Annotated in this window: 48 protein-coding genes and 1 tRNA gene (2 of these 49 cut by a window edge); 32 read left to right on the forward strand and 17 right to left on the reverse strand. The window is 71.0% G+C overall.

Going from position 1 to position 56,964, the window contains the following annotated elements; genetic code table 11:
* A protein-coding gene (locus tag CRP50_RS05495) for a monovalent cation:proton antiporter-2 (CPA2) family protein (protein WP_176525043.1) crosses the window boundary here: on the reverse strand, positions 1 to 1,160 show its 5' portion. Its footprint begins 571 nt before the window's first position; 1,160 of the gene's 1,731 nt are visible here — the first part of the coding sequence; its start codon is at positions 1,158 to 1,160; its stop codon lies off the left edge, out of view.
* A gap of 129 nt (positions 1,161 to 1,289) precedes the next feature.
* Between CRP50_RS05495 and CRP50_RS05500 the strand changes: the two genes are divergently transcribed.
* Together CRP50_RS05500 and CRP50_RS05505 are read left to right on the forward strand one after the other, a co-directional pair.
* Complete coding sequence (locus CRP50_RS05500) at positions 1,290 to 2,075, forward strand: carbonic anhydrase (RefSeq protein ID WP_097277985.1); 786 nt, start codon at positions 1,290 to 1,292, stop codon at positions 2,073 to 2,075.
* A gap of 20 nt (positions 2,076 to 2,095) precedes the next feature.
* Positions 2,096 to 3,004 (forward strand): hypothetical protein, encoded by a 909-nt coding sequence (locus CRP50_RS05505; RefSeq protein ID WP_097277986.1) that lies wholly within the window; start codon positions 2,096 to 2,098, stop codon positions 3,002 to 3,004.
* Positions 3,005 to 3,017: 13 nt separating this feature from the next.
* Here the strand turns inward: CRP50_RS05505 and CRP50_RS05510 are convergent, their stop codons facing one another.
* The 3 genes from CRP50_RS05510 to CRP50_RS05520 form a co-directional block, all read right to left on the reverse strand.
* Complete coding sequence (locus CRP50_RS05510; RefSeq protein WP_097277987.1) at positions 3,018 to 4,865, reverse strand: potassium/proton antiporter; 1,848 nt, start codon at positions 4,863 to 4,865, stop codon at positions 3,018 to 3,020.
* 84 nt (positions 4,866 to 4,949) lie between these two features.
* A complete protein-coding gene (locus CRP50_RS05515; RefSeq protein ID WP_097277988.1) occupies positions 4,950 to 6,731 on the reverse strand; it encodes an SLC13 family permease in 1,782 nt (593 codons plus the stop codon).
* Between the two features lie 43 nt (positions 6,732 to 6,774).
* Positions 6,775 to 8,829 carry an ATP-binding protein gene (locus CRP50_RS05520; RefSeq protein ID WP_176525044.1) on the reverse strand — a complete coding sequence of 685 codons (2,055 nt, stop codon included), beginning with the start codon at positions 8,827 to 8,829 and terminating at the stop codon, positions 6,775 to 6,777.
* 143 nt (positions 8,830 to 8,972) lie between these two features.
* Here CRP50_RS05520 and CRP50_RS05525 point away from each other — a divergent pair, with 143 nt between their 5' ends.
* Both CRP50_RS05525 and CRP50_RS05530 read left to right on the forward strand, forming a co-directional pair.
* Positions 8,973 to 10,817 (forward strand): cation:proton antiporter, encoded by a 1,845-nt coding sequence (locus tag CRP50_RS05525; protein ID WP_176525045.1) that lies wholly within the window; start codon positions 8,973 to 8,975, stop codon positions 10,815 to 10,817.
* Between the two features lie 191 nt (positions 10,818 to 11,008).
* Positions 11,009 to 11,431, forward strand: coding sequence for a hypothetical protein (locus CRP50_RS05530; protein ID WP_097277991.1), 423 nt, complete (start codon positions 11,009 to 11,011; stop codon positions 11,429 to 11,431).
* 255 nt (positions 11,432 to 11,686) lie between these two features.
* Here CRP50_RS05530 and CRP50_RS05540 read toward each other — a convergent pair.
* Positions 11,687 to 11,761: transfer RNA gene (locus CRP50_RS05540), tRNA-Thr, on the reverse strand.
* 131 nt (positions 11,762 to 11,892) lie between these two features.
* Here CRP50_RS05540 and CRP50_RS05545 point away from each other — a divergent pair.
* A complete protein-coding gene (locus tag CRP50_RS05545) occupies positions 11,893 to 12,771 on the forward strand; it encodes an ion transporter (protein ID WP_097277993.1) in 879 nt (292 codons plus the stop codon).
* A gap of 25 nt (positions 12,772 to 12,796) precedes the next feature.
* On the opposite strand, the gene CRP50_RS05550 is transcribed toward CRP50_RS05545, so the two are convergent.
* Complete coding sequence (locus tag CRP50_RS05550; RefSeq protein ID WP_097277994.1) at positions 12,797 to 13,486, reverse strand: YggS family pyridoxal phosphate-dependent enzyme; 690 nt, start codon at positions 13,484 to 13,486, stop codon at positions 12,797 to 12,799.
* A 60-nt stretch (positions 13,487 to 13,546) separates the two neighbouring features.
* On the opposite strand from CRP50_RS05550, the gene CRP50_RS05555 reads away from it, so the two are divergent.
* From CRP50_RS05555 to CRP50_RS05630, 16 genes are all read left to right on the forward strand, one after another.
* Positions 13,547 to 14,143, forward strand: a complete 597-nt coding sequence (locus CRP50_RS05555; RefSeq protein WP_097277995.1) for a thiamine phosphate synthase — start codon at positions 13,547 to 13,549, stop codon at positions 14,141 to 14,143.
* A gap of 52 nt (positions 14,144 to 14,195) precedes the next feature.
* Positions 14,196 to 14,792 (forward strand): exopolysaccharide biosynthesis protein, encoded by a 597-nt coding sequence (locus CRP50_RS05560; protein WP_097277996.1) that lies wholly within the window; start codon positions 14,196 to 14,198, stop codon positions 14,790 to 14,792.
* A 23-nt stretch (positions 14,793 to 14,815) separates the two neighbouring features.
* Positions 14,816 to 15,790 (forward strand): diacylglycerol/lipid kinase family protein, encoded by a 975-nt coding sequence (locus CRP50_RS05565; protein ID WP_176525046.1) that lies wholly within the window; start codon positions 14,816 to 14,818, stop codon positions 15,788 to 15,790.
* A gap of 159 nt (positions 15,791 to 15,949) precedes the next feature.
* A complete protein-coding gene (gene rimP / locus CRP50_RS05570; protein WP_097277998.1) occupies positions 15,950 to 16,495 on the forward strand; it encodes a ribosome maturation factor RimP in 546 nt (181 codons plus the stop codon).
* Positions 16,496 to 16,511: 16 nt separating this feature from the next.
* The gene (gene nusA / locus CRP50_RS05575; RefSeq protein ID WP_097277999.1) at positions 16,512 to 18,083 is read left to right on the forward strand and encodes a transcription termination factor NusA; all 1,572 of its coding nucleotides are present in this window, start codon (positions 16,512 to 16,514) and stop codon (positions 18,081 to 18,083) included.
* Positions 18,084 to 18,091: 8 nt separating this feature from the next.
* A complete protein-coding gene (locus CRP50_RS05580; protein WP_245913379.1) occupies positions 18,092 to 18,826 on the forward strand; it encodes an RNA-binding protein in 735 nt (244 codons plus the stop codon).
* Between the two features lie 175 nt (positions 18,827 to 19,001).
* A complete protein-coding gene (gene infB / locus CRP50_RS05585; RefSeq protein WP_097278000.1) occupies positions 19,002 to 21,695 on the forward strand; it encodes a translation initiation factor IF-2 in 2,694 nt (897 codons plus the stop codon).
* A gap of 91 nt (positions 21,696 to 21,786) precedes the next feature.
* Positions 21,787 to 22,296, forward strand: coding sequence for a 30S ribosome-binding factor RbfA (gene rbfA, locus CRP50_RS05590; RefSeq protein WP_097278001.1), 510 nt, complete (start codon positions 21,787 to 21,789; stop codon positions 22,294 to 22,296).
* Positions 22,286 to 23,218 carry a tRNA pseudouridine(55) synthase TruB gene (gene truB / locus CRP50_RS05595; RefSeq protein ID WP_097278002.1) on the forward strand — a complete coding sequence of 311 codons (933 nt, stop codon included), beginning with the start codon at positions 22,286 to 22,288 and terminating at the stop codon, positions 23,216 to 23,218. The genes rbfA and truB overlap by 11 nt, the downstream gene beginning before the upstream one ends.
* A gap of 15 nt (positions 23,219 to 23,233) precedes the next feature.
* On the forward strand, positions 23,234 to 23,503 hold the full coding sequence (rpsO, locus tag CRP50_RS05600) for a 30S ribosomal protein S15 (protein WP_097278003.1): 270 nt from the start codon (positions 23,234 to 23,236) through the stop codon (positions 23,501 to 23,503).
* Between the two features lie 296 nt (positions 23,504 to 23,799).
* Positions 23,800 to 25,929: a polyribonucleotide nucleotidyltransferase gene (gene pnp, locus CRP50_RS05605; protein WP_097278004.1), complete on the forward strand. Its 2,130-nt coding sequence runs from the start codon at positions 23,800 to 23,802 to the stop codon at positions 25,927 to 25,929.
* Positions 25,930 to 25,996: 67 nt separating this feature from the next.
* Positions 25,997 to 26,737: a glycerophosphodiester phosphodiesterase gene (gene ugpQ, locus CRP50_RS05610; protein WP_097278005.1), complete on the forward strand. Its 741-nt coding sequence runs from the start codon at positions 25,997 to 25,999 to the stop codon at positions 26,735 to 26,737.
* A 125-nt stretch (positions 26,738 to 26,862) separates the two neighbouring features.
* On the forward strand, positions 26,863 to 28,260 hold the full coding sequence (locus CRP50_RS05615) for an NAD(P)H-dependent flavin oxidoreductase (RefSeq protein ID WP_097278006.1): 1,398 nt from the start codon (positions 26,863 to 26,865) through the stop codon (positions 28,258 to 28,260).
* Between the two features lie 132 nt (positions 28,261 to 28,392).
* Positions 28,393 to 28,806, forward strand: a complete 414-nt coding sequence (irrA, locus tag CRP50_RS05620) for an iron response transcriptional regulator IrrA (protein WP_097278007.1) — start codon at positions 28,393 to 28,395, stop codon at positions 28,804 to 28,806.
* Between the two features lie 193 nt (positions 28,807 to 28,999).
* Positions 29,000 to 30,142: a DUF2336 domain-containing protein gene (locus CRP50_RS05625; protein WP_097278008.1), complete on the forward strand. Its 1,143-nt coding sequence runs from the start codon at positions 29,000 to 29,002 to the stop codon at positions 30,140 to 30,142.
* Positions 30,142 to 31,695, forward strand: a complete 1,554-nt coding sequence (locus CRP50_RS05630; RefSeq protein WP_097278009.1) for a sensor histidine kinase — start codon at positions 30,142 to 30,144, stop codon at positions 31,693 to 31,695. Before CRP50_RS05625 ends, CRP50_RS05630 begins: the two co-directional genes overlap by 1 nt.
* A 39-nt stretch (positions 31,696 to 31,734) precedes the next feature.
* Here the strand turns inward: CRP50_RS05630 and CRP50_RS05635 are convergent, their stop codons facing one another.
* Positions 31,735 to 32,268 carry an SH3 domain-containing protein gene (locus CRP50_RS05635; protein ID WP_097278352.1) on the reverse strand — a complete coding sequence of 178 codons (534 nt, stop codon included), beginning with the start codon at positions 32,266 to 32,268 and terminating at the stop codon, positions 31,735 to 31,737.
* A gap of 195 nt (positions 32,269 to 32,463) precedes the next feature.
* Between CRP50_RS05635 and CRP50_RS05640 the strand changes: the two genes are divergently transcribed.
* Positions 32,464 to 33,450: a 2-hydroxyacid dehydrogenase gene (locus CRP50_RS05640; protein WP_097278010.1), complete on the forward strand. Its 987-nt coding sequence runs from the start codon at positions 32,464 to 32,466 to the stop codon at positions 33,448 to 33,450.
* A 55-nt stretch (positions 33,451 to 33,505) separates the two neighbouring features.
* On the opposite strand, the gene CRP50_RS05645 is transcribed toward CRP50_RS05640, so the two are convergent.
* Positions 33,506 to 34,804 (reverse strand): bifunctional folylpolyglutamate synthase/dihydrofolate synthase, encoded by a 1,299-nt coding sequence (locus tag CRP50_RS05645; RefSeq protein WP_097278011.1) that lies wholly within the window; start codon positions 34,802 to 34,804, stop codon positions 33,506 to 33,508.
* Positions 34,805 to 34,819: 15 nt separating this feature from the next.
* The gene (gene accD / locus CRP50_RS05650) at positions 34,820 to 35,791 is read right to left on the reverse strand and encodes an acetyl-CoA carboxylase, carboxyltransferase subunit beta (RefSeq protein ID WP_097278012.1); all 972 of its coding nucleotides are present in this window, start codon (positions 35,789 to 35,791) and stop codon (positions 34,820 to 34,822) included.
* Positions 35,792 to 35,970: 179 nt separating this feature from the next.
* On the opposite strand from accD, the gene CRP50_RS05655 reads away from it, so the two are divergent.
* The 3 genes from CRP50_RS05655 to CRP50_RS05665 all read left to right on the forward strand — a co-directional run bounded on the left by CRP50_RS05655 (position 35,971) and on the right by CRP50_RS05665 (position 39,132).
* The gene (locus CRP50_RS05655; protein WP_245913380.1) at positions 35,971 to 37,329 is read left to right on the forward strand and encodes an AmpG family muropeptide MFS transporter; all 1,359 of its coding nucleotides are present in this window, start codon (positions 35,971 to 35,973) and stop codon (positions 37,327 to 37,329) included.
* A 232-nt stretch (positions 37,330 to 37,561) separates the two neighbouring features.
* Entirely contained in the window at positions 37,562 to 38,725 is a 1,164-nt protein-coding gene (hemW, locus tag CRP50_RS05660; protein ID WP_097278013.1) for a radical SAM family heme chaperone HemW, read from the forward strand.
* Positions 38,726 to 38,787: 62 nt separating this feature from the next.
* Positions 38,788 to 39,132, forward strand: a complete 345-nt coding sequence (locus CRP50_RS05665; RefSeq protein WP_097278014.1) for a 4-fold beta flower protein — start codon at positions 38,788 to 38,790, stop codon at positions 39,130 to 39,132.
* On the opposite strand, the gene CRP50_RS05670 is transcribed toward CRP50_RS05665, so the two are convergent.
* A complete protein-coding gene (locus tag CRP50_RS05670; protein ID WP_097278015.1) occupies positions 39,127 to 40,197 on the reverse strand; it encodes an NAD(P)H-dependent flavin oxidoreductase in 1,071 nt (356 codons plus the stop codon). The two genes, CRP50_RS05665 and CRP50_RS05670, sit on opposite strands and share 6 nt — an antisense overlap.
* 89 nt (positions 40,198 to 40,286) lie before the next feature.
* On the opposite strand from CRP50_RS05670, the gene CRP50_RS05675 reads away from it, so the two are divergent.
* Positions 40,287 to 41,144 (forward strand): LysR family transcriptional regulator, encoded by an 858-nt coding sequence (locus CRP50_RS05675; RefSeq protein ID WP_097278016.1) that lies wholly within the window; start codon positions 40,287 to 40,289, stop codon positions 41,142 to 41,144.
* Here the strand turns inward: CRP50_RS05675 and CRP50_RS05680 are convergent.
* From CRP50_RS05680 to dapD, 4 genes are all read right to left on the reverse strand, one after another.
* Positions 41,123 to 42,553 carry a methyl-accepting chemotaxis protein gene (locus CRP50_RS05680; RefSeq protein WP_281257891.1) on the reverse strand — a complete coding sequence of 477 codons (1,431 nt, stop codon included), beginning with the start codon at positions 42,551 to 42,553 and terminating at the stop codon, positions 41,123 to 41,125. The genes CRP50_RS05675 and CRP50_RS05680 overlap by 22 nt on opposite strands.
* Positions 42,554 to 42,711: 158 nt before the next feature.
* Entirely contained in the window at positions 42,712 to 43,290 is a 579-nt protein-coding gene (locus CRP50_RS05685) for a hypothetical protein (RefSeq protein ID WP_097278018.1), read from the reverse strand.
* Positions 43,291 to 43,297: 7 nt separating this feature from the next.
* Positions 43,298 to 44,482 carry a succinyl-diaminopimelate desuccinylase gene (dapE, locus tag CRP50_RS05690; RefSeq protein ID WP_097278019.1) on the reverse strand — a complete coding sequence of 395 codons (1,185 nt, stop codon included), beginning with the start codon at positions 44,480 to 44,482 and terminating at the stop codon, positions 43,298 to 43,300.
* An 8-nt stretch (positions 44,483 to 44,490) separates the two neighbouring features.
* On the reverse strand, positions 44,491 to 45,333 hold the full coding sequence (gene dapD / locus CRP50_RS05695; protein WP_097278020.1) for a 2,3,4,5-tetrahydropyridine-2,6-dicarboxylate N-succinyltransferase: 843 nt from the start codon (positions 45,331 to 45,333) through the stop codon (positions 44,491 to 44,493).
* 184 nt (positions 45,334 to 45,517) lie between these two features.
* Between dapD and CRP50_RS05700 the strand changes: the two genes are divergently transcribed.
* The 3 genes from CRP50_RS05700 (at position 45,518) to CRP50_RS05710 (ending at position 49,037) form a co-directional block, all read left to right on the forward strand.
* Positions 45,518 to 47,362: a diguanylate cyclase domain-containing protein gene (locus tag CRP50_RS05700; protein ID WP_097278021.1), complete on the forward strand. Its 1,845-nt coding sequence runs from the start codon at positions 45,518 to 45,520 to the stop codon at positions 47,360 to 47,362.
* A complete protein-coding gene (locus CRP50_RS05705; RefSeq protein WP_097278022.1) occupies positions 47,359 to 48,693 on the forward strand; it encodes a DUF2336 domain-containing protein in 1,335 nt (444 codons plus the stop codon). The genes CRP50_RS05700 and CRP50_RS05705 overlap by 4 nt, the downstream gene beginning before the upstream one ends.
* A 74-nt stretch (positions 48,694 to 48,767) precedes the next feature.
* Positions 48,768 to 49,037 carry a hypothetical protein gene (locus CRP50_RS05710; protein ID WP_097278023.1) on the forward strand — a complete coding sequence of 90 codons (270 nt, stop codon included), beginning with the start codon at positions 48,768 to 48,770 and terminating at the stop codon, positions 49,035 to 49,037.
* 379 nt (positions 49,038 to 49,416) lie between these two features.
* On the opposite strand, the gene typA is transcribed toward CRP50_RS05710, so the two are convergent.
* Entirely contained in the window at positions 49,417 to 51,237 is a 1,821-nt protein-coding gene (gene typA, locus CRP50_RS05715; RefSeq protein WP_097278024.1) for a translational GTPase TypA, read from the reverse strand.
* Between the two features lie 42 nt (positions 51,238 to 51,279).
* Complete coding sequence (locus CRP50_RS05720; RefSeq protein ID WP_097278025.1) at positions 51,280 to 52,278, reverse strand: adenosine kinase; 999 nt, start codon at positions 52,276 to 52,278, stop codon at positions 51,280 to 51,282.
* A gap of 104 nt (positions 52,279 to 52,382) precedes the next feature.
* Here CRP50_RS05720 and CRP50_RS25470 point away from each other — a divergent pair, with 104 nt between their 5' ends.
* Positions 52,383 to 53,231 (forward strand): class I SAM-dependent methyltransferase, encoded by an 849-nt coding sequence (locus CRP50_RS25470; protein WP_176525047.1) that lies wholly within the window; start codon positions 52,383 to 52,385, stop codon positions 53,229 to 53,231.
* An 85-nt stretch (positions 53,232 to 53,316) separates the two neighbouring features.
* On the forward strand, positions 53,317 to 54,147 hold the full coding sequence (locus CRP50_RS05725) for a universal stress protein (protein WP_176525048.1): 831 nt from the start codon (positions 53,317 to 53,319) through the stop codon (positions 54,145 to 54,147).
* Between the two features lie 49 nt (positions 54,148 to 54,196).
* Here the strand turns inward: CRP50_RS05725 and CRP50_RS05730 are convergent, their stop codons facing one another.
* Positions 54,197 to 55,420 carry a class I SAM-dependent rRNA methyltransferase gene (locus CRP50_RS05730; protein WP_097278027.1) on the reverse strand — a complete coding sequence of 408 codons (1,224 nt, stop codon included), beginning with the start codon at positions 55,418 to 55,420 and terminating at the stop codon, positions 54,197 to 54,199.
* Positions 55,421 to 55,754: 334 nt separating this feature from the next.
* Here CRP50_RS05730 and ccoN point away from each other — a divergent pair, with 334 nt between their 5' ends.
* Positions 55,755 to 56,964, forward strand: partial view of a cytochrome-c oxidase, cbb3-type subunit I gene (gene ccoN / locus CRP50_RS05735; RefSeq protein ID WP_097278028.1) — the 5' portion only. It continues 266 nt past the right edge of the window; the window shows 1,210 of its 1,476 coding nt (coding positions 1-1,210); its start codon is at positions 55,755 to 55,757; the stop codon falls past the right edge of the window.

A 56,964-nucleotide genomic window follows, 5' to 3' on the forward strand; every position in this document is an offset into this window, starting at 1 on the left:
CCGGCGATGCGGGCGCCGGCGATGGCGACGAAGGGCGTCGCCGCCATGGACAGCGACACCACCAGGATGAGGAACTGCGCCGTCGCCGCCGGCATGGTGCCGACGTTGACCGCATAGGTGAACAGCACGAAGGCGAACTCGCCGCCCTGGGCCAGCAGGAAGGCGCCCTTGACCGCATCGGGCAGGGCGAGGCCGAAGGCGCGGAACAGCGGCACCAGGATGACGATCTTCACCCCCATCAGCGCCACCACCAGCGCCAGCACCGCCGCCCAGTGCTCGGCCATCAGGCCGAAGTCGACGGACATGCCGACGGCCATGAAGAACAGCCCGAGCAGCAGGCCGCGGAACGGCTGGATGTCGGCTTCCACCTGATGGCGGAACTCGCTCTCGGCCAGCAGCAGGCCCGCCAGGAAGGCGCCGAGCGCCATGGACAGGCCGACATGCTCCATGGCCAGCGCCATGCCGAGTACCACCAGCAGGGCGGTCGCCGTGAACACCTCGGCCGAGCGGGTGGCGGCGATGACGCGGAACAGCGGGCGCATGAGCAGGCGGCCGACCACCACGGCGCCCACCAGCACCGCCGCCGCCTCGGCCACCGCCACGGCGACGTCGCCGGTCAGGCTCACCTGCGTGTCGGCGAGCAGCGGCGTCAGGGTCAGCAGCAGCGGCACCATCAGGTCCTGCAGCAGCAGCACGGCGAAGGCGGCCCGGCCGACCACGCTCGCCAGCTCGCCGCGCTCGGCCAGCACCTGCAGGCCCATGGCGGTGGACGACAGCGCGAGGCCGAGGCCGACCACCACGGCGACCGCCGGGCTGAGGCCGAGCAGCCAGCCGACGCCGCCGATGGCGAGGCCCGACAGCAGCACTTGCAGGCCGCCCAGGCCGAACACCTGACGGCGCATGATCCACAGGCGGGCTGGCTTCATCTCGATGCCGATGATGAACAGCAGGAAGACCACGCCGAACTCGGCGATGTGGCGGATCTCGGCGACGTCGCCGATGAGCCCGAGGCCCCATGGCCCGATGGCCGCGCCGGCCGCCAGATATCCGAGGATGGAGCTGAGGCCGACGCGCGTCGCCAGCGGCACGAACAATGCCGCCGCCGCCATGATCACCAGCAGCTCGAACAGCGCGCCGCCGCCTGTACCCCCGCCTTCCATCCGGCTCCGTCTCCTGTTGTCGCCCGTCGTGATATCAAACACTTGCGAACGCGGCCACTGTTCCGCGCGTCCAGGATGTGCCCATAATGGCACGCGACGCGCCTGGAAAGGGAAAAGACGGAGACAACCATGCAGAGGCGCCGGTTTCTCGCGCATGCCGCCGCGCTGGCGGCCTGTCCCCTGTGCGCCGCCGCCGCGGGTGCGGCGCGGGCCGCCGAAGGGGCCGGCCCGGCGTGGGCCTACGAGGGCGCGCGCGGCCCCGCCGCCTGGGGCGGCCTGGCACCGTCCTACGGCGCTTGCGGCAGCGGTGAGCGGCAGAGCCCCGTCGATCTCGGCAACGCCACCCCGGCCATGCTGGCGACCCCCGACGTCGACTGGCCGGCCATGCCGCTGGTGATGGCCAATACCGGCCACACCATCGTCGTCGACGCCACCGCCTACGCCACCATGGGCCTCGGCGCCGACGGCCAGGACTGGCGGCTGAAGTCGTTCCACTTCCACCACCCGAGCGAACACACCGTCGAAGGCCGCGCCTTCCCGCTGGAGATCCACTTCGTGCACGAGGATGCGGAAGGCGGCCGCGGCCTCGCCGTCGCCGGCATCTTCGTGCGGTCGGGCAGCTTCAACCCGACGCTCGAGACCATCTTCTCGGCCATGCCGCGCGAGCCCGGCCTGCGCGTTACGCTCGACACCCTGGTGACCCCGGCGCTGCTGCTGCCCGAGCAGCGCGAGACCTGGCGATACCACGGATCGCTTACCACGCCGCCGTGCACCGAATCGGTCCGATGGGTGGTGTACACTCAGCCCATCGAGGCGGCGGCGGAGCAGATCCAGGCCTTCGCCGGGCTGTTCCCCATGAACGCCCGGCCGGTCCAGCCCCTCGGCCGCCGTCACCTGCTGCTCGACTTCTTCTGATCCCGAGGCCCCTGCCGCGCATGCCCGCTCTGCCCCGTCTGCCCGTCGCCTTCGCCGCCTGTGCCCTGCTCGCCGCCTGCGCCCAGACCATGGACGCGCCGCCGGCGCCGCTGGCGGGCACCTGGCTGGTGGACGGCGTCTACGACAGCGGCACGCGGCTGCCGACCGAGGCGGAGCGCCAGGTGCTGCGGCATCAGGCCATGCGGGTGACGGCGGACCAGATCACCGACCCGCTCGGCCGCAACTGCCCCGACCCGACCTACGAGGTGCGCGGCACCACCGCCGCCGACTGGTTCGGCTTCGGTGGCTCGTGGCTGGAGCGCCGCGGGCCGGACGTGCCGCTGACGGCCGTGACCGTGCTGTGCGGCGGCCGCGCCTTCGACGGTTACGCCCTGCGCGAGGACGGTGCCCTGGTCGGACGCTACAAGGACGCCTATCTGGTGCTGCGCCGCGAGGACGACCCGCGCGTCGCCGAGCGCCTGCCGGCCATCGAGCAGGCGCGCTACAACCGCGTCATCTCGCCCGGCGCCGCCGCTGCCGCGCCCGCGCCGGTGGTCCGCGAGGCGACGGAGCAACGGCGCGAAGCCCCCCAACAGTCCGCCGCCGCCGTGCCGCCGCCCGAGGTGCTCGGCCCGACCCGCGCCGACCTGGCCGCCCGCGAGAAGGCGACCGCCGCCGCCCCGGCCGCGGGTGGGCCTGCCGTGCACCTCGCGTCCCTGCGCGACGACGCGGGCGCCGCCGCGGAATGGGCCTCCCTGCAGGACCGCGTGCCGCGCCTGCGCGACTGGGCGGTGCGCTTCGAGCCGGTGGAGATCGCCGGCAAGGGGCGCTTCGTGCGCGTCCTCGCCGTGCCGCCGGACGGCGTCGACGCCGCCGCCGCTTGCCGGGCGCTGGAAAAGGACGGGCAATACTGCCGGGTGCGGAAGTAGGCGGCGCGCCGCCTCAGCCTTCCATCGCGCGCCGCCGTCGCCGCCCGAGGCGCAGCTTGAGCCGGGTGCCGGCGTCGCGCACCCGCGCCAGCGGCGCCACCAGCCGCGCCAGCCACGCCGGCAGCAGCAGGCGCCGCGCCGGCACCGGCGCCAGGCCGAGGCCGAGGGAGCGGATCTCCCCCTCGTCGTCCAGTTCGCGCACGATGATCTCGGCGGCCCCCATGGGGATGCGGTCGCCGGGCGTGGCGCGGCCGTCGAACACCAGCTCGAAGGTTTCCGCCAGGGTGCGGGTGGGGTCGAGGCCGGGCGGCGTCGGCAGGCCGTAGAGGGCGGCGACGCCGTCGATGGTCGCGTCGGGGCTCAGCGGGAAATCGCCGAAGAAGGCGGTGTCCGACAGGTCCGGCCCGTCGGGGCGGGCGAACAGGCGGTCGAGCAGCGGCACGTAGCGCGGGTTGATGAACACGTAGACGTAGTCGCCCAGGCGCAGCGCGCCCGCCTGCCGCCATGGCAGCGAGCGGCCGTCGCGCACCACCAGGGCCGGGCGGGCCCAGCGCGGCACCCGTTCGCCCTCGGTGACGGCGGCGTGCTCGGTGATGCGGTAGATGACCAGCTCGTGTCCGGCGCGGTCGGGCAGTTCCAGCTCGAAGCGCTCCACCAGGCCCGAGCGCGACGGTACCAGCATGCCCAGGCGGTGCGCCACGGCGCGCACCGACCAGCCCTGCACCACCAGGCTCACCAGCACGATGATGAAGGCGGTATTGAACAGCGTCTGGCCGTCCTCGATGCCCGCCACCATGGGCACGATGGCGAGCAGGATGGAGACGGCGCCCCGCAGGCCCACCCAACTGGCGAACAGGGTCTCGCGCGCCGTGAAGCGGAAGGGCAGCAGCACCAGCCACACCGCCAGCGGCCGCGCCGCAACGATGAGGAACACCGCCAGCGCCACCGCCGGCCACGCCACGGCGCCGAAGGAGGACGGCGTCGCCAGCAGGCCGAGGGTGAGGAACATGACGATCTGCGCCAGCCACGTCATGCCGGCCTGGAAGCGCTTCAGCATGGCGGCCTGCGGCAGGGTGTCGTTGCCCGCCGTCACGCCGGCGACGTAGACCGCCAGAAAGCCCGAGCCGCCGACCACGCTGACCAGCCCGAACAAGGTCAGCGCCAGCGACAGCACGGTCAGCGGCGACAGCATGGCGTCGAGCCGCACCCGCCGCATGACGAAGACGATGGCCTTGCCGCCGGCGAAGCCGCACACGAGGCCGAGGCCCAGCTGCTGCACCACCGTCAGCGCCACCTCGGGCCCGAGATCCCCGAGGCCGATGCCGGCCGCCGCCATGTCGGCGAGCAGGATGGTGAGGAACACCGCCATGGGGTCGTTGGAGCCCGACTCGATCTCGAGCGTCGAGCGTACCCGGTCGCGCAGCTTCATGCCGCCGACCCGCAGCAGGAAGAACACGGCGGCGGCGTCGGTGGACGACACGATGGCGCCGAGCAGCAGCGCCTGGATCCAGTCGAGCCCCATGAGCAGCCGTGCCGCCACGCCGACCAAGCCGGCGGTCAGCAGCACGCCGACCGTCGCCAGCGCCAGCGCCGGCCCGGCGGCGAGCCGGAAGCTCTTCAGCGGCGTGCCGAAGCCCGAGTCGAACAGGATCACGGCGAGCGCCAGCGACCCGACGAAATAGGCCGCGGGGGCGTCGTCGAACTCGATGCCGATGAGCCCGTCCTCGCCGGCCGCCAGCCCCATGAGCAGGAACACGAGCAGCAGCGGCGCGCCGACGCGCATGGACAGCAGGCTCGTGAAGATGCTGAGGGTGATGAGCCCGGCGCCGAACAGAATCGCGATGTTGACGGCGTCGAGCACGGGCGGCGGACTCCTGGCGGGCGGTGGGAAGGGGGCGGCGGCGGGAGAGTCTTATATGGCCCCCGCCGCGCGCCCTTACAACGCTCAGAACGGCCAGAAGTGGGGGATGAGCAGGATGCCGGCGGCGCCGACGATCAGGTTCATGGGCACGCCGATGCGCAGGAAGTCGGCGAACTTGTAGCCGCCGGCGCCGTAGACCAGCGTGTTGGTCTGGTAACCGATGGGCGTGGCGAAGCTGGCCGAGGCGGCGAACATCACCGCCACCACGAAGGGCCGCGGGTCGACGCCCAACTGCTCGGCGATGCCGATGACGATGGGCGTGATGAGCACGGCGATGGCGTTGTTGGACACCATCTCGGTGAACAGCGACGTCAGGGCGTAGACCACGGCCAGCACCATCCACGGCGACATGTGGCCGACGACCGCCATGACTCCGTCGACGATCCACGCCATGGCGCCCGTCGTCTCCATGGTGCGGCTGACGGCCAGCATGCCGAAGATCATCACCAGGATGCGCCAGTCGATGGAGCGATAGGCCTCGTCGGGGTCGATGCAGCGCGTCAGGATCACCGCGGCGACGGCGATGACCGCCAGGCTGACGATGGGCAGCACCTCCATGGCCGCCAGGGCCATCACCGCCAGCACGGCGGCCAGCACCACCGGTGCCTTGCGGCGGCGGTAGGGCAGTTCCTGCGGCTCGGTCAGGTTGACGATGCCCTGTTCCTCGGACAGGCGGCGCACGTCCTCGGCCGCGCCTTCCATCAGCAGGGTGTCGCCGACCCGCAGGGCGACCGATTCGAGCTTGGCGCCGATGTTCTCGCCGCGCCGGTGCATGGCGAGCGGATAGACGCCGTAGCGGCGGCGCAGGCGCAGGTGACGCAGCGTCTTGCCCAGCATGGGGCTTTCCGGCGCCACCAGGCCCTCCACCACCATGGTCTGGCGGCTGCCCACGGGTTCCACCGCGTGGGGGTCGTGGAAGGTGACGGCGCTGTCCTCGCGCAGCGACATGACCTCGTGCACCGGCGTCTTCACCAGCACGCGGTCGCCCGCCTCCAGCAGCACGTCGTCGAGGTCGCGGCGCAGCGACTCGTCGCCGCGGATGACGTCCACCAGCCGCCGGTCGTGGCGGGTGAAGACGGCGCTGTCGCGCGGGCGCGTGCCGATGAGCGGCGAGCCCTCGGGGATGATGACTTCCGTCAGGAAGCGCGGCCGCTGGTCGCCGGCCAGCATGTTGGAGACCGTGGAGCGGTCGGGCAGCAGCCGGTGGCCCACCAGCACCAGGTAGAGCAGGCCCACCAGCGCCAGGACGAGGCCGGGCAGGGTGATCTCGAACATGCCGAAGGGTTCGAGCCCGCGCTCGCGCGCCACGCCGTCCACCAGCAGGTTGGTGGAGGTGCCGATCAGGGTCGTCGTACCGCCCAGGATGGCGGCGTAGGACAGCGGGATCAGATAGCGCGACGGCGCATGGCCGAGCCGCCCGGCCAGCTTGATCACCACCGGGATCAGCACGATGACCACCGGCGTGTTGTTCACGAAGGCCGACACCGTCACCACCACCACGATGACGGCGGCCAGCGCCAGGCTCGGCTGGCGCTTGGCGACCGAGGAGACAGCCTCGCCGAAGGCCTCGATGGCGCCGGTCCGCATGAGCGCGCCCGACAGGATGAACATGGCCGCCACCGTGATGGGGGCGGCGTTGGAGAACACGTCCAGCAGTTCCCCGACCGGCAGGATGCCCGTGGCGAGCAGCGCCGCCACCGCCCCGAGCACCACGGAATCGGGCGGGAAGCGCTCGCTGACGAAGGCGACGAACACCGCCACCAGCAGGGCGATGACGAACAGCGCCGAGGGGTCGGGAAGGGTCATGGAGCGGCGGATCGTCCCGGCACAGTGGGCGAAAGGTGCTCGACTATACCTGCGCGATGCGCCCGGGGATAGCCGCTGCATCGTCCTCCGCCGCGGACGGCTCTTCCGCGCCGGCGCTGTCGGGCACCGCCGGCAGGACGAAGTGGAAGGCGCTGCCGGCGTCGGGTTCCGAGGTCACCCAGATGCGGCCGCCGTTGCGCTCGATGATGCGCTGGCAGATGGCGAGGCCGACGCCGGTGCCGGGGAACTGCCCCGGCCCGTGCAGGCGCTTGAACAGGCCGAACACGCTGGTCAGGCTGTCGCTCGGGATGCCGATGCCGTTGTCGCGGACGGTGAACTGCCAGCCGTCGGCCACCCGCGCTGCCAGGATGGTCACCTGCGGCCGCCGCACCGGGTGGCGGAACTTCAGGGAGTTGCCGATGAGGTTCTGGAACACCTGCATGATCTGCAGCGGCTCGACGTAGACAGTCGGCAGCCGCCCGGCGACCACCGACGCGCCCGTCTCGCGGATGGTGGCGGCCAGGTTGTCGAGCGCCGTCGACAGGGCGATGGCGGCGTCCACCGGCTCCGGCCGCGCCGCTTCCGAGCCGAGGCGGGAGTAGGTGAGCAGCCCCTGCACCAGCGCCCGCATGCGCAGCGCCCCTTCCTCGATGTACGACAGGAACGAGCGGCCGTCGTCGTCCAGCCGGTCGTCGAAGCGCCGGCGCACCAGCTGGGCGTAGCCGACCATGGTGCGCACCGGTTCCTGCAGGTCGTGGGAGGCGACGTAGGCGAAGCGTTCCAGTTCGCCGTTGGACCGGGTGAGTTCGTCGAGGGTGCGGCGCAGGGCGTCTTCCATGGCTTTGCGCTCGGTCACGTCGGTCAGCACGCAGACGATGCCGACGGTGATGCCGGCGGCGTCGCGCACCGGGGCGCAGGCCGCCTCGAAGGCATGGCCGGCGGCGACGATCCCGGTGGAGGCGGAGGCGCCGGCGGCGGCGCGCTCGACCACGGCGTCGAAGCCCGGCACCGCGGCGGCGGCGTCGGCCAGCAGGCGGCCGGGGGCGAGTTCGGCGATGTCGGCCAGCAGCGGCACCATGCGCCCTTCCAGCAACTGGATGCGGCCCTCGGCATCGGTGACGACCAGCACGACGGGGGCATTGGCGATGACCAGCCGCAGCCGCTGCTCGCTCTCGGCGAGGGCGCGCGCCTGGACGGCGCGGGCGTCGTCGTCGTCGGCGATGCTGCGGGCGAGGCGGCGGGCGCGGGCGAGGAACACCCCGAGCAGCGCCAGCATGGCGAGGGAAAGGGCCGCCATGGTGGCGAGCACGGTGGCGTCGAGGCGGGCGCCCGGCATGTGCGGCGTCCAGCTGGCGGTCGCCACCGGCGCGCCGTCGAGGGTGGTGAGCCGCCTGCTCGCCGCGTGTTCCGCCGGCAGGGGCTGGCCCGGGGCGGTGAGGGTGAGGCCCTTGAGCTTGTAGCCTTCGGCGATCTCGGCCAGCCATTCGGGGTCGAGCCGGCGCGCGACGACCAGAACGGCCTGCGGATCGGGCGTCGGCGGGCTGTCGGCGCGCTCGGGCACGAAGCGGGAGACGCCGACCACCGCCGGCTCGCCGTCGAGCAGGGCGAGCCCGGCCGCCCACTGCGGCTGCGGCTCGCTGGGGGCGGCGCGGGCGGCGCGCACGAGATCGGCGAAGCCGGCGCCCAGGGACGACGCCTCGGGCGGCGTCATCCGCTCGCCATCCCTGGCACCGTAGAGCAGGTCGCCGCCGCCGGCGATCACCAGCGACAGGTCGGCGCCGAAGGCCTCGGACAGGTACTGGCCGATGTTGTTGTCGCCCCACACGGGGTCGGGGGCCACCAGCACGTTGGCGATGGCGTCGTCCCACCAGGTGTAGTCGCGCGCCGTCATGCCGAAGCGCCGTTCTTCGGCGGCCAGCACGGTGTGCAGCAGGTCCACCGAGGCGTCGGTGGCGGTGCGGGTACGGGCGCGATCGGCGAGCACCCACAGGGCGGCCATGGCCACCACCCATACGACGACGATGAGCAGGACGGCACGCACCAGCCGGCTCAGGAGCGCGACGGTCGGGGACGCCGGAACGGGGGGTGGCTGCGCCAAGGGTGGGAACATCCGAATGCCACTAACGAATGAATGGTATCAGCGCCGCGCCGCCGCGTCATCCGTGGCGTGATCGGGCCATCCGGGGCCGGGGGCGGGAGGCCTGCGCGAACCTCCGGCGGGCTCCGCCGTTTAGCCCTTCCATGGACGGCACCCTCTTCATCTTCGTCGCGACCACCATCGTCGGCGGCGTCGCGGCGCAATGGGTCGGGTGGCGCACCCGCATCCCGCCCATCGTGCTCCTGTTCGGCCTCGGCCTGGTGGTCGGGCCCGTCACCGGCCTCATCCGGCCGGGCGAGCAGCTCGGCCACGGGCTCGAGGTCATCGTCGGCATGGCGGTCGCCGTCGTGGTGTTCGAGGGCGGGTTGAAGCTCGACTTGCGGGAATTGCGCGAGGTCAAGGTGGGGATCTCGCGCCTCGTCGTGCTGGGGCTGCCGCTCAATTGGCTGTTCGGGACGCTGGCGGCGCACTGGATCGTCGGCGTCGGCTGGGGTCCGTCGGTGCTGTTCGGCGCCATCATGGTGGTGACCGGCCCGACCGTCATCCTGCCGCTGCTGCGCCAGGTGCGGCTGAAGCGGCGGCCGGCCTCGCTGCTCAAGTGGGAGGCGGTGGTCAACGACCCGTTCGGCGCGATGATCGCCGTGCTGGTGCTGGAATACCTCATCGTCGTCGCGCCGCACGAGCCGGACGGCAGCGGCGCCGTCGCCCTGCTCGGGCGCGTCATGCTGGCGCTGCTGGCGTCTGGGATCATGGCGCTGGCGGCGGCGCTGGCGGTGCGGCACGCCTTCCACCGCGACAAGGTGCCGGAGGTGCTGCGCACGCCGCTGCTGCTGGCCGGCGCCCTCGGCCTCTATGCCGCCGCCAACCTGCTGCAGGCGGAGGCCGGGCTGTTCGCGGCCACCGTCTTCGGGCTGGCGCTGGCGAACCTGCAGATCACCGGCCTGAAGCCGCTCAGCCGCAACAAGGAGTCGCTGAGCACCATGCTGGTGTCGGCGCTGTTCATCCTGCTGGCGGCCAACCTGTCCTTCGCCGACTTCGAGACGGTGCCGTGGGCGGTGGCGGTGCTGGTGGGCGTGGTGCTGGTGGCGGTGCGGCCGGCCGCCATCCTGATCGCCACCCTGTGGAGCGGCCTGCCGTGGCGGGAGCGCCTGCTGGTCGCCTGGATCGGGCCGCGCGGCATCGTGGCGGCGGCCCTGGCCGGCATCGCCGGCGGCCGGCTGGCCGACGCCGGCTATCGCGGGGCGGACCTCATCGAGCCCATGGTCTATGCCGTCATCGCCGCTTCGGTGGTGTTCCAGGGCATGACCCTCGGCCCGCTGGCGCGGCGCCTCGGCCTGCGCGGCGGCTCGCGGCCCGGCATCCTCATCGTCGGCGCCAACCCGTGGACCACCCGCCTGGCGCAGGTGCTGGGCGAGGCGGGGGTGCCGGTGCTCATGGCCGACCAGTCGTGGGCCGCCCTGCGGCCGGCGCGCGAGCACGACATCCCCGGGCTCGCCGTCGAGATCCTGTCGGCCGAGGTGGAGGCGGCGCTCGACAGCGGCTTCGCCGACTACGTGCTCGCCGCCACCGAGGACGACGCCTACAACGCCCTGGTCTGCGCCCGTTTCGCGCCCGAGTTGGGGCGCGAGCGGGTGCACCAGCTGGCGCTCGCCCACGGCAAGTCGCGCGACAGCCGCCGCCTGCCGGAGCTGGACTGGCGCGGCAAGATCGTCGCCGCCCCCGGCCTCGACTTCGCCACCGCCAACGACCTGCTGCGCGAGGGCTGGCGGTTCGAGGTGCGGCATCCGCAGGCGCTCGACGGATCCATCGGCGATCAGGTGCGCGGTCCGGGCGACCTGCCGCTGATGATCCTGAAGGAGGACGGCCGCATCGTCTTCAACACGCGCGAGCGCACCGCCCGTGCCCGCGACGGCGACTGCCTGGTCTACTTCGCCCCGCCGCCGGAGGAATCCCCGGCCCGAGCCGACGCCCGGCTGGCGGCCGACTGACCGCCGGCGGCCGCGGCGGCGGGCGATCTTTCGGTATATCCGGCTATCCTCATGCTGGCCGCGACCGGCCCCCCGTGGGTTGAACCGGCGCATGGCGACTCCGCATACTGTCGGGGGTGGTTTCCGGCCGGCGCGACGCCGGCCGGCGGAGAATTGATGCGACAGTCCCGCTAACGAGGCCGGATTCCGCCATGCTCGATGCTTCCGCCCTGCGCCACCATCTGCCCCGCCTGCGCCGTCACGCCTACCTTCTCACCGGATCGCGCATGGCCGCCGACTGCGCCGTCGCCATGGCGGTGGCGCGCCTGCCGCGCGACCCGTCACGGCGGCCGCAGGCGCCGTCGCTGACCGCCGTGTTCCGGGAACTCCACGCCGCGACCGAACAACTGGTCTGCCCCGCCGATGACGGCCTGCCGCCGCTGCACGTGCGCCTGCTCGCCCTGCCGGCGGAACAGCGTGGCCTGGTGGTGCTGGTGACCGTGGAGTGGGTGTCGTTGGACGAGGCCTGTGCCGTCTGCGACGTGGCGCCGCACCACGGGCCGGAGCTGCTGGCCGAGGGCCGGGCGGCGCTGGAGGCGCGCTACCGGCCGGGTCGCCTGTCACGCGCCCTGTGAGTGGTGCCGGGGGAAGGCAAAGGCGGCGGATCCATCGTCACGCCGGATGTCGGGGTGGTCCACGTGGCGATGGAACGCGCCGCCTTCGGGTGAGAAACACCGGAAGTCGACATCGTGTTCCACTATGGACCGGACTTCGGTGTCGTCTGGGAAAACCTGACGCATCCGTCGGTTTCGTTTGACGGTGACTTTCCCGCGTCTGTCGCGTCGCCAAAGAAGAAAGGCCCGACCGTGGTGGTCGGGCCTTTCCGAAACTGGTGCCGGCGATAGGATTTGAACCTACGACCTACTGATTACGAATCAGTTGCTCTACCCCTGAGCTACGCCGGCGCCGGGAAGAGGCCGGGAAAATAGGCGACCCTTCCTGGATTTGCAAGCGGCAATGCGATGCCGCTTTCAAAAGCCGCGGCGGCGCATACAATCGCTCCGATTCGCAGTTCGATCGGGGAACCACAGCCAAAATGACCGACGTCGCCGCCGCACCATCTGCCTTCACCGCCCGCCTCGGCCAATGGGTCGAGAGCGTGCCCGTCCAGCGGGCGATCATGGTGCTGATCATCCTGAACGGCGTCACCCTCGGCCTGGAAACCTCGGACGCCGTCGTGGCCGCCGTCGGGCCGGCGCTGCACCTGTTCGACCGGCTGGTGCTGGCCGTCTTCACCTTCGAGATCCTGGCCAAGCTGGGCTACCGCCGCCTCGGGTTCTTCCGCGACGGCTGGAACGTGTTCGACTTCATCATCGTCGCCATCGCCCTGGTGCCGGCCAGCGGCCCGCTCGCCGTGCTGCGTACGCTGCGAATCCTGCGCGTGCTGCGCCTCATCTCGGTGGTGCCGCAGATGCGCCGCGTGGTGACGGCGCTGGTGTCGGCCATTCCGGGGCTGTTCTCGGTCTGCGCCATCATCGCGCTGTGCTTCTACGTCGGCGCGGTGCTGGCGACCAAGCTGTTCGGCAACAGCTTCCCCGACTGGTTCGGCACCATCGGCGCCTCGCTCTACACCCTGTTCCAGGTGATGACCCTGGAAAGCTGGTCCATGGGCATCGTGCGGCCGGTGATGGAGGTCTACCCCTACGCCTGGATGTTCTTCGTCCCCTTCATCGTCACCATGACCTTCGCCATTCTGAACCTGTTCATCGGCATCGTGGTCGACGCCATGTCCCAGGTCGCCCAGGCGGAGCGCGAGGAGGCGGCGGCGGAAGTGACGGCGGACGTGAAGACGGAAATGGCCGTCATCCATGCCGAGGATCACGCCGATCTCTCCGCCATCCGCGCCGAGCTGGCCGAAATGAAGGCCATGCTGCGGACCCTGGCGCCGGCCCGCGACGGCACCGCGGCCGAATGATCCGGCCGCGGCATCCGGCCGCGGGTCAGTGCCCCGGCCGGGTGCCGAACACGGCGGTGCCCACCCGCACGTGCGTGGCGCCGAGGGCGATGGCGGTCGGATAGTCGTCGCTCATGCCCATGGAGATCACGGGCAGCCCGTTGCGGCGGGCGATCTCGCGCAGCAGGGCGAAGTGCAGCGCCGGCTCCTCGTCCACCGGCGGGATGCACATGACGCCCCGCACCTCGAGCTTCAGCTCGTCGCGGCAGCGGGCGATGAAGGCGTCGGCCTCCTCGGGCGCGATGCCGGCCTTCTGCGGCTCCTTCCCCGTGTTGACCTGCACCAGCACGGGGATGCGGCGGCCCTGCTTGTCCATTTCGGCGGCCAGCGCGACGGCGATCTTGTCGCGGTCCACCGTTTCGATGACGTCGAACAGCGCCACCGCCTCCTTCGCCTTGTTGGACTGCAGCGGGCCGATGAGGTGCAGCTCGACGCCGGGGAAGCGCTCCTTCAGCGCCGGCCACTTGCCCTGCGCCTCCTGCACGCGGTTCTCGCCGAACACCCGCTGGCCGGCCTCCAGCACGGGCACGATGCGGTCCTCGCCGTGCACCTTGGAGACGGCGACCAGCGTCACCGACTCGGGGTCGCGGGCGGCGTCGCGGGCGGCCTTGGCGATGGCGTCGCGCACGGTGGCGAGGTTGGCGGCGGGATCGACGGGGGAGGACTGGTCGGACATGGCGGCGGCGGAACCCGGTGCTAGAGTGGCGGCATGTGGACCCGCACCCTAGCAAAGCCCATGCGCCGGCTCAATTTCCCGAAGGACGCGCCGCCGGCCGCGCGGCCGCGCCTCGCCGTCACCGACGCCGCCCGCACGCCCGACCCGGCGGCCATGGCCGCGCGCCTGCCGCCCGGCACCGTCGTCCTGTTCCGCCATTACGACGCCCCCGACCGCCGGGCGCTGGGCGCGCGGCTGGCGCGCGTCTGCCGCCAGCGGCGCCTGTATCTGCTTGTGGCGGGCGATGCGCGCCTCGCCGCCGCCCTCGGCGCCGACGGCCTCCATCTGCCCGAATACCTGGCGCGGCGCGGCCCGCCGCCGGTGGCCCGGCTGTGGCTGCGGCGACGCGGCGGGGTGTTGACGGTCGCCGCCCATTCCCCCGCCGCGCTGGCGTGGGCGGCGGCGCTGGGGGCTGATCTCGCGCTGCTGTCGCCGGTGTTCCCGACCCGCAGCCACCCCGGCGCGGCCACGCTCGGCCCCGTGCGCTTCGCCCTGTGGGCGGGGCGGGCGGGGGTGCCGGTGGCGGCGCTCGGCGGGGTGACGGCGGCGACGGCGCGGCGGCTGCCGGGCGCGGCGGCGCTGGCCGGCGTGCCGCCGGTCGCCACACGCTTGCCTTGATCGCTCCCCATCCTCATTTGCAGGAACGACGATTGGTCCGCGAGGGAGCCCGATGACCGCCCGCAGCCTGACCCTGACCATCAGCCGCCTGCGTCGCATGGGCGGCCCCGAGGGTCCGACGCTCACCGAGATGTCCGGCCATTTCGCCGACCGCTCGCTGCCGCTCGCCATCCTGGTGTTCGGCCTGTTCGGCACCGTGCCGTCGCCGGGCCTGCCGACCGGCTTCCTGTTCGGCTCGCTGGTCATGCTGCTGACGGTGCAGATGATGGTCGGTGCCTCGCGCCCGGCGCTGCCCGGCTTCGTCGGCCGCCGCCGGGTGCCGCGGCGGGCGCTGGACGCCATCCTGCGCCGCGCCGTGCCGCTGCTCCGCCGCATCGAGCGCCGCTTCCGGCCGCGCCTGCCGATGGTGTCGCGGGCACCGCTGACGGTGGTGACGGCGCTGCTGCTGCTCGCCATGGGCCTGCTGCTGGCGCTGCCCATTCCCTTCGGCAACGCCGCCCCGGGTTTCGCCATCGTGGCGTTGAGCCTCGGCCTGCTGACGCGCGACGGTCTCGGCATCCTGGCCGGCTGGGCGGCGAGCCTCGCGGCCTTCGCCTTCTTCGGAGCGTTGATCTGGGGCGCCGGCGGTCTCGCCGCCCTGGCCGTCTGACGTTCGACAGGAGAAAGCCGCCCGTGCCCACGCTGGTCGTCAACCGCAAATCCGGCACCGCCCGCCGCTTCGAGCGCGGTGAACTGGCCGCGCGCCTCGCCGCCACGGCCCGCGCCGCCGGGCTGACGGACGTCGAGGTGGCAGTGGTCCATCCGCGTGACATCGACCGCGTCCTGGCCGAGGCCGCCCGCGGCGGCGGCGAGGTCTGGGTCGGCGGCGGCGACGGCACGCTGCGGGCGGCGGCGCGTCATGTGCGGGCGGCCGGCGGCACCATGGCGGTGCTGCCGCTCGGCACCATGAACCTGCTGGCCCGCGACCTCGGCGTGCCGCTCGACCTCGACGCCGCCGTGCGGGCGCTGGCCGATGCGCCGGTGGCGCCCATCGACATCGGCTTGGTGAACGACGACCTCTTCCTCAACAAGTCGGCGCTCGGCCTCTACCCCGAGATGATCATCGACCGCGAGCGGCGCCGCCGCCTGTTCGGCTACGGCAAGTGGCCGGCCATGATGCGCGCCATGTGGCGGGCTCTGCGCCGCCACCGCCGCATGGACGTGGTGCTGACCGTCGACGGCATCGAGCGGCAGATTTCCACCCCCGCCCTCATCGTCGCCACCAGCGAGTACGAGTTCCGCACCGGCCGCCTGTTCCGCCGCCCTTCGCTGCGCGACGGGCTTCTTTCGGTCTACGTCAGCCACGAAAAGGGATGGGCCGGCTCGGTCGGGCAGATGGCCAAGATGTTCCTCGGCACCCTGCACACCGACCCGGAGCTGGAAATCATCCGCGTGCCGGCGGTGGACATCCACTTCGAGCGGTCGCGCGCCGTCGCCAACGACGGCGAGCTGGACTTCATCCGCGGCCCGCTGCTGTACCGCGTCGACCGTCATGGCCTGAATGTGCGCCAACCCGACCCCATCCCGGCCGCCGCCGACGCCTGGGTGCCCGGCCGTCACCGCGAGTTCGGCGCCGAGCCGCCGCCGGCGCCGCCGTTGCCGCTGTGACGCGGCGGCGTCGCCCACGTCTTTCCTTGCACGGCGCGCCGAATTCGCTATATTACACGTTGTAATCCTACATTCTCATGCCCCTTCGGGGTTTGGAGAGTGGGCCCCGAAGGCCCGCTCTTTTTTGTTTCACCACCACCACGGGATGAAGACCGACCGATGGACCTGACGACCCGCATCGCCGACCTGATCGAACCGACGCTCGACGACATGGGCTACGAGCTCGTGCGCGTGCAGCTGTTCGGCGGCCAGCGCCAGACGCTGCAGATCATGGCGGAGCGCAAGGACGGTGGCATGGGCATCGAGGACTGCTCGGCCATCAGCCATGCCGTCTCGGCCATTCTCGACGTCGAGGACCCGATCGCCGGCGCCTATCACCTGGAAGTCAGCTCGCCCGGCCTCGACCGGCCGCTGACCCGCGCCAAGGACTTCGACGTCTGGGCCGGGTTCGACGCCAAGGTGGAACTGGCGCAGCCGCACGACGGCCGCAAGCGCTTCTCCGGCCAGCTGCTCGGCCGCGACCCGGAGACCGACGAGGTCAAGCTGCGACTCGTGGAAACCGACGAGGAAGTCAGCATCCCGCGCCATGCCATCGGCAAGGCGAAACTGGTCCTGAACGACGCGCTGCTGGCCTGGGCGAAGGCGCAGCAGGACGAAGAAGAGGCCGGCGAGACCGATGCCGCCGCCGACAACGACGACAACTGAGGCTAGGCGAAGAGAGATGGAACGAACCGTAGGCATGGCCCGTCCCGAGCTCCTGCAGGTCGCCGACACGGTGGCCCGCGACAAGGGCATCGAGCGGGAAGAAGTGTTCCTCGCCATGGAGCAGGCCATTCAGAAGGCCGGTCGCTCCAAGTACGGGCACGAGAACGACATCCGCGCCACCATCGACCGGCACACCGGCGAGATCCGTCTGGCCCGCTACCTCGAGGTCGTGCCGTCGCGCGCCGAGGTCGAGGACGAGAACATCCAGATCCCGCTCGACCGCGCCGCCCGCAAGCGACCGGGCATCGAGGTCGGCCAGTTCCTGGTCGATCCGCTGCCGCCCATCGACTTCGGCCGCATCGCCGCCCAGACCGCCAAGCAGGTCATCGTCCAGAAGGTCCGCGACGCCGAGCGCGAGCGTCAGTACAACGAGTACAAGGACCGCATCGGCGAGATCGTCAACGGCCTGGTCAAGCGCGTCGAGTTCGGCAACGTCATCGTCGACCTGGGCCGCGCCGAGGCGCTCATGCGCCGCGACGACCTGATCCCGCGCGAGCACTTCAAGAACGGCGACCGCGTGCGCTGCTACATCAAGGACGTGCGGCAGGAGCCGCGCGGCCCGCAGATCTTCTGCTCGCGCACCGATCCGGGCTTCATGGCCGCCCTGTTCGCCCAGGAAGTGCCGGAAATCTACGACGGCATCATCGAGATCAAGGCGGTCGCCCGCGACCCCGGCTCGCGCGCCAAGATCGCCGTGCTGTCCAAGGACAGCTCCATCGACCCGGTCGGCGCCTGCGTCGGCATGCGCGGCTCGCGCGTGCAGGCGGTGGTGGCCGAGCTGCAGGGCGAGAAGATCGACATCATCCAGTGGTCGGAAGACGCCGCCACCTTCGTGGTCAACGGCCTCGCGCCGGCGGAAGTGGCCAAGGTGGTGCTCGACGAGGAAACCCGCCGCATGGAAGTGGTGGTGCCCGACGACCAGCTGTCGCTGGCCATCGGCCGCCGCGGCCAGAACGTGCGCCTCGCCAGCCAGCTGACCGGCTGGGACATCGACATCATGACCGAGGCCGAAGAGAGCGAGCGCCGGCAGGAAGAATTCCGCACCCGCTCGGCTTTGTTCATCGAGGCCCTGGATATCGACGACGTCATTGCCCATCTCCTGGTCACCGAAGGCTTCGAGAGCCTGGAAGAGATCGCCTTCTGCCCGCTCGACGAGCTGTCGACCATCGAGGGTTTCGACGAGGACGTGGCGGCCGAACTGCAGGCCCGCGCCCGCGTCTTCATCGAGGAGCGCAACGAGAAGGCCGACGAGCGCCGCCGCGAACTGGGCGTCGCCGACGAGCTGATGGACATCGACGGCCTGACCCCGGTGATGGTCGTGGCGCTCGGCGAGAACGGCGTGAAGACGCTCGACGACCTGGGCGACTTGGCCGGTGACGAACTGCAGGAGATCGTCGGCAAGGACCAGCTGACCAACGACGAGGCGAACGCCATCATCATGGCCGCCCGCGCCCACTGGTTCGACGACGAAGAACAGCAGCCCGCCGCCGCCGCCGCCGAAGGCGACGCCGAAAGCCAGGAGGGCTGACGCGACCGATGGCGCAGCAGCGGCCGGACAGCACGCAGGTCGAGGAGGGCACCCCCGCGGTGCCCTCGCCCGACCACGACGCGGCGATGGACGACGGCGTGGTGGTGGAGGACGGCGAGGGCTTCGATCCGGAAGGCTCGGAACCCGCCGGTCCACACCGCCGCTGCATCGTCTCCGGCGAGGTGCGCCCGCGGGAAGATTTGATCCGTTTCGTGCTCGCGCCGGACGGAACGGTGGTGCCCGACCTGGAAAACGCCCTGCCCGGTCGGGGTTTGTGGTTGAGCCCCCGCCGGGATATGATAGAAACGGCCATGACCAAGCGAGCTTTCGCTCGGGCGGCGCGCCGCAAGGTGGAGGTTCCGGCCGATCTGCCGGACCGCATCGAGGCGCTGATGCGCCGCAAGGTCCTGGATCTTCTGGGTCTGGCCCGGCGGGCGGGTTCTGTGACCGCCGGTTACGACAAGGTACGCGCCCTGCTGAAGGACAAGCGGCAGGGTGCGGTCGTCCTGTTGGAGGCCAGTGACGGCGCCGCGGACGGCCGAGGCAAGATCCGGGCACTCGCCCCCGATCTGCCGGTGATCGACCTGTTCACCGGCGCCGAACTGGGCGCCGTGTTCGGACGGGACATAACGGTTCATGCGGTCATTTCCGCTCAAGGGCGCGCCCAGGCGTCGCTCGCGGAACGCATCGGAGTGCAGGCGGAGCGGCTTGCCAGGTACAGGGGAGGCCGGTCTTCGTGCTGAAAGAAGGATGAGACGCGCGGACGTCCGGCAGAGCCGGCCCGTCGCCGAAAAGAATTTGTGAAGGATCCGGCCCGGCCGGGTCGTTCGAGGAAGGAGCCAGCGCGAGGCGCGGCGCCTTCACACGAGGTCCCGGCAAGACGGTCGGGACCGGGGAACCGGAGACTGATTGAAGCTTATGGCGAACGAGAACGAACGGAAGCTGACGCTCGGTAAAGGGAAGCTGGAACTGTCGAAGCGGGTCGAAACCGACCAGGTGAAGCAGAGCTTCTCGCACGGCCGCACCAAGGTGGTGCAGGTCGAGCGCCGCAAGAAGCGCCACATCGCGCCCGGCACCGAAGGTCAGCGGCCCGAGGGTGCGGACGCTCCCGCGGCGGATGCGCCGCAGGTCGAGCGCGCTGCCTCCCCCGGCGGCGTGCGTCTGCAGCCGAAATCCAGCCGGATCGACCCGCCGCGCCGCGACACCCGCGGCGTGACCCCGCCGTCCGGCAACCTGGCCAGCGAAGAGCGCCAGCGCCGTCTGGCCGCCCTGCAGGGCGCCATCATCGACCAGAAGCGTCGCGAGGAAGAGGAGGCCCGCCGGGCCGCCGAGGAAGCCGCGCGCCGCAAGGCCGAGGAAGAGGAGCGCCGCCTGCGCGAGGCCGAAGAGGCCAAGCGCCGCGCCGAGGAAGAGGCGCAGGCCGCCGCTGCCGAAGCCGCCCGTCCGGCCGAGCCGGAGGCCCCGGCCGCCGCGGCCGAGCCCGAGCAGGCGCCGGAAGCCCCGGCTGCGCGTCCGGCCCAGCCCGGCCGCCCGGCCGCCGCGACTCCGGCGACCGCCCGTCCGGCCGTTCCGGGTGCCCGCCCGGCCGGCCGTGGCGACGACGAGGACGAGGATCGTCCGCGCCGCCCCGGTGGCGGTGGTGGCGGCGGTGCCGCCGCGCCCAAGGGTCCGGCGCCGCGCAAGGTGGCCGCGCCCAGCAAGGCCGCCGACGGCAAGCGCCGCGGCAAGCTGACCATCGCTGCCGCGCTCGACGACGACGAGCGGGGTCCGCGCGGCCGGTCGGTCGCGGCCATGCGCCGCGCCGCCCAGAAGGAGCGCCGCAAGCAGCAGGGCTTCAACCAGCCGTCGGAGAAGCAGGTCCGCGAGGTCATCGTCCCCGAGACGATCACCGTGCAGGAACTCGCCAACCGCATGGCCGAGCGCGCGCCCAACGTCATCAAGACGCTCATGAAGATGGGCGTGATGGCGACCATCAACCAGCCCATCGACGCCGACACCGCCGAGCTGGTGGTGGCCGAATTCGGCCACAGCGCCAAGCGCGTGTCGGAAGCCGACGTGCTCGATGGCCTGGGCGGTGCCGACGACCGGCCGGACGAGATGGTCTCGCGCCCGCCGGTGGTCACCGTCATGGGCCACGTCGACCACGGCAAGACCTCGCTGCTCGACGCGCTGCGCGAAACCGACGTCGTATCGTCGGAAGCCGGCGGCATCACCCAGCACATCGGTGCCTATCAGGTCACCATGCACTCGGGCGACAAGATCACCTTCATCGACACCCCGGGCCACGAGGCGTTCACCGCCATGCGCTCCCGCGGTGCCAAGGTGACCGACATCGTCGTCCTTGTGGTGGCGGCCGACGACGGCATCATGCCGCAGACCATCGAAGCCATCCGTCACGCCCGCGCCGCGGAAGTGCCGGTGGTGGTGGCCATCAACAAGATGGACAAGCCGGGCGCCAACCCGGACCGCATCCGCCAGGAACTGCTCAACCACGAGCTGGTGGTGGAAGAAATGGGCGGCGACGTCCTGTCCATCGAAGTGTCGGCCAAGAAGCGCCTGAACCTCGAGAAGCTGGAGGAGGCCATCCTCCTGCAGTCGGAAATCCTCGACCTCAAGGCGAACCCGAACCGCATGGCCGAAGGCACCGTGGTCGAGGCGAAGATGGAGAAGGGCCGCGGGTCCGTCGCCACCGTCCTCATCCGCCGCGGCACGCTGCGGGTCGGCGACATCTTCGTGGCGGGCACCGAATGGGGCCGCGTGCGTGCGATGATCGACGACCACGGCAATCGCGTCGAGGAAGCCGGTCCGGCCTTCCCGGTCGAGGTGCTGGGCTTCCAGGGCACGCCGCAGGCCGGTGACGACTTCAGCGTCGTCGAGGACGAGGCCAAGGCCCGCGACGTCGCGAGCTACCGCCAGCGCAAGGAACGCGAGGCGCTGGCCGTCAAGTCGGCGCGCGGCTCGATGGAGCAGATGTTCGCCAAGATCAAGGCGGGCGAGGCCAAGGAACTGCCGGTGGTCATCAAGGCCGACGTGCAGGGTTCGGTCGAAGCCATCGTCGGCACGCTGGAGAAGCTGTCGACCGAAGAGGTCAAGGTGCGCGTGCTGCACTCGGCCGTCGGCGGCATCAACGAGTCCGACATCACGCTCGCCAAGGCGTCGGAAGCGCTGGTCATCGGCTTCAACGTCCGCGCCAACCCGCAGGCGCGCGAGCTGTCGCGCCGCGACGGGGTGGAGATCCGCTACTACTCCATCATCTACGACGTGGCGGAAGACATCCGCCGGGCCCTGACCGGCCTGCTCGAGCCGACCTTCCGCGAGAAGTTCATCGGTTACGCGCAGATCCGCCAGGTCTACAACATCACCAAGGTCGGCAAGGTCGCCGGCTGCATGGTCACCGAGGGCATCATCAAGCGCGGCTGCAAGGTTCGCCTGCTGCGCGACGACGTGGTGATCCACGAGGGCGAGCTCGGCCAGCTCAAGCGCTTCAAGGACGACGTCCGCGAAGTGCGCGAGGGCTTCGAGTGCGGCATGTCGTTCGCCAACTACGACGACATCAAGGAAGGCGACCTCATCGAGTGCTTCGAGATGGAAGAAGTGGCGGCCGAGCTGTAAGGCTCCCCGCTCCTTCGAGGTCGACAGTGAAGCCCGGCCCAGCCGGGCTTCACCGCTTCCGGCCCATCCGGACTGAAAGGACAAGAGCGTCATGACCAGAGGACGCGGCAAGCCCCCCAGCCAGCGCCAGCTGCGGGTGGGCGAGGAAATCCGTCACGCATTGGCCTGGGCCCTGGAGCGCGGCGATTTCGGCAATGCCGGGCTCGACCGCCCGGTGACGGTGACCGAGGTGCGGGTCAGCCCCGACCTGCGCAACGCCACCGCTTTCGTCACGCCGCTGGGCGGCGGCGATCCCAAGCCCGTGCTGCAGGCGCTGCGCCGCATCGGCCCGCACCTGCGCCACGAACTGGCGCGCCAGATGCGCATGAAATACGTGCCCAACCTGTCGTTCCAGGCCGACGAGAGCTTCGACGAGGCGCAGCACATCAACGTGCTGCTGCACAGCCCTGAAGTGGTGCGCGACCTCGACCACGGCCCGGCCTATCCCGACGGCTTCGCCGACGAGGACGAAGACGAGGAAGGCGCCGAGGAAGGGGACGAGGACGAGACCGGCGAAGAGGCCGACGCCGGCGACGCGGGCGGCGACCGGCATGGGGCGTAAGCGGCGCGGTCGCCCCATCGACGGCTGGCTGGCCGTCGACAAGCCCGTCGGGATGACCTCGACGGCGGTGGTGTCGCGCGTCCGCCGGGTGCTCGACGCCGCCAAGGTCGGCCACGGCGGCACCCTCGACCCGCTGGCGTCGGGCGTGCTGCCCATCGCCCTCGGCGAAGGCACCAAGACCGTCGCCTACGTCATGGACGGCCGCAAGACCTACGCCCTGACCGTGCGCTGGGGCGAGGAACGCTCCACCGACGACCGCGAGGGCGAGGTGACGGCGACCTCCGACGTGCGCCCGACCGCCGAGCAGATCAATGCCGCCCTGCCGGCCTTCATCGGCGAGATCGAGCAGGTGCCGCCCAAGTTCTCCGCCGTCAAGGTGGAGGGCCGCCGCGCCTACGACCTCGCCCGCCGCGACGAGGAGGTGGAGCTGAAGGCCCGCCGCATCCTCATCGAGGATTTCAGCCTGGTATCCCAGCCCGATGCCGACCATGCCGAGTTCCGCGTGGTCAGCGGCAAGGGCGCCTACATGCGCAGCCTCGCGCGCGATCTTTCCCGCGCGCTCGGCACCGTCGGACACGTCGCGGCACTGCGCCGCACGGCCTGCGGACCCTTCACCGAGGCCGGCGCGATTTCGCTGGATAAACTGGAGACCCTCGGTCATAGTGCCGCGTCATCCGACTTCCTGCTTCCCGTCGCGACCGCGCTGGACGACATCCCGGCACTGGCCTTGACGGAAGCGGAGGCCATCCGCCTGACGCACGGACAGCCCCTTCCGGTGCTGCCCGTCGTTCGGCGTTCCGATGTTCAGGGCGTCATCGCCGGTACGACGGTGCGCGCCATGTGCGGCGAACGCGTGGTGGCTCTGGCCAGGATCGAAGGCGGGGAAATCCGCCCGGTCCGTGTCATCAACACACACGATTGATAGAAAGGGTAGACGATGTCGATCACTCCCGAGCGCAAGCAGGAAGTCATCGCCGAGTTCGCGCCGAAGCCCGGCGATACCGGCTCTCCCGAGGTTCAGATCGCGATCCTCACCGAGCGGATCAAGAACCTGACCGAGCACCTGAAGATCCACAAGAAGGACACGCACTCCCGTCGCGGCCTTCTCATCCTGGTGGGTCAGCGCCGCCGCATGCTGGACTACGTGAAGCGGAAGGAAGTGGCCCGCTACGAATCGCTCCTCGAGCGTCTCGGCATCCGCCGCTGAGTTCAGCGTTACAGGCACGGCCCGCTCCCGGTCCTCCGGGGCGGGCCGTCACCGTCCGGCGGGCATGCCGGCGGTGACTTTCGGGGCCCTGCCCGACGATGGGCGCCCAAGGGTTCTGCGGGACGTTCCAGGGGACCTTGCCGGGCCGGCCGCCAACCACGATGCAGCGGCCCCGCGCGTTTCTCCCCCGAGTGTTCGAGTGCCGACCCATGTCCGTGGACCGACAGCTCGGCCGGCCGAAAGGCGGCTGGCGGGGTGCGCAATCCGGCGCCGGTCCTGTACCAGAGGAAGTTTCCATGTCCATGTTCAACGTGTTCCGCAAGGAAATCGAGTGGGGCGGCCGCAAGCTGGTCCTCGAGACCGGCAAGATCGCCCGTCAGGCCGACGGTGCCGTTCTGGTCACCTATGGCGACACCACCGTGCTCGCCACCGCCGTCGGCTCCAAGCAGAAGTCCAACTTCGATTTCTTCCCGCTGACCGTGAACTACCAGGAGAAGACCTTCGCCGCGGGCAAGATCCCCGGTGGCTTCTTCAAGCGTGAAGGCCGTCCGTCGGAGAAGGAGACGCTGGTCTCCCGCCTCATCGACCGGCCGATCCGCCCGCTGTTCGCCGCGGGCTACCGCAACGAGACCCAGGTGGTCGCGACCGTTCTGTCGCACGACCTCGAGAACGATCCCGACATCGTCGCCATGATCGCCGCCTCGGCCGCGCTGACGATTTCCGGCCTGCCGTTCCTCGGCCCCATCGGTGCCGCCCGCGTCGGCTACATCGACGGCGAGTACGTGCTGAACCCGACCGCCGACCAGATGAAGACGACCGCCCTCGACCTCGTGGTCGCCGGCACCGTCCAGGGCGTGCTGATGGTCGAGAGCCAGGCGAGCGAGCTGTCGGAAGACGTCATGCTCGGCGCCGTCACCTTCGGCCACGACAGCTTCCAGCCGGTGATCAAGGCGATCATCGAGATGGCCCAGGCCTGCGCCAAGGAGCCGCGCGCCATCGATCCGGTGGCGCCCGAGTTCGCCGTGGTGAAGGACAAGCTCGGCGCCCTGCGCGACGAGATCAAGGCCGCCTACAAGATCATCGCCAAGACCGAGCGTCACGACGCCCTGTCGGCGATCAAGGAAAAGTTCGTCGCCTCGCTGGCCGGCAACGACGCCGAGCTGGCTGTGGCCGGCAAGGTCTTCAAGGAAGTCGAATCGGAAGTCATGCGCCGCGCCGTGCTGGAAACCGGCACCCGCATCGACGGCCGCGACACCAAGACCGTGCGCAAGATCGAGTCGGAAGTCGGCTTCCTGCCGCGCGCCCACGGCTCGGCCCTGTTCACCCGCGGTGAAACGCAGGCCATGGTGACCGTCACCCTCGGCACCGGCCAGGACGAGCAGATCATCGACGCGCTCGAAGGCGAATACCGCGAAAACTTCCTGCTGCACTACAACTTCCCGCCGTACTCGGTGGGCGAGACCGGCCGCATGGGCAGCCCGGGCCGTCGCGAGATCGGCCACGGCAAGCTGGCGTGGCGCGCCATCCGGCCGCTGCTGCCGAAGAAGGAAGACTTCCCCTACACCCTGCGCGTGGTCTCGGAAATCACCGAGTCCAACGGCTCGTCGTCCATGGCGACGGTCTGCGGCGCCTCGCTCGCCCTGATGGACGGCGGCGTGCCGCTGGCCCGTCCGGTGGCCGGCATCGCCATGGGCCTGATCAAGGAAGACGACGGCTTCGCCGTGCTGTCCGACATCCTGGGTGACGAAGATCACCTGGGCGACATGGACTTCAAGGTGGCCGGCACCGAACAGGGCGTCACCTCGCTGCAGATGGACATCAAGATCACGTCCATCACCAAGGAGATCATGGAGGTCGCCCTGCGCCAGGCGCGCGACGGCCGCCTGCACATCCTGGGCGAGATGGCCGCGGCCCTGACCGGCGCCCGCGACTCGGTGGCCGCCAACGCCCCGCGCATCACCACCATGAGCATCAACCCGTCCAAGATCCGCGACATCATCGGGTCCGGCGGCAAGGTGATCCGCGAGATCACCGAGCAGACCGGCACGAAGATCGACATCGAGGACGACGGCACCATCAAGATCGCCTCCGCCAACCCGGAGAACACCGATCGCGCCGTCGCCTGGATCAAGGGCATCGTCGCCGAGCCGGAGCTGAACGCGATCTACACCGGCAAGGTGGTCAAGATCATGGACTTCGGCGCCTTCGTGAACTTCCTGGGTTCGCGCGACGGCCTCGTCCACATCTCCGAGCTGGCGCCGCACCGGGTGAAGAACACCGGCGACGTCGTCAAGGTCGGCGACATGGTCAAGGTGAAGTGCCTCGGTTTCGACGACCGCGGCAAGGTGAAGCTGTCCATGAAGCAGGTCGACCAGGAAACCGGTCGCGACATCAGCGAGGACGGCGAGAAGCAGTCGGCCGAGTAAGGCCGCGTCGGCGGCGGCCGGGCCCTGCGGGGCATCGGCCGCCGCCGCTTCTCCGAGGGAGCGTTCCATGTCCGATCTGCCTGTCGCCCTGCCTCGGGTGATCGCGCACCGCGGCGCCTCTGCCGCAGCGCCCGAGAACACGCGCGCCGCCTTCCGGCGGGCGCACGAGGACGGCGCGACCTGGATCGAGTGCGACGTCAAGCTGACGGCCGACGGCCGCTGCGTCGTCTTCCACGACGACACGCTCGACCGCACGACCGACGGCGCCGGCCCGGTGGCCGACGCACCGTTGTCGGTGGTGGGGGCGCTCGACGCCGGCGGCTGGTTCGCGACGGAATTCCGCGGCGAGCCGGTGCCCACGCTCGAGGAAACCCTCGACCTGTTGGCCGACCTCGGCATGGGCGCGAACCTCGAAATCAAGCCCTGTCCGGGCCGCGAGCGGGAAACCGCCGAGGCGACGGTGGCGGCGGTGCGGGCTTTCGGGTCGGCGGTGCCGGTGCTGCTGTCGAGCTTCGCCGAGGACTCTCTGGCGGCGGCGCGCGACGCCGCACCGGAGCTGCCGCGCGGCCTGCTGGTCGAGGCGGTGCCGGACGACTGGCGGGCGCGGGCGGAACGCCTGGGCTGCGTCGCTCTGCACGTCGACGCTGCGCCGCTGACGGCGGATCAGGTGGCGGCGATGCGCGCGGCGGGGTACAAGGTTCTCGTCTGGACGGTGAACGACGCGGCGGAAGCCCGGCGGCTGTCCGGGTGGGGCGTCGACGCGATCATCACCGACGTGCCGCGGAAAATCGCGGACGCGCTCGGGTAAGGCGGTAGACGGATGGATCGGGTGGTTTCGCCGGCTCGGCCGTCGAACCATATGAGGGGCCGATACGGCGGTTCGCTCTACCGGCGGACGGCCGATGCGGCTTTGCAGGACAAGAGGACATTCGGGTGAAGGCGATCGAGCCGATTCTCATCTCGGGCAAGGAAGTCCTGCCGCTGGTCGAAGGCGGCAAGGGCGTGGCGGTTTCCAATGGGCAGAGCTCCGGCGCCTGGGCGGCGGCGGGGGGCGTCGGCACGTTCTCGGGGGTCAACGCCGACTCCTACGACGAGCACGGCAACATCGTGCCCATGGTCTACAAGGGCAAGACGCGCCGCGAGCGGCACGACGAGCTGGTGGCCTACGGCATCGAGGGCGGCATCAACCAGGCCCGCGTCGCCCACGAGATGAGCAACGGCGAAGGCCGCATCCACGTCAACGTGCTGTGGGAAATGGGCGGCGCCGAGGCGGTGCTGGAAGGCACCCTGGAAGGCGCCAAGGGTCTCATCCACGGCGTCACCTGCGGCGCCGGCATGCCCTACCGCGTGGCCGAGATCGCCGTGAAGCACGGCGTCTACTACTACCCCATCGTTTCCTCGGCGCGGGCCTTCCGCGCCCTGTGGAAGCGCAGCTACCACAAGCACCCGGAATTCCTCGGCGGCGTGGTCTACGAGGACCCCTGGCTGGCCGGCGGCCACAACGGCCTGTCCAACAGCGAGGACCCGCGCGAGCCGCAGGAGCCTTTCCCCCGCGTCGCCGAGCTGCGCAAGGCCATGCGCGACATGGGCGTGCCGGAAGTGCCGATCTTCATGGCCGGCGGCGTGTGGTGGCTGAAGGAGTTCGAGGACTGGATCGGCAACCCGGAGCTGGGTCCCATCGCTTTCCAGTTCGGCACCCGGCCGCTGCTGACCAAGGAAAGCCCCATTTCCGACGAGTGGAAGCACCGCCTGCTGACGCTGAAGTCCGGTGACGTGCTGCTGCACCGCTTCAGCCCGACCGGCTTCTATTCCTCGGCCGTGCGCAACGACTTCCTGGAAGACTTGGTGCAGCGCTCCGAGCGCCAGATCCCCTATGTCCGCAAGCCCGAGGGCGTGCTGACGGCGGCGCTGGCCATCGGCGCGCGCGGCCGCGAGGTCTTCGTCGAGCCGCAGGACAAGGAACGGGCGGAGAAGTGGATCGCCGCCGGCTACACCGAAGCCATGCGCACGCCCGACAGCACCCTGGTCTTCGTGACGCCGGAAAGCCAGGCGAAGATCCTCAAGGACCAGATCGACTGCATGGGCTGCCTGTCGGCCTGCAACTTCTCCAACTGGTCGCAGCACGGCGACGGCACCACCGGCAAGTCGGCGGACCCGCGGAGCTTCTGCATCCAGAAGACGCTGCAGAACATCGCCCACGGCGGCGATGTGGAACACGAACTGATGTTCGCCGGCCACAACGCCTATCGCTTCGGCGCCGACCCGTTCTATGCCGACGGCTTCATTCCGTCGGTGAAGGAACTGGTCGACCGGATCATGACCGGCTACTGACGAACGGGCAGGAGCGGCAGGCTTTTGCCCTGGCGCTCCTCCGCCCTCGTCCGGACCAGGTGCCATTTTCCTTGGCCTTTTCGGGCGTCTGTCTTAGAACAGTCGGTATGGTTTCGTTTTTGGACTAGTGCCATGACCCCGATGTGCGTCCCCGGCAACCTGATGGACCGCCTGCGCGGCGCCGGCCTGCGCCCGACCCGGCAGCGGGTGGCGCTCGCCCGCCTGCTGTTCGAGGACGGCGACCATCACATCACCGCCGAGCAGCTGCACACCATGGCGCTGACCGCGACCATCCGGGTGTCGCTGGCGACCGTCTACAACACGCTGCACCAGTTCACCGAAGCGGGCCTGCTGCGGGAGATCGTTGTCGACAGCGGCCGGTCGTACTTCGACACCAACACCAGCGACCACCACCACTTCTTCTACGAACGCACCGGCCGGCTGGAGGACATTCCCGCCGGCGAGGTGCAGATCGCCGCGGTGCCCGAGGCGCCGGCCGGCACCCGCATCCGCCGGGTCGACGTGGTGGTGCGCGTCGACGGCTGAGGCGGCGGTCCCGGCTGGCCCAATCGCGCGAATGATCCTATAGCAGGACTTTGGTGCCGGGAATCTCACCCGCAGGTGGCAATGCCACGCCAGTTTAGCCTTCATTATCCAGAAGATCATGGTGTACCATGAGCTTGGCAAGGCGCCCGGGCGGCCATGACGGCTGGCCGGGCGGTGAGGGGGAAGCGGGTTCGTGTCGAGCCAGGAAGGCGTGATCGACGAGGCGGCATTGCTGCGTCTGGCGCGGGAGAAATCCGCCGACGCGCGGGCGCGTCTCGCCGCCACCATCAGTGACCTGTTCGTCGAGCAGGGCAGCGTGCTCAGCGACCGCGAGCGCGCGCTCATGGCCGATATTCTGCGCCGCATCCTGCGCGAGATCGAGATCAGCGTCCGCCGTCAGGTTGCCCAGGCCTTGGCGTCGCAGGAAAACCTGCCGCGCGACCTCATGGTCTTCCTCGCCAACGACGAGATCGAGGTGGCCTTCCCCATCCTGCGGGAAAGCCGCGTGCTGCAGGACGCCGACCTGATCGAGGTCATCCGCAACCGCACCCAGGAACACCAGCTGGCCATCGCCAACCGCTACTACGTCAGCGCCGCGGTGTGCGATGCGCTGGTGCAGACCGGCCGGCAGGAGGTGATCCGCCAGCTGCTGCAGAACGGCGACGCCACCATCAGCGAAGCCACCATGGAATACCTGGTCGAGCAGTCGCGCCGCGTCGACAGCTTCCAGGAACCCATCCTGCGCCGCGCCGAACTGCCCGAGGACCTCGCCAAGCGTATGTTCCTGTGGGTGTCGGCGGCGCTGCGCACCTATGTGGTGGACCGCTTCCGCCTGCCGCCGTCGGTGATCGACGACCTGATGGAGCAGGCCGCGCGCGAGGGCATCGCCCGCACCGTCGAGGAAGGCCGGACCCGGCCGTCGGAGAAGCTGGCCGAGCGCCTCGCCCGCCACCGCGCCATCACGCCCGAGCTGCTGATTTCCGCCCTGCACGACGGCGAGGTGTCGCTGTTCGTCAGCCTGCTGGCCCGCCTGGCGGAAATGCGCGAGCCCCTGGTCAAGCGCATGCTGTTCGAGCCGGGCGGCGAGGGCCTCGCCATCACCTGCCGCGCCATGGGCTTCCCGCGCAAGGACTTCTCGGTGATCTTCCTGCTGTCGCGCAAGGCGCGGCCGGAGAACGCCCGTACCTTCAAGCAGGACCACGAGGCCGCTATGGCCTTCTTCGACCGTATCGTGCCCTCGGCGGCGCAGAACGTGCTGCGCCAGTGGCAGCGCGACCAGGACTACCTGAAGGCCCTGCGCGAGGTGCAGCTCGGCCCGGTGGGCGGGGGGCAGTGATGCCGGCGGTCGGTCGGGGCGAGCCGGATGCCCGGCAGCGACTGTACGACCTGACCCGTCTGGTGTCCGACTGGATCTGGGAAACCGACCCGCAGGGGCGATTTTCCTACGTTTCCGGGCGCGTGCTCGACATTCTCGGCGTGCTGCCGGAGGAAATGCTGCACACCTCCTTCGCCGCCCTGTGCGACGGGGCGGAGGTGCCGCAGCTGCTGGGCGAGCAGAAGGCCTTCCGCGACGTCCCCGCCGTGGTCCGCACCCGCCAGGGGCAGCCGCGCCACATGCTGGTGAGCGCCCTGCCGTTCTACGACCTCGACAGCGGCGCCTTCCAGGGCATGCGCGGCACCTGCCGCGACGTCACCGAGCAGGTGCAGGCGGAAGCGGCCCTGAAGGCGCAGCTGGAGTTCCAGCAGACGTTGCTCGACACCATCCCGGCGCCGGTGTTCTACCGCCGCGGCGACGGGCGCTACGGCCTCGTGAACGCCGCCTTCGCCGCCATGCTCGGGCGCCCGCGCGAGGCCATCGTCGGCCGCACCCTGTTCGACCTCTTCCCGCTGGAAACGGCGCAGCGCCTGTTCGCCGCCGAGCAGGAGCTGATGACCGGCGACGGCGGCGCCCGCAGCGTCATGGACCGCCTGCCGTGGCCCGGCGGCGCGGCGCGCGACGTCATCCTGACGCTGGCCGCCACCCTGGAAGCCGCCGACGGCCTCGCCGGCACGGGCGGCGGCGGGCGCGGCCTCATCGGCGTCGTGACCGACATCACCGACCGCATGCGGGCGGAACGCGACCTGCAATCCTCGGTGCGGGCGCTGGAGCGCACCAACCGCGAGCTGGAGCTGTTCCTCCACATCGCCAGCCACGACCTGCAGGAACCGACGCGCAGCGTCGTCAGCTTCTGCCAGCTGCTCGCCAAGAGCCTGGAAGGCGCGGCGACACCCGAGCAGGCGGACTACATCGCCCATGCCGTCGACGGCGCCAAGCGCATGCGGCTGATCGTGCAGGATCTCGGCACCTATGCCCGCGCCGGGTCGCGGGCCGCCGTGCCGGTGCGGGTGGAGGCCGGGCAGGTGGCGGCCGACGTGCTGCGCGCCGTGCAGGCCCAGGTCGACGAGGCGGCGGCGCGGGTGAGCCTCGGCCCCCTGCCGGCGATCCAGGCCGACCGGGCGCAGGTGAGCGAGCTTCTGCGCAACCTGGTGGACAACGCGCTCAAGTTCGCCGCCGACGGCCGGGCGCCGGCGATCGGCATCGACGCCTGGCGCGAGGACGACGCGACGCCCTTCTGGACCTTCCGGGTCACCGACAACGGCATCGGCATCGAGGCGCGCCACCACGACCGCATCTTCGGCCTGTTCCAGCGCCTGCACGGCCGCGACCGCTACGAGGGCACGGGCATCGGGCTGGCGGTCTGCCGCAAGATCGTGGAGCGCCACGGCGGGCGCATCTGGGTGGAGTCGGTGCCGGGGCAGGGGACCAAGGTGCTGTTCACCCTGCCGGCGGCATCGCCGCTGGCCGAGGCCTCCAGCATGACCTCGAGCAACGACCTGCCCGCCGGCTGACCGTCGGCGCGTCGCCCCCGGGCGGGTGGCCGGGCGGCGTCAGTCGATGTGCTCGCCGCGGTAGACGCCCCAGAATTCCTCGCGCTTCAGCCAGCCATGGCGGCCCTGCACCTCGACGCGGCAGAAATCGGTGGTCTGCGGGCACTGGATCAGGTTGGCCTGCACGCCCGGCTCCACCAGCGCCACCGTGGCGGCGGCCTCGGAGGGGTCGCGGCGCAGGGGGTGGGTGCCGTTCAGGGTGATGACGGTGCGGCGGCCCGACAGCATGCTCTGGTGGACCCAGCCTTCCGCCCCCTCGGGATCGCGGATCTTGCGCCAGGTCTCGAACTCCTGCACCACCTCCACCGGAAGATCACGCCGCAGATAGACCCAGTCTATGGGATAACGGACCCCGGGGCCGGTGCGCAGGTTCACCTGCTCCGACCGCAGCGACACGAAGCGCGGCAGCGGCAGGCCGGTGCCGTCGGTGCCGGCGGCGGCCGCGCCGGGCGGCGGTGCGGCCACGGCGGCGGTCACCGCAGCCAGGGCGGCGGCGAGGACGGTCTTCCTGAGACCGCGGGCGGATGTGGTCATGGCCTGCTGCTCGTCTTCCCCCAGGTGGCGGCGCATTATACGAGTCGCCCCGCCCCATGGGTCAAGGGCGCGTGCGCTTCGCGCAACGTTCTGTCAAATTCGCGTGCTGCAACGCAATGTCTGGACAAGGCTTTCCGGTCTTGCTAAGCCAAACTCCACGCCAAGCCGCCAAGGGTTCACCCGGGAGGGAATTGCATGGTCGCCAAGAAGCCCCTGGTCATAGTCACGCGCAAACTGCCGGACGTGATCGAGACCAGGATGATGGAGCTGTTCGACTGCCGTCTCAATCACGACGATCATCCGTTCACGCGCGACGAGCTGATCGCTGCGGTGCGGGATGCCGACGTGCTGGTGCCCACCATCACCGACCGGCTGGACAGCGGCGTCCTCGCCCAGGCCGGTGACCGCCTGCGCCTCATCGCCAACTTCGGCACCGGCGTCGACCACATCGACCTGAGCACCGCCCAGCAGCGGGGCATCACCGTCACCAACACGCCCGACGTGCTGACGGAAGACACCGCCGACATGACCATGGCGCTGATCCTGGCGGTGCCGCGCCGGCTGGCGGAAGGCGAGCGACTGATCCGCTCCGGCAAGTGGGCGGGCTGGAGCCCGACGCACATGCTCGGCCACCGCATCCACGGCAAGCGCCTCGGCATCATCGGCATGGGCCGCATCGGCCAGGCCGTCGCCCGCCGCGCCCGCGGCTTCGGCATGACCATCCACTACCACAACCGCCGGCGCGTCCACCCGGAGATCGAGCAGGAACTGGAGGCGACCTACTGGGAGAGCCTGGATCAGATGCTCGCCCGCATGGACGTCATCTCGATCCACTGCCCGCACACGCCCGGCACCTATCACCTGCTGTCGGCGCGCCGGCTGAAGCTGCTGCGCGAGACGGCCTATCTGGTCAACACCGCCCGCGGCGAGGTGGTCGACGAGAACGCCCTGCTGCGCATGCTCCAGCGCGGCGAGCTGGCGGGCGCCGGCCTCGACGTGTTCGAGCAGGAACCGAGCATCAATCCGAAGTTCCTGACGCTCGACAACTGCGTGCTGCTGCCGCACATGGGTTCGGCCACCATCGAGGGCCGCGTCGACATGGGCGAGAAGGTCCTCATCAACATCAAGACCTTCGCCGACGGCCACAAGCCGCCCGATCGGGTGCTGCCGAACCTGGTGTGAGACGCCGACGCCCGGACCGCTGGTCCGGGCGTTTCGCGTTTCGGGGGAAGGTGGATCAGTCGTTGTCGGCCAGCGCCGAGCCCGCCAGATAGAGCGAGCCGCAGATCAGCACCCGGGCAGGGCCGGGACGGGCGGCCAGTTCGCCCACCGCCGCCGCCACGTCGGCGGCCTCGGCGGCGTCGGGCCGGGGCGTCGGCAGGCTCGCCAGCAGATCGGCCGCGGGCTTGCCGTTGTCCTCGCCGGGAATGGCGACGGCGCGCAGGGCGCCCAGGTGCGGCAGCAGGGGGCCGAGGAAGCCGGCGGCGTCCTTGTCGGCCATCATGCCGCACACGGCGTAGAGCGGCCGGTCGTTCCAGCGCGCCACGGCCTCGGCCAGCACGCGGCCGGCGGACGGGTTGTGGCCGCCGTCAAGCCACAGCTCCCACCCGGCCGGCAGAGGGTCGACCAGCGGCCCGCGGCGCAGGCGTTGCAGGCGGGCCGGCCATTCGGCCCGCGCCACGCCGTCGGCCAGCGCCGTCTCCGGCAGGTCGAGGCCGGCGGCCAGGGCGGCGGCCAATGCGGCGCCGGCATTGGCGTACTGGTGCGGCCCGGCGAGGCCCGGCGGCGGGCAGAGGATCTCGCGCCCGGCCATGGTGAAGCGCAGGCGGTCGTCGGGCAGGCGGGCGACGGACCAGTCGCGGTCCTCCACCAGCAGCGGCGCGCCCAGTTCGGCCGCCACCGCCTCGATCACCGCCAGCGCCTCGGCCGGCTGGCGGGCGACGATGCAGGGCACGCCGGGGCGCATGATGCGCGCCTTCTCGCCGGCGATGGCGGCGATGGTGTCGCCGAGGAACTTCTGGTGGTCGAGGTCGATGGGCGTCAGCACCGTCGCCGCCGGGCGCTCCACCACGTTGGTGGCGTCGAGCCGACCGCCGAGGCCGGTCTCCAGCAGCAGCACGTCGGCCGGCGTGCGGGCGTAGGCCAGGAAGGCGGCGCAGGTGGTCACCTCGAAGAAGGTGATGGCCTCGGCGCCGTTCACCCGCTCCACCTCCTCCAGCAGGTCGGTGAGCGCGTCTTCCGTGACGAGGGCGCCGGCCAGCCGGATGCGCTCGCGGAAGCGCACGAGGTGGGGGCTGGTGTAGACGTGCGCCGTGCGCCCCGCCGCTTCCGTCATGGCGCGCAGGAAGGCGACGGTCGAGCCCTTGCCGTTGGTGCCGGCGACGTGGATCACCGGCGGCAGGGCGCGCTCGGGGTGGCCGAGCTGCGCCAGCAGCCGCCACACCCGGTCGAGCGACAGGTCGATGATCTTCGGGTGGAGCGCCAGCAGGCGCTCCAGCACCGCGTCCGGGCGGCGGCCGGCGGCGGGCGGCGTCATGGCCGGCGCGGCGCCTTACGCCTTGGGCTCGGGCGACGGGTCGGCCGCGCCGCCGGTGGGCTTGTCGCCCTTGGCCGCCGCGGCGTCCTCGGCTCCCAGCTTGGCCTTGCGGTCGAACGGCACCACCTGCCCGGCGGGGCCGCGGTTGACCAGCAGGGTGAGCAGGTTGGCAATCTTGGCGCGCAGCTGGTGGCGGTGCACCACCATGTCCACCATGCCGTGCTCGCGCAGGTACTCGGCGCGTTGGAAGCCCTCGGGCAGGGTCTCGCGGATGGTGGTCTCGATGACGCGGGCGCCGGCGAAGCCGATGACGGCGCCCGGCTCGGCGATGTGCACGTCGCCCAGCATGGCGAAGCTGGCGGTGACGCCGCCGGTGGTGGGGTCGGTCAGCAGCACGATGTAGGGCAGGCCGGCGTCCTTCACCTTGTCGACGGCGACGGTGGTGCGCGCCATCTGCATGAGCGACAGGATGCCTTCCTGCATGCGCGCGCCGCCCGAGGCCGGCACGACGATGAGCGGCGCGTCCTGCAGCACCGCCAGCTCGGCGGCGGCGACGATGCCCTGGCCGACGGCGATGCCCATGGAGCCGCCCATGAAGTCGAAGTCGAAGGCGGCGATCACCGTCTTCACCCCGCCGATGGTGCCGTGGGCGACCAGGATGGCGTCCTGCTCGCCGGTCTTGGCGCGGGCGTCCTTGATGCGGTCGCCGTAGCGCTTGACGTCACGGAACTTCAGCGGATCTTCCGGCACCTTCGGCAGTTCGATGCGCTTGTAGGCGCCGTCGTCGAACAGCATCTCCAGCCGCTGCTTGGCCGGCAGGCGCATGTGGTGGCCGCAGTGGGTGCAGACCTGGAGGTTCTTCTCCAGCTCGCGGTGGAAGATCATCTGGCCGCAGGACGGGCACTTCCGCCACAGGTTGTCCGGCACCTCCTTGGGGCGCACGAGCTGCTGGATCTTGGGGCGGACGAAGTTGGTCAGCCAGTTCATCGGGTCATCCACATGGGGGTCGCGAAGAGCTCAAGGCGGCCTTATAACGCACCTCGGCCCCGCACGTCACGCCCGATGCCGCGACCGGCCCGGCGGCGGCACCTTCGCCTCGGTCTTGAACCGGCGGTAAAACCCGCTAGCCTGTGCCTCGCCCAACCCGCACGAAGGCGCCCGAATCCGTGACCTCCTGGACCCGATCCCTCGCCGTCTACGCCGACCGGCGGGTGCTTTCCATCCTGTTCCTGGGCTTCAGCTCGGGCCTGCCGCTGCTGCTGGTCTACGGCACGCTGTCGGCGTGGCTGACCGAGGCCGGGCTGTCGCTGACGGTGGTCGGCCTGTTCTCGTGGGCGTCGACGGCCTACGCCTTCAAGTGGCTGTGGTCGCCGCTGGTGGACCGCCTGCCGCTGCCGCCCTTCACCCACCTGTTCGGCCAGCGGCGCGGCTGGATGCTGGCGAGCCAGTTGCTGGTGGCTGGCGCCATGCTCGGCCTCGGCGCCTCCGACCCCGCCGCCAACGTGTGGGTCACCGCCGGCTGGGCGGTGGTGCTCGCCTTCGCGTCGGCGACCCAGGACATCGTCATCGACGCCTACCGCGTGGAAATCCTGGAAGAAGAGAAGCTCGGCGCCGGCGCCGGCAACATCGTGCTCGGCTACCGCCTCGCCATGCTGGCCTCGGGCGGCGGCGCGCTGGTCATCGCCGACGCCGCCGGCTGGTTCTGGGCCTATGCCGCCATGGCGGCACTCATGGGCGTCGGCATGCTGACGGTGCTGCTCAACCGCGAGCCGGAGCGGCCGAACCTCGGCCGCTCGGCGGTGGAGGAGGCGCGGGCGGAAGCCTGGATCGAGCGCCACGGCCACCTCGGCCATCGCACCAGCCGGGGGCTGGGGTGGCTCTACGGCGCCGTGGTGCTGCCGCTGACCGACTTCTTCGGCCGCAAGCACTGGCTGGTGATCCTGCTGTTCATCGCGCTCTACAAGTACGGCGACGCGCTGCTCGGCGTGATGGCCAACCCCTTCTACATCGAGATCGGCTTCACCAAGACCGAGATCGGCGTCGTCTCCAAGTCCTACGGCGTCGTCATGACCATCGTCGGCGGGCTGCTCGGCGGCGTGCTGGTGGCGAAGCTCGGCATCATGCGGTCGCTGCTGGTGTGCGGCGTGCTCCAGGCGGTGAGCAACCTCGTCTTCGTCGCCCAGGCCCTGGCCGGGCCGGACGTGCGGGTGCTGATGGTGACCATTTCGGCGGAAAATCTGGCGAGCGGCATGGGCACGGCGGCGTTCGTGGCCTATCTCTCGTCCCTGTGCAATCTGGCCTATACGGCGACCCAGTACGCCCTGGTCTCCAGCTTCATGGCCTTCGCCCGCACCTTCTTCGCCAGCGGCGGCGGCTGGCTGGCCGATCAGGTGGACTGGGTGACCTACTTCCTGATCTCCACCGCCGCCGCGGTGCCGGGGCTCGTGCTGCTGCTGTGGATGATGCGCCTGTTCCCGCGCGAGACGCGGCAGGTGCGGGTGGCGGCGCTGGCCGAGGACGACTGACGACGACGAGTTTTTGAACCACCAAGACACCAAGACACCAAGGTTGCCGCAGGGCGGCAAAGGGCGAGGGAGGGGAGGCCCTCCCTCGCGCTCCCTCCACAGTGTCATGCCCGGGCTTGACCCGGGCATCTCCCAGGGCGGAGGGAGATGGCCGGATCAAGTCCGGCCATGACGAGCTAAGGGCGCTTCTTGGTGTCTTGGTGTCTTGGTGGTTCCTCCATCGAGGATACCCATGAAAGACGAAGGCTTCGGGCTCTACGTCCACTGGCCGTTCTGCCTGTCCAAGTGCCCCTACTGCGACTTCAACAGCCACGTGGCCGACCGTGTCGATCAGGCGCGCTGGCGGCGGGCGCTGCTGACCGAGCTGGCGCATTACGCCGCCGACACGTCGGGGCGCACGCTCACCAGCGTGTTCTTCGGCGGCGGCACGCCCTCGCTCATGGAGCCGGAGACGACGGCGGCGATCCTGGAAGCCGCCGGCCGGCATTGGCGGCTCGCGCCTGACCTGGAGGTGACGCTGGAGGCCAACCCCGGCGCCGTCGACCGGGCGAAGTTCGAGGGCTTCGCCCAGGCCGGCGTGAACCGGGTCAGCCTGGGCGTGCAGGCGCTGGACGACGCGGCGCTCGCCTTCCTCGGCCGCCGGCACGACCGCGGCGAGGCCCTGGCGGCGCTGGAGGCGGCGCAGAGCCTGTTCGCCCGCACCTCCATCGACCTCATCTACGCCCGCCCCGGCCAGGCGCCGGAGGAGTGGCGGCAGGAACTGCGGCGGGCGCTGGAGATCCTCGCCGGGCACGGGCACCTGTCGCTCTACCAGCTGACCGTCGAGCAGGGGACGAAGTTCTACCTGGATTGGCACCGCGGCGACTGGCGCCTGCCGGAGGAGGACGACGCCGTCGCCCTGTGGCAGGTGACGCGCGAGGAAACGGCGCGCGCCGGTCTGCCGGCCTACGAGGTCTCCAACCACGCCCGCCCCGGCGAGGAATGCCGCCACAACCTGGTCTACTGGCGCGGCGGCGACTACGTCGGCGTCGGCCCCGGCGCGCACGGGCGTTTGACGCTTGCCGGCGTGCCGCACGCCACCCGCCAGCACCGGGCGCCGGAAATCTGGCTGAAGCGGGTGGAGGAGGCGGGCCATGCCGCCACCGACCGCGAGCCGCTCGACCCCGACCAGCGGGCGGAGGAACTGCTGCTCATGGGCCTGCGCCTGACGGAAGGCATCGACAAGGCCCGCTTCGCCCGCCTCGCTGGCCGGCCGCTGGCCGACTGCATCGACGCGGCGGCGCTGGCGGGGCTGGCGGAGGAAGGCCTGGTCACCGACACGCCCAGTCACCTGCGGGCGACCGAGGCCGGCATGCTGGTGCTGAACGGCGTCATCGCCGCCCTGGTGCCCGCCTGACGAGGGAACACGCGGGGCCTCCGGGACGTTTCCACTGTATCGGAAGCAGACGGGAGGGTCCCATGCGCGCCTTGTACGACAGCCGCGGCAGCTGTGTCGGCTACCTCGGCCCGCGCGGACGCATCGTCACCCGCCGCGGGCGGGTCAAGGCCATCATCGGCCGCGGCGGCGTCATCCACGACGCCCGCGGCCGGCACCTCGGGTGGTGGCGCGACGGCTACATGCGGGGCCGCGACGGCGGCGTGGTGGCCTTCCGCCGCGGCAGCCGCCTGCGGGTGATCCCGCCCATGGTGGGGCCGGCGCCGCTGGGGCCGACGGACGTGCTGCTGACGCCCGTCTCGCCCATCCGCGACGTGCCGCCGCTCATGCCGGCCGGCACCTTCGCCTGGAGCCGCCAGACCCTATAGGGCCGGCGCCGCCGCCAGCGCCGCCCGGGCCTCGGCCATGACGCGGGCGACGATGGCGGCCGCCGGCTCGGCCCGTGCGAGCGCCGCCGCCTGACCGGCCCAGACGCTGGTCAGGCCGGCGTCGCGCGTCTGCGCCGCATGGCTGCGCAGCGGCCGGGTGAGGCCGTTGGGCACCGGGAAGGGCGGAATGTCGCCGTCGGCGAAGGCCTCCGTCACCCCGTTGGCGAGGCCGCGGGCCAGCCGCCCGGAGAAGGCGCGGGTGAGGGTGGTGGAACCGGCGTCCGCCGCCGCCAGGGCCGCCTTGCCGCCGTCGTTGAGGGGGCACTCCGCCGCCCGCAGGAAGGCGGTGCCGAGTGCCGCCGCCTCCGCCCCCAGCAGCAGCGCCGCCGCCAGCCCGCGCCCGTCGGAGATGCCGCCGGCGGCGATGACGGGGATGTCCACCGCATCCACCACCTGCGGCACCAGGGCGAGCGTGCCGATCAGGTCACCCTCCGCCCGCGCGCCGGTGAAGCCGCCGCGGTGGCCGCCGGCCTCGAAGCCCTGCGCCATGACCGCATCGAACCCCGCCGCTTCCACCGCCCGCGCCTCCGCCGGGGTGGTGGCGGTGCCGATGGTGACGACGCCGGCCGCCTTCAGGCGCGCCATGGCGGCGGCGGGGATCAGGCCGAAGGTGGTGGAGAACACCGGCGCCTTGCCGTCGAGGAGGGCGTCGAGCTGCGCCGCGAAGGCCGGGCCGGCGGGGCTTTCCGTCGGCGGTTCGGGCAGGCCGGCGGCGGTGTGGAAGGCGGCGAGGCGGGCGCGGTAGCGGGCGACCTGCGCCGGGTCGGCCGCCTGCACCTCCATGGGGGCGAAGAGGTTGATGGCGAAAGGCGCATCGGTGCGCTCGCGGATCTCGCGGCAGGCGGCGGCGATGGCCTCCGGCGTCATGTAGGCGGCGCCGAGCGAGCCGAGGCCGCCGGCCGCGCTCACGGCCGCCACGAGGGCGGCGGAGGCGGTCTCGCCGGCCATGGGGGCGAGGACCAGCGGGTGGCGCAGGCCGAGGCGGCGGGCGAGCGGGGTCGGCATGGCGGTCTCCGGTGCAGAGGGGCGTTGCCCTATCCAACCGCCGCGCTATCATCTGTTCAAATGATTTTTCACACGCCGAGGCATCACTCATGGAGATACCTTTCGACCTTCCCGCCCTGCGCCTCGTGCTGGCGGTGGGCGAGGCCGGCAGCCTGTCGGGCGCGGCGGAGCGGCTGCACACGGTGCAGTCCAACGTGACGACCCGCCTGCGCCGGCTGGAGGACGCCCTCGGCTGCCGCCTGTTCGAGCGCCACGCCCGCGGCGTCGTGCCCACCGAAGCCGGCCGCCGCCTCGCCGCCTATGCCGAGCGCATCCTGGCGCTGGCGGAGGAAGCGGGGGCGGCCCTGCGGGCGGAAGCGGCCGCGCCCCCGCCGCTGCGGCTCGGGGCCATGGAGACGACGGCGGCGGTGCGCCTGCCGCCGCTGCTGGCGGCGCTGACGCAGGCCATGCCCGACCTGACGGTGACCGTGGAGACCGGGCCGACCGATGCCCTGGTGGAGCAGGTGCTGGCCGGGCGGCTCGACTGCGCCTTCGTCGGCGGACCGGTGGACCATGCGGCGCTGGTGGCGCGGCCGGCCTTCGTCGAGACGCTGGTGCTGGTGACACCGCGGCGGCCGGCGGCGGGGGCGGCGGCGACGCTGGTCGCCTTTCGCGCCGGCTGTTCCTACCGGGCGCGGGCGGAACGGCTGCTGCGCGAGACCGGGCGGCTGCCCTATCGCGTGCTGGAACTGGGGACGCTGGACGGCATCCTCGGCTGCGTCGCCGCCGGCATCGGCATGGCCGTGGTGCCGGCCGCGACGGCGGCGCGGGCCGATGCGGCGGCGGTGCGGGTGGAGGCGCTGCCCGATCCGCTCGCCCGTACCGAGACGCTGCTGCTCACCCGCCGCGACGCCGCCCCCCATGCCGGGGTGGCGGCGCTGGCGGGTCACATCCCGCCGAGCACGTAACCCATGCGGAAGCCGCCCCAATGGCGGCCCTGGACGGTGATGGGGGCGCTGACGTCCTTCATCATCACCACCTTGCCGCCGCCCATGTCGCGCTTGTAGCTGGCGAGCAGGAAGGGCTTGGTGTTGCGGCCGGCGCCGAGGCCGACGGGATCGTTGAAGATACGCCGGTTGCGGCAATTGGCCGCGTTCCACACCGGGTCCTTGCCCTGCGGCTGGCTGTACTTCCTGTTGTGGGTCGGCAGGTAGCCGTTGCGGTCGACGGCGACGCAGAACAGGATGTTGCGGTCGCTCGACAGCACCGCTTCCTGGATGGGCGGCAGCAGGCGGTCGGTGAGGTCGCTGAAACGGGTGGTGTGCTGCTGCGGGTCGGTGTTGGGCACCGGCTTGTAGGCCTCGTCGAACAGGTCGGCGAGGCTGGCGCGGCCGGCGGTGACCTGCTCCTCGAACAGGCGGCCGATCTTTTCCGCCGTTTCCTGCACCATGCGCACGTAGACGCTGTCGGCCATCTCGAAGCCGTTGGCGATGGCATCGCCGATCAGCGTCTGGGTCTGGGTCATCAGGCCGGAGACCTTGCCGTTGGCGTGGTCGAGGTGGCCGCTTTCGTCCTCCACGTCCTTGGTCAGCAGGTTGACGCTGTCGACCACCAGCGAGCAGCGGTCGAGGTTGCCGCCGGCGGCGGCGGCGATGGACGCGATCTGGCCGCCCACTTCCTCCATGCCGCCCTGCAGGGCTTCGACCACATGGGCGAGCGTGGCGGTGGAGCTTTCGACGGTGCCGGCGCGCTCGCGGCTGTCGGCGGTTTCGCTCACCAGGTCGCCGATCAGCTTTTCGAGTTCGGCGACCGTGTCCTCGATGTGGGCGGTGGCGTTGCTGGTCTGCTGGGCGAGCGCCTTGACCTCGCCGGCCACCACGCCGAAGCCCTTGCCGGCCTCGCCGGCGCGGGCCGCCTCGATGGTGGCGTTCAGGGCGAGCAGGCGGGTCTGCTTGGCGATGGCCTCGATTTCCTGGCTGACGGAGGATACCTGGCGCAGGGCTTCGGACAGGCCGGTCAGCTGCTGCTCGATGCGCGCGACGCTTTCGACCAGGCCCTGGATGTCGGTGGTGGCGCGGCCCAGCGCGGCGCGGCTTTCGCGCGCTTCGGCCAGAACGCGGTCGGCGACCCCGTGGGCGTCGCCGGCGGTGCGGTCGATCTCGTGGTTGGCGCCCGCCATTTCCTCGGCGGCGCGGCGCAGGTCGTCGAACTGGCCGACGCTGCGGCTCAGGCGGTCGTTGACGGCGCCGATGTCGAGCGCCACCGCGGCCAGGCTTTCCCACAGCGTTCCGATGCCGCGCACGATACCCGCGGCGGCATGATCCTTCGATTCGCCGCCGACCTCGAGGTCGAGCGGACGGCGCATCCCATCGTCCATTGGCTTCCTCCCTGCGCCGGCCGGATCCCGCATTTCTTGGTGCGGTGGTTCCGTGCCGGGCCCTGCTTCAGGTAAGAAGTGTGACCCGATAGCGCTATGAACGCAAGGCTTCCCCTACGGAAATAGGCAAGGGTTCTCAACCTTTAGGCGAGGGTACCCTAGCCTTTCAGCAGGAGGTCGGTGCCGCCGTTGATGACGAGGCTCAGCACCAGGTCCAGGATGACGATGCCCGCCGCCGTGCCGGCCCCGAGGTCCAGGCCGCGCTGGGCGATGAACCAGCCGTAGAGCAGGAAGGCGCTGGTCGCCATGAGGAACAGCAGCGCCACCAGCCCGTCGGGCGCGAAGCCCGCCAGCTGCAGCAGCGACAGCGGCAGCAGCAGCGCCGCCACCACCAGCTGGAACCAGTTGTAGGCTACCATGTAGCGCAGGTAGTGCCGCCAGCGGTCGAGCGCCTGCGTCACCGTCACCATCACCACCGGAAAGGCCAGCCAGCCGAGCGCATAGGTGGCCAGTTCCATGGACACGAAGCGCAGGAAGCCGACTTCGACGTCGGCGTTCACGTAGTAGACGCCGGCCTGCAGCAGGTAGAAGGGCAGGGCGACCAGCGCGACGAAGAACGACGTCCAGAAGCCGTCGACCGTGGCGTCAAAGCGGTCGAGCCCGGTCGGGTCGAGGCGCAGGATGCGCCGCAGCCCGTCCAGGCTGGCCGCCGTCTCGGCGATGGAGGGCGCCCGCATGATCCGGTCAGCCCGCCGTGGCGGGGTAGGCGGCGAGCACGCGGTGGTAGATGTCGGCCAGCGCCGCCAGGTCCGCCAGCTCCACGTGTTCGTCGGTCTTGTGCATGGTGCGCCCGACCAGGCCGAATTCCACCACCGGGCAGGCGTTCTTGATGAACCGCGCGTCCGAGGTGCCGCCCGAGGTCGACAGCTCCGGCCGGTGGCCCAGCACCGCCTCGCAGGCGTCGGACACCAGCGCCGACAGCGGACCCGGCGGCGTCAGGAAGGCGTCGCCGGAAACGCGCACGTCGAGGTCGAACAGGCCGCCGTCCGCCGCCACTTCCAGCCGCTCGCGGATCCACGAGGTCAGACGCTCGCCGCTGTGCAGGTCGTTGAAGCGGATGTTGAAGCGGGCGTGCGCCGCGCCGGGAATGACGTTGGAGGCCGTGTTGCCGACGTCGATGGTGACGATTTCCAGGTTGGACGGCTGGAAGTGTTCCGTCCCGGCGTCCAGCGGCCGCTCGATCAGGGCGCCGAGCATGCGCATGAGGCGCGGGATCGGGTTGTCGGCGAGGTGCGGATAGGCGACGTGGCCCTGCGCGCCGTAGACGGTCAGGCGGGCGTTCAGGCTGCCGCGGCGGCCGATCTTCATCATGTCGCCGAGGCGCGCCGGGTTGGTCGGCTCGCCCACCAGGCAGTGGTCGAGGGTCTCGCCCTGCTCGGCCAGCCACTCCAGCACCTTCACCGTGCCGTTGACGGCGTCGCCCTCTTCGTCGCCGGTGATGAGCAGGCTGATGGAGCCGCGCGGGTCACGCTCCGCCAGCAGGCGGGCGACGGCGGCCACGAAGGCGGCGATGGCGCCCTTCATGTCGGCGGCGCCGCGGCCGAACAGGCGGCCGTCGATCACCTCCGCCCCGAACGGGTCGACGGTCCAGCCTTCACCCACCGGCACCACGTCGGTGTGGCCGGCGAAGCAGAAGTTGGGGCCCTCGTCGCCGAGGCGGGCGTAGAGGTTGTCGACGCGCGCCTCGCCCTCGCCGAAGGGCAGGCGGGTGCAGCGGAAGCCGAGGCTTTCCAGCGCCGCCTGCAGCACGTCGAGCGCGCCGGCGTCGCGCGGCGTCACGCTCGCCCGGCGGATGAGGGCGCGGGCGAGCGGCAGCGGGTCGGCCAGGGTAGCCGGCGTCAGGGCGAGGTCGGCGGTGTCGACGGTCACGGGCCCTCTCAGTCGCGCAGCAGGTCGTTGATGCTGACCTTGGAGCGGGTCCGCTCGTCGACGCGCTTGATGATGACGGCGCACGACAGGCTCGGGCCCATGCTGCCGTCGGGCAGCGGCTTGCCCGGCAGGGAGCCCGGCACCACCACGGAATAGGCCGGCACGCGGCCCATGAAGGTCTCGCCGGTCTCGCGGTCGACGATCTTGGTGGAGGCGCCGATGAACACGCCCATGGACAGCACGGCGCCTTCCTCGACCACCACGCCCTCGACCACCTCGGAGCGGGCGCCGATGAAGCAGTTGTCCTCGATGATGACGGGGCCGGCCTGCAGCGGCTCCAGCACGCCGCCGATGCCGGCGCCGCCCGACAGGTGGACGTTCTTGCCGATCTGGGCGCAGGAGCCGACGGTCGCCCAGGTGTCGACCATGGTGCCGGCGCCGACGTGGGCGCCGAGGTTCACGAAGGACGGCATCAGCACCACGCCCGGCGCGATGAAGGCGGAGCGGCGCACGATGGCGCCCGGCACGGCGCGGAAGCCGGCCTGGCGGAACTCGGTCTCGCCCCAGCCGGCGAACTTGCTCGGCACCTTGTCCCACCACGTGGCGCCGCCGGGGCCGCCGGGGATGACGCTCATGTCGTTCAGGCGGAACGACAGCAGCACCGCCTTCTTGGCCCACTGGTTGACGACCCAGCCCTCGGCGCCCTTCTCGGCGACCCGCAGTTCGCCCTTGTCGAGCATGGAAAGGGCGGTATCGACGGCCTCGCGGGTTTCGCCGCCGGTGGCGGCGGTGATGCCGTCGCGGGCGTCCCAGGCGGATTCGATGGCGGTCTTCAGGCTGTTGAGGCTCATGCGGCCGGCTCCGGTCTGATCGTCTGGCATGGGAAATGGTTCGTGAACATACCCCGGCGAAGCCCCAAGTCAACCGGAAGCGCGGCTTCGCGTCAGGCGCGAGACCGCGCTGCATCATGTTGGCAGCGCTGCCCGATAGGGGTAGGATTTGCCGCAGGAAAAGGGTCCTTTTGGGGGACAGAGGGTGGACACCACGTCAGGGGCGCAGGGCGACGGGCCGGCAGACGGCGCGGCCGAAGCGGCCGTCCGCATCGCGCGGCGGGCGCTCGACGCCTATCCCGGCGGCATGATTCTTCTGGATGGTCTCGACCGGCCGCTGGAGTCCGGGCCGCGCTCCGACGCCCTGCTCGCCGCCCTCGACCGCGAAAGCCGCGGCGGCCCGCGCGAGGCCGGCGCTCCGGCCGAAGGCGCCGACGGCCTGCCGGCGCCGCTGCCGGCCAGCGTTCGCGTCCTCACCGCCCGCGCCCGCGAAACCGGCGGAGCGGTGGAGGAAATCCTCTCCCTGCCCGGCGAGAACGGACCGGCGTGGTTCCGTCTCACCGTGCTGCCGCTCGCCGACGCGGCGGCCCGCGTGCTGCTGCTCGCCCGCGACGTGACGCTGGAGCGCACCCTGCGCGCCGCCCTGGTGGAAAGCCGCCAGCGCTACAAGGACTTCGTGGAAATCTCCACCGACTTCGCGTGGGAGACCGGGGCCGACGGCACCTTCATCTTCGTCAGCCCGCGCGGCGCCCTCGGCCATCCGGCGCAGCGCCTGGTGGGGCGGCCGCCCGACGACCTGGTGGCCGACTACTTCGGCCCCGGCGAGATCCCCTTCCTGACGCGGGAACCGCTGGAGGACGTCGACGTCTGGCTGCGCGGCGCCGCCGGCTCGGTCGCCTGCGTGCGCATGTCGGCGACGCCGCTGTTCGCGCCCGACGGATCGTGGATGGGCGCCCGCGGCGTCGGCCGCGACGTGACGCGCGAACGCGAGCGCGACGCCGCCCTCAGCCGCGCCCGCAACCGCGACCGCATCCTCACCTACGTGGTGCGCGCCATCCGCGACGAGGTCGACCCCGGCAACATGCTGGCGGTCGCCGCCGAAACCCTCGGCCGCGGCCTGGGGGCGACGGTGTGCCAGATCTTCCGCCTGCAGGAGGACCGCGAGCGCGACGGCAAGGCCGACGCCGTGCCGGCCGCCGACGGCACCGTCACCTTCGTCCCCGGTGCCCGCTGGGGCGACCTCGGCTACGTCGCCGCCGGCCCGGTGCTCGACCGCCTGCGCCAGCGCATGGGGCGCATGGAGCTGGAGATCGGCGACTGGCTGGTCATGGCCATCCCCACCTTCTACCGCCAGGCGCTCAACGGCGCCGTGGTGCTGTGGCGCCAGCGCGAGCGCGGCGGCTGGGGCGAGGACGACCGCCTGCTCATCGCCGACATCGCGAGCCAGCTCGGCATCGCCATGGAGCAGATCACCAACCACGAGCACATCCTGCGCATGTCGCGCACCGACGCGCTCACCGGCCTGTTCAACCGCCGCGCCTTTTTCGAGGAGGTGGACCGCCGGTTCCGCCGCCTGGAGCGCGACCGCAGCCCGGCGGCGCTGATCTACCTCGACCTCGACAACTTCAAGCTGGTCAACGACCTGCGCGGCCACCAGACGGGCGACCGCGTGCTGCACCTGCTGCGCGACACGCTGCTCGGCAACACCCGGCCGACCGACCTGGTGGCGCGGCTCGGCGGCGACGAGTTCGCCGTGTGGCTCGAAGGGGCGACGGTGGAGATCGCCGAGGCCAAGGCGCGCCGCCTGATCGAGGCGGCGCAGACCCTGCGCCAGTGGTCGGGGCGCGACGACCGGCCGCTCAGCCTGTCGCTCGGCGTCGCGGTGCACGATCCGGCGCGGCCGGAGACGCTGGCCGAGATGCTCGCCCGCGCCGACGAGGCGATGTATTCCGCCAAGCACACCGGCAAGAACGCCTATCGGGTGGCACCGCCCGCCCGGCCGCTCGCCGCCGTCGAACCGACTCCGGTGGTCGAGGGGGAGGCGCCATGAACTCGCTCATCCGCCGCCTGCTCGGCCATCCCGAAACCGCCCTGTCCTACGAGGAAGCGCGCGAGCTGGCCCGCCACGAAGACCCGGACGTGCGCCGCGAACTGGCCGAGCGCACCGACATCGTGCCGGAAATCCTCTACTACCTCGCCGAGGACCCCGATCCGCGCGTGCGCCGGGCCATCATCGCCAATGCGGCGACGCCGCCGCTCGCTCACCTGCTGCTGGCCAACGACGACGACGAGGACGTGCGCTGCGACCTCGCCGCCAAGATCGGCCGCCTCGCCCCGCAGCTGTCGGAGAACGAGCAGGGGCGCGTCAAGGCGGCGATCCTGGAGGTGCTGGAAGACCTCGCCCGCGACCAGATCCCGCGGGTGCGGCAGATCCTGTCGGAGGCGCTGAAGGACGTCGCCATGGCGCCCGCCGCCGTCATCCGCCAGCTGGCGCGCGACGTCGAGGTGGCGGTGGCGACGCCGGTGCTGGAGTTCTCGCCGGTCCTGACCGACGAGGACCTGCTGGAGATCATCGCCTCCAGCCCCGTCAGCGCCAAGCTGACCGCCATCTCCCGCCGCCGCCTGGTGACGGCGCAGGTGGCCGACGCCATCGCCGACAGCGACGACGAGGCGGCCATCGCCGCCCTGCTCGGCAACGGCAGCGCCCAGATCCGCGAAGAGACGCTCGACCGCCTGATCGACATCGCGCCGCGCCACCCGGCGTGGCACGAACCGCTGGTGCGGCGGCCGGCGCTGCACCTGGATGCCGCCGTGCGGCTGGCGCGCTTCGTCGCCGACAACCTCATCCTGGTCCTGCAGCAACGCGACGACCTGCCGCCCGAGGCGGCGCGCGAGGTGGCGCGGGTGGTGCACCGTCGCCTGGGCGAGCCGGCGGCCGGCGAGCGCCCGGCGCCGCGCCCGGGACTCGACGTGGCGGTCACCGACTGGCACCGGCCGAGCCGTCAGGCGCTGGAGCGTGCCAGTTTCATGGCGGCGCGCGGCCTGCTGACGGAAAAGGTCATCGAGGACGCCCTGTTCGCCGCCGACGAGGAATTCGTCACCGCCGCCCTGTCGGTGCTCGGCGGCCTGCCGCCCGAGGTGGTGAGCGCGGCGATCCTGTCGTCGAGCCCGCAGGGCATCCTCGCCATCGCCTGGAAGGCCAAGCTGACGCCGCAGACGGCGGTGCACCTGCAGGCGCAGCTTGGCCGCATCGCCCCCGCCGCCATCCTGCGGCCGACCCGCGTCAACGGCTATGCCCTGAAGCCGGACGAGCTGGAGTGGCAGCTGGATCTGTTCCGCAAGGCGGTCAGCGAGGGGCGTGGCGCCGCCGCCGGGGCGTAATCCGTCGGGGCAGGAAACCGTACCGGCACCACGGGTGTTCTCCCCGGCACCCTGCCGCCCGGAGATCCCGTCCCATGCGCCGCCCCGTTCCCGCCGTCACCATCCTCGTCGCGGTGGCCGCCGTCCTGTCCCTGGCCGCCTGTGCCGACGACGCCGGCCAGCCGCACGTCGTCACCAGCGGCGGCGGCCTCGCCATCGCGCTCGACGACGGCGACGACGCCCTGGCGCGGGCGGTGGAGACGGCCAACCGCCATTGCGTGGAGGCGCGCCGCGTCGCCGTGCTGCAGACCGTCAGCGAGATGAACGGCGAGCGGCTCGCCTTCTTCGAATGCGTCGACGTCTGACCGCACCCGCCATTCTCATCCTGCGATGCAGCCTGCATACGGCTTCGGCGGCGGTCGCCGCGACGGCCCGGAAACCGGCGCCTGCGGACCGCCGGTGCGGCTGGCACACCGGTTGCTGTGGTCATGGTGTGATCGACGACGCCCGCGCATGCGGCCCGGCCCCGATGGGCCGCGTGTCTCCCTCCTCTCAGGGTGGCGCCGATCCCGAGCATGCCCATGGCCACCGCTCTCTCCCCGGCCAGGGGCAAAAGAGGGGCCGCCGGAACCCGCACCCGGCGGCCCCTTGCTTTTTTCCCGATGCCGTTCCTGACGCCGGCCACGAAAAAGGCCCCCTCCGTCGCCGGAAGGGGCCTCGTCGTCGTGCGCGGGACGCTGCGGCTTACGCCGCGCTGCCCTGCTTGGAGGCGCGCTTGCGCTCGTTCGGGTCGAGGTGCTTCTTGCGCAGGCGGATGGCCGCCGGCGTCACTTCCACCAGTTCGTCGTCCTGGATGTAGGCGAGCGCGTCTTCCAGCGTCATGCGGCGCGGCGGCGGCAGCAGGATGGCGTCGTCCTTGCCGGCGGCGCGGACGTTGGACAGCTTCTTCGCCTTCTGGACGTTCAGCTCCAGGTCGCCGGTCTTGGTGTGCTCGCCGACGATCATGCCGCCGTAGACCTTGGTGCCCGGGGTGATGAACTGCGGGCCGCGGTCGAGCAGGTTGAACAGCGCGTAGGCCACGGCATCACCCGAGTCGGTGGCGATCAGCACGCCGTTGCGGCGGCCTTCGATCGGACCCTTGTACGGGGCGTAGCCGTGGAACAGGCGGTTCATGATGCCGGTGCCGCGGGTGTCCGTCAGGAACTCGCCGTGGTAGCCGATGAGGCCGCGCGACGGCGCGTGGAAGACGATGCGGATCTTGCCGCCGCCCGAGGGCTTCATCTCGGTCATCTCGGCCTTGCGCTGGGCCATCTTCTCGACGACCGTGCCCGAGAACTCCTCGTCGACGTCGATGACGACCTCTTCGATCGGCTCCATGCGCTGGCCGTTCTCTTCCTTGAAGAGCACGCGCGGGCGCGAGATGGACAGCTCGAAGCCTTCGCGGCGCATGGTCTCGATCAGCACGCCGAGCTGCAGTTCGCCGCGGCCGGCGACCTCGAAGGCGTCCTTGGCGTCGGTCTCGCGGATGCGGATGGCGACGTTGCCCTCGGCCTCGGCCATCAGGCGGGCGCCGATGACGCGGCTGGTGACCTTGTCGCCTTCCTGACCGGCGAGCGGGCTGTCGTTGACCGAGAAGGTCATGGCCAGCGTCGGCGGGTCGATGGGGTGCGACGGCAGCGCGTCGGTCACTTCCATGGCGCACAGGGTGTCGGCGACGGTGGCCTTGGTCAGGCCGGCGATGGCGATGATGTCGCCGGCCTCGGCCTCTTCCACCGGCACGCGCTGCAGGCCACGGAAGGCGAGCACCTTGGAGGCGCGGCCCTGTTCCAGCAGCTTGCCGTCGCGGCTGAGCGCCTTGATCGGCTGGTTGACCTTGATGCGGCCCGTGGCGATGCGGCCCGTGAGGATGCGACCGAGGAAGTTGTCGGACTCGAGCGTCGTCGCCAGCATGGAGAACGGCGCATCGAGGTCACGCTTGGGCGCCGGCACGTGGCTGACGATCAGCTCGAACAGCGGCGTCAGGTCCTTCGGCGTGTCGTTCTCGAGGTCGCGCACGGCCCAGCCGTCACGGCCGACGGCGAACAGCGTCGGGAAGTCGAGCTGCTCGTCGCTGGCGTCCAGCGTCGAGAACAGGTCGAACACCTCGTCGTGCACTTCGTGCGGACGGGCGTCCTGACGGTCGACCTTGTTGACGATGACGATGGGGCGCAGGCCCAGCTTCAGCGCCTTCGACAGCACGAACTTGGTCTGCGGCAGCGGGCCTTCCGCCGAGTCGCACAGCAGCACGACGCCGTCGACCATGGACAGGATGCGCTCCACCTCGCCGCCGAAGTCGGCGTGGCCCGGGGTGTCGACGATGTTGATGCGGGTGCCCTGCCAGTCGACGGAGGTGCACTTGGCCAGAATGGTGATGCCGCGCTCACGCTCCAGGTCGTTGGAGTCCATGGCGCGGTCGGCCACCTTCTGGTTCTCGCGGAAGGTTCCGCTCTGCTTCAGCAGGGCGTCGACGAGCGTGGTCTTGCCGTGGTCGACGTGGGCGATGATCGCGATATTACGGAGATTCATGACTTTCCATTCTGCGTCCGCGCCGACCGGGGCAAGCAGGCCCTACGCCTCTTCCTCCGCCAGCAACGACTTCAAGGGGACGTCCGGCCGGGCGCCCATGTGGCTGATGATTTCGGCCGCACACCGGCTGGCCAGGTGGCCGCACTCGGCCAACGATTTGCCGCGGGTATACCCGAAAAGGAACCCCGACGCATAGAGGTCACCTGCGCCCGTCGTGTCGACGAGGCGCGCCGGCCGGTGCGCCTCCACCACCACGGTATCCTGGCCCCTGACGATCACGCTGCCCTTCTCGCTGCGGGTAATGCAGGCGATATCAACGTGTTCGCGCGCGGCCTGCACGGCGGCCTCGAAGCTGTCGGTTTCATAGAGCGACTTAATTTCCGCCTCGTTGGCGAAAAGTATATCGACCAATCCTTCCGTCAATTCCAGGAATTCGCCCCGGTGGCGGTCGACGCAGAAGGCGTCGGACAGCGACAGGGCGACCGTGCGGCCGGCTTCCTTGGCCGCCAGGCTGGCGCGGACGATGGCGTCCTTGGCCAGCTGGGCGTCCCACTGGTAGCCCTCCACATAGGTCACCTGGGCGCTGGCGACCAGATCCTCGTCGATGTCGGCGGGCGCCAGTCGCGTGCAGGCTCCGAGATAGGTATTCATCGTGCGCTGCGCATCGGGGGTGACCAGAATCAGGCAGCGGGCGGTGGGCACGCCGGCGTCGGCGCCCAGCACGGGCGTGTCGAAGTGCACGCCGATGCCGCCGATGTCGTGGCGGAACACGCGCCCGAGCGTGTCTTCGGCCACCTTGCCGATGAAGGCGGGCTTGCCGCCGAGCGAGGCGATGCCGGCCACCGTGTTGGCGGCCGAGCCGCCGCTGCTCTCGATGGCGGAGCCCATGGCGGCGTAGATGGCCTCGGCCTTCTCGCCGTCGATCAGCACCATGCCGCCCTTGGGCATGCCGTGGGTGGCGAGGAACGAATCCTCGGCGTTCGCCAGCACGTCCACGATGGCGTTCCCGATGCCGACGACATCGAAGCGGGTCTCGGCCATTCCTGAAGATCCCCCTGCACGGTGATAAGGTTTCCGGAGTCGTGGGCGCAGTATAACGTGTGCCCCGGTACGCACAAGGCTGGCGCGTATCGAGTCGCCGCCGCTTGCGCGCCGCCGCCGCCCCTGGCACCGTGGCCGGCATGACCGACCACCGTCCTTCCTCCGCCGGCCCCGGCCCGACCGCGCGACCGGCCACCGACGGCAGCCATGCCGCATCGCCCTTCGCTGCCGAAGTGGGGAAGGTGGTCTTTCCCGACGTGCCGGCCGAGCGCCGCGCCCTCGACCTGCGCATCGCCGCCACCTACGACTGGACCTTCGGCCTGCACGGCGCCTCGCCGCGGGCGGTGCTGTGGAGCAACCGGCGCGGCCAGACCCTGCGCTTCCGCCAGCTGGAGCGCCTGTTCGGCCCGGAACTGCGGCGCGGCGGGTTGTTCCGTGCCCCTTCCGGGGCAGCGCGCATCGCCGACTTCGGCTGCGGCTACGGTGCCCTGTTCGGCTGGCTGCGGCGGCGCCGGTGGCTCGGGCTGGAGGCGCGTTACGACGGCTACGACCTGTCGCCGAAGATGATCGACGCCGGCCGTGCCCGCTTTCCCGACCCGCGCGCCGCCTTCCATCTGGCGGGCACGGTGACGGCCGATGCCGACTACGTCTTCGCCTCGGGCACCTTCGGCCTCAAGCTCGACGTGCCGGGCGATGCCTGGGGCGAGCACTGCCGCGCGTTGCTGCGCGCCCTGTGGGGGCGGGCGGAGCGCGGCCTCGGCTTCAACATGCTCAACCGCCGCGGCCGCCGCGGCCGGCCCGACGACGGCTCGCTGTTCTATGCCGAGCCGGCGGACTGGGCCGCCTTCGCCCGCGACGCCCTGGGGGCGGAGGTGCTGCTGCTCGACCGGTACACGCCGCACGATTTCACGGTGCTCGCCTGGCGGCCCGGGTGCCGGCCGCCCGGGCGATAGGGGTGCGCCGCAAACCCCCGTTGCCACTCCGGGCGGTTTGCGTATGCTATTTGCAGACCAAAAAATACATAGGGAGGAACTACGTATGCCTTACAAGACGGTGCTGGTGCATCTGGACACCACCGAACGCTGCGCCAAGCGCGTCGACATGGCGCTGCAGCTGGCCAAGACCAATGGCGCGCGCCTGCACGGCTGCTTCGCCCAGACCGACCCGGCGGCCTCCATGATCGACCCGCTGCACCGCGCCGGCGACCGCCTGAAGGGCGCCTTCGACGAGGTGGCGGGCAAGGTCGCGGCGGCGGCGCAGGCGGCGGGGGTGGAGGTGACGTTCTCCATGTCGCCGCTCATCACCGCGTCCAACATCATCCATTACTTCGTGCGCGCCGCGCGCCATGCCGACATCGCCGTCATCGGCCAGTACGACCGCGACGCCGCCAAGGGCGTGGTGCCCGAGGACATGGCCGAGCAGGTGGTGCTGAACGCCGGCCGCCCGGTGCTGGTGGTGCCCTACGCCGGTGAGTTCCCGACCTGGAACCAGCACGTCATGGTCGCCTGGAACGCCGGCCGCGAAGCCGCCCGCGCCATGGCCGACGCCCTGCCGCTGCTGGCGACCGCGTCCAAGGTCAGCGTCATGGTGGTGCGCGGCAAGGGCAACTCCGAAGCCGACTCGCCGGGTTACAAGGACGAGGACGTGCAGCACTTCCTCGCCGCCCACGGCATCGCCAGCGACCTGCGCTCGGCGGTGGCGACGGAAATCGGCATCGTCGACATGCTGCTGAACCGCGTGTCCGACGAAGCGGCCGGCACCCTGGTCATGGGCGCCCACGGCCACTACGGCTTCCCGCACATCCTGCGCGGCGGCGTGACGCGCGAGATGCTGCGCCACATGACCGTGCCGGTGCTGCTCAGCCACTGACCGCGCGACGACGGGGGAGGGCCGCGACGGCCGCTCCCCCGGCCCGTCGTCAGTCGAGCTGGAAGGTCAGCGTCTTCAGATAGGCGGTTTCCGGCAGGGCGGGGTGGACCGGGTGGTCCGGCCCGGCGAAGCCGGTGTGCAGCAGGCGGCCCGTGCGGTCGGCCTGGGCGATGCCGCGGCTGACTTCCTCCTGGAACATCTCCAGCGGCATGTGGTGGCTGCACGAGCCGCACAGCAACACGCCGCCCGGCTCCACCAGGGCGGCGGCGAGGCGCGCCATCTTGCGGTAGCCCTTGGCGGCCTGCGCCTGGTCCTTCTTCGACTTGGCGAAGGCCGGCGGGTCGGCGACCACCACCCCGAAGCGGTCCCCGGCGGCGGCGAGGCGCGCCATTTCGGCGAAGGCCTCGCCCTGCACCGTGGTCACGCGGTCGGCGAAGCCGTTGCGCGCCGCGGCGTCGGTCGCCAGGGCCAGCGCCCGTTCGGCGCGGTCGACCAGCACCACCTCGGTGGCGCCGGCGGCGGCGCAGGCGAGTCCGAAGCCGCCGGCGTAGGAATAGACGTCGATGGCGCGGCGGCCGCGGGCGAGGCCGGCGACGAAGGCGCGGTTCGGCCGCTGGTCGTAGAACCAGCCGGTCTTCTGCCCGGTGGTGACGTCGGCCAGGTAGGTGAGGCCGTTTTCCTCCACCGCGACCGGCCCGTCGATGACCCCCTTCACCACCGTCTGGCCGAGCGGCAGCCCTTCCAGCCCGCGCGACGGCGCATCGTTGCGCAGCACCACGGCGGCCGGCGCCAGCAGCTCGTCCAGCGCCTCCAGCACCGCCGGCGTCAGGCGCTCCATGCCCGCCGTGTTGGCCTGCACGGTGACGACGTCGCCGAAGCGGTCGACGATGAGGCCGGGCAGGCCGTCGGCCTCCGAGTGCACCAGGCGGTAGAACGGCCGGTCGAACAGGCGGTCGCGCAGATCGCGCGCCCGGCGCAGGCGGTCGAGAACGACTCGACTGTCGACCGTCGTCCGCCAGTCGCGATCGACCACGCGCGCGGCGATGAGCGAGTGCGCATTGAAGGTGGCGACCCCCAGCTTCTCGTCGCCGGCGTCGACCAGGGTGACCAGGCTGCCGGGCGGCAGGGCCTTGGCCTCGGCGGTCATCTCGATCTCGTTGGAGAACACCCACGGCCCGCCGCGCCGCAGCCGGTTGGAGCGGCCCTTCTGCAGGCGCACGGCGGGGCGCGTCTCGGGCGTGTCGGCGGCGGCGGGGAAGGCGGGCTCGGTCATGCGAAGGTCCTGCGGTGGGAAGAAAAGGCAGCCTATGGCGTCCGTCGAGGGCACCGTACGGATTACGGCCACAATGCGGCAGTCGTCCGTCTTTTGGCTGGAAAATTTGTGGCATTTGCTATAGATGGAAGTCCGATCCTGCAAGGGGTCGTCCGTCTGTGCGTGCAGTTGTTTCAAATTCCGCGCGGACGGGCAACGGTCGGATCTGTGCCGATCGACCGGGAACGCCGACTTCCGAAGGGGAGCCGCTCACGCGGCAGGAAGAAGACGGGCCCTGTCCAAGAGCCTTTCCGTACCGGTGGGGAAGAATGTTCTGGTCGATCAAGGAGGGGTCATGACCCAAGCGACCACGGCGTACAACGCCCAGTCCGCGGCGACGCCCTATAACGAGGGTGTTATCCGCAACTTCGTCATTGCGGCGATGTTCTGGGGCGTGGTGGGCTTCCTGGCCGGCGATTTCATCGCCTGGCAGCTTGCCTTCCCGGCTCTGAACCTCGATCTGGAGTGGACGACGTTCGGGCGCCTGCGCCCGGTCCACACGTCGGCGGTGATTTTCGCCTTCGGCGGCAACATCCTGATCGGGTCGTCGCTCTATATCGTTCAGCGTACCTGCCGCACCGGCCTCTATGGCGGTGCCGCGCTGGGCAACTTCGTGTTCTGGGGTTACCAGGCCTTCATCGTGATGGCCGCGCTGGGCTACGTGCTCGGCATCACCCAGGGCAAGGAATACGCCGAGCCGGAGTGGTTCGTCGACCTCTGGCTGACCATCGTTTGGGTCGCCTACCTGACGACGTTCGTCGGCACGCTCATCAAGCGCCGTGAGCCGCACATCTACGTGGCCAACTGGTTCCTGCTGGCGTTCATCGTCACCATCGCCATGCTGCACCTGGGCAACAACCTCGCGGTTCCGGTCAGCTTCGGCAGCGCCAAGTCCTACCAGCTGTACGCTGGCGTGCAGGACGCCATGACCCAGTGGTGGTACGGCCACAACGCGGTCGGCTTCTTCCTGACCGCCGGCTTCCTGGGCATGATGTACTACTTCATCCCGAAGCGCGCCGAACGCCCGGTCTATTCGTACCGGCTGTCGATCGTGCACTTCTGGGCGCTGATCTTCCTGTACATCTGGGCCGGTCCGCACCACCTGCACTACACCGCGCTGCCCGACTGGACCCAGACCCTGGGCATGGTGTTCTCGGTCATGCTGTGGATGCCCTCGTGGGGCGGCATGATCAACGGCATCATGACGCTGTCGGGTGCCTGGGAAAAGCTGCGCACCGACCCGGTGATGCGCTTCCTCGTGACCTCGGTCGCGTTCTACGGCATGTCGACCTTCGAAGGTCCGATGATGTCGGTGAAGGCCGTGAACTCGCTGTCGCACTACACCGACTGGACCGTCGGCCACGTGCACTCGGGTGCTCTCGGCTGGGTCGCCTTCGTGTCGTTCGGCGCGATGTACTACCTGTTCCCGGTGCTGTGGAACCGCAAGCAGCTCTACAGCATGCGTCTCGTCTCCTATCACTTCTGGGTCGCCACCATCGGCATCG

The sequence above is a fragment of the Caenispirillum bisanense genome (assembly GCF_900230255.1).
In the GTDB taxonomy this organism is placed as follows: Bacteria; Pseudomonadota; Alphaproteobacteria; order Rhodospirillales; family Rhodospirillaceae; genus Caenispirillum; species Caenispirillum bisanense_A.

Bases quoted from the DNA above. Each gene is read 5' to 3' on its own strand.
- CRP50_RS05505 (WP_097277986.1), top strand. From the start codon at position 2,096: ATGCCCGCTCTGCCCCGTCTGCCCGTCGCCTTCGCCGCCTGTGCCCTG.
- rimP (WP_097277998.1), top strand. From the start codon at position 15,950: ATGGACCTGACGACCCGCATCGCCGACCTGATCGAACCGACGCTCGAC.
- CRP50_RS05710 (WP_097278023.1), top strand. From the start codon at position 48,768: ATGCGCCGCCCCGTTCCCGCCGTCACCATCCTCGTCGCGGTGGCCGCC.
- CRP50_RS05645 (WP_097278011.1), bottom strand. From the start codon at position 34,804: ATGACGCCGCCCGCCGCCGGCCGCCGCCCGGACGCGGTGCTGGAGCGC.
- rbfA (WP_097278001.1), top strand. From the start codon at position 21,787: ATGACCAGAGGACGCGGCAAGCCCCCCAGCCAGCGCCAGCTGCGGGTG.
- CRP50_RS05725 (WP_176525048.1), top strand. From the start codon at position 53,317: ATGCCTTACAAGACGGTGCTGGTGCATCTGGACACCACCGAACGCTGC.
- CRP50_RS05550 (WP_097277994.1), bottom strand. From the start codon at position 13,486: ATGTCCGACCAGTCCTCCCCCGTCGATCCCGCCGCCAACCTCGCCACC.
- accD (WP_097278012.1), bottom strand. From the start codon at position 35,791: ATGAACTGGCTGACCAACTTCGTCCGCCCCAAGATCCAGCAGCTCGTG.
- CRP50_RS05640 (WP_097278010.1), top strand. From the start codon at position 32,464: ATGGTCGCCAAGAAGCCCCTGGTCATAGTCACGCGCAAACTGCCGGAC.
- CRP50_RS05530 (WP_097277991.1), top strand. From the start codon at position 11,009: ATGCTCGATGCTTCCGCCCTGCGCCACCATCTGCCCCGCCTGCGCCGT.
- CRP50_RS05670 (WP_097278015.1), bottom strand. From the start codon at position 40,197: ATGCCGACCCCGCTCGCCCGCCGCCTCGGCCTGCGCCACCCGCTGGTC.
- CRP50_RS05685 (WP_097278018.1), bottom strand. From the start codon at position 43,290: ATGCGGGCGCCCTCCATCGCCGAGACGGCGGCCAGCCTGGACGGGCTG.
- CRP50_RS05555 (WP_097277995.1), top strand. From the start codon at position 13,547: ATGCGCCGGCTCAATTTCCCGAAGGACGCGCCGCCGGCCGCGCGGCCG.
- CRP50_RS05665 (WP_097278014.1), top strand. From the start codon at position 38,788: ATGCGCGCCTTGTACGACAGCCGCGGCAGCTGTGTCGGCTACCTCGGC.
- truB (WP_097278002.1), top strand. From the start codon at position 22,286: ATGGGGCGTAAGCGGCGCGGTCGCCCCATCGACGGCTGGCTGGCCGTC.
- CRP50_RS05720 (WP_097278025.1), bottom strand. From the start codon at position 52,278: ATGGCCGAGACCCGCTTCGATGTCGTCGGCATCGGGAACGCCATCGTG.
- pnp (WP_097278004.1), top strand. From the start codon at position 23,800: ATGTCCATGTTCAACGTGTTCCGCAAGGAAATCGAGTGGGGCGGCCGC.
- hemW (WP_097278013.1), top strand. From the start codon at position 37,562: ATGAAAGACGAAGGCTTCGGGCTCTACGTCCACTGGCCGTTCTGCCTG.
- CRP50_RS05680 (WP_281257891.1), bottom strand. From the start codon at position 42,553: ATGGACGATGGGATGCGCCGTCCGCTCGACCTCGAGGTCGGCGGCGAA.
- CRP50_RS05705 (WP_097278022.1), top strand. From the start codon at position 47,359: ATGAACTCGCTCATCCGCCGCCTGCTCGGCCATCCCGAAACCGCCCTG.
- CRP50_RS05580 (WP_245913379.1), top strand. From the start codon at position 18,092: ATGGCGCAGCAGCGGCCGGACAGCACGCAGGTCGAGGAGGGCACCCCC.
- CRP50_RS05525 (WP_176525045.1), top strand. From the start codon at position 8,973: ATGGACGGCACCCTCTTCATCTTCGTCGCGACCACCATCGTCGGCGGC.
- CRP50_RS05545 (WP_097277993.1), top strand. From the start codon at position 11,893: ATGACCGACGTCGCCGCCGCACCATCTGCCTTCACCGCCCGCCTCGGC.
- CRP50_RS05635 (WP_097278352.1), bottom strand. From the start codon at position 32,268: ATGACCACATCCGCCCGCGGTCTCAGGAAGACCGTCCTCGCCGCCGCC.
- CRP50_RS05500 (WP_097277985.1), top strand. From the start codon at position 1,290: ATGCAGAGGCGCCGGTTTCTCGCGCATGCCGCCGCGCTGGCGGCCTGT.
- typA (WP_097278024.1), bottom strand. From the start codon at position 51,237: ATGAATCTCCGTAATATCGCGATCATCGCCCACGTCGACCACGGCAAG.
- CRP50_RS05515 (WP_097277988.1), bottom strand. From the start codon at position 6,731: ATGACCCTTCCCGACCCCTCGGCGCTGTTCGTCATCGCCCTGCTGGTG.
- CRP50_RS05675 (WP_097278016.1), top strand. From the start codon at position 40,287: ATGGAGATACCTTTCGACCTTCCCGCCCTGCGCCTCGTGCTGGCGGTG.
- ugpQ (WP_097278005.1), top strand. From the start codon at position 25,997: ATGTCCGATCTGCCTGTCGCCCTGCCTCGGGTGATCGCGCACCGCGGC.
- irrA (WP_097278007.1), top strand. From the start codon at position 28,393: ATGACCCCGATGTGCGTCCCCGGCAACCTGATGGACCGCCTGCGCGGC.
- CRP50_RS05560 (WP_097277996.1), top strand. From the start codon at position 14,196: ATGACCGCCCGCAGCCTGACCCTGACCATCAGCCGCCTGCGTCGCATG.
- dapD (WP_097278020.1), bottom strand. From the start codon at position 45,333: ATGAGCCTCAACAGCCTGAAGACCGCCATCGAATCCGCCTGGGACGCC.
- CRP50_RS05630 (WP_097278009.1), top strand. From the start codon at position 30,142: ATGCCGGCGGTCGGTCGGGGCGAGCCGGATGCCCGGCAGCGACTGTAC.
- nusA (WP_097277999.1), top strand. From the start codon at position 16,512: ATGGAACGAACCGTAGGCATGGCCCGTCCCGAGCTCCTGCAGGTCGCC.
- infB (WP_097278000.1), top strand. From the start codon at position 19,002: ATGGCGAACGAGAACGAACGGAAGCTGACGCTCGGTAAAGGGAAGCTG.
- CRP50_RS05730 (WP_097278027.1), bottom strand. From the start codon at position 55,420: ATGACCGAGCCCGCCTTCCCCGCCGCCGCCGACACGCCCGAGACGCGC.
- rpsO (WP_097278003.1), top strand. From the start codon at position 23,234: ATGTCGATCACTCCCGAGCGCAAGCAGGAAGTCATCGCCGAGTTCGCG.